The organism is Vibrio sp. 99-8-1, assembly GCF_013114595.1.
Classification (GTDB): Bacteria; Pseudomonadota; Gammaproteobacteria; order Enterobacterales; family Vibrionaceae; genus Vibrio.
Genome location: NZ_VTXE01000051.1, coordinates 1 through 47,301 on the forward strand (window position 1 = coordinate 1; position 47,301 = coordinate 47,301).

The window sequence follows — 47,301 nt, forward strand, 5'->3', positions numbered from 1 at the left end:
ACTAGATGGGAAATTAATCTGGGCTGAAAAGAATCTAGCCCAGATATAATCTGACAGGCACCAACAAAGTGGGTAACTGTCAGATCAGGTCTGAGCTAGTACAGCTCATTATAATAAACTGGCTTGATTACAGTTGTAAGTTCACTGCCATATCCAATGTCATAGCAATAATATGCCTACCTCTTATATACAAATCGCTACACTTTAAAAGCCGACAACTGGTTTTTCAGTGAATTTGAGTTGTTCATCATCTCTTCGGATAAGCTCTTCGCTTGATCCGCAATAGCATCTATCTCGCTAGACATATCTGATATTGCCGTAACATTACGAGTAATCTCACTATTCACTCGCGACTGCTCTTCTGCGGCCGCTGCTATTTGATGATTTTGTTCATTTACATTGTCTATTTTTTCATTAATTCCCGCAAAAGTACGCTCGGCATTTTTCACTGAATCCATCGATTTCTGAACATTCTGGCTATTTACTTTCATCAGAGAAACTACCGAACTGGTATCCCGAGTCAACAGCTCAATCATCTCATTAATTTCTTGGGTTGCATCTTGAGTTCTTTGCGCTAAAACCCTTACCTCATCAGCAACTACTGCGAAACCTCGGCCTTGCTCCCCTGCTCTTGCTGCCTCTATTGCAGCATTTAACGCCAAAAGATTAGTCTGCTCTGCAATACCACCGATTACGGTCAATATCGTTTCTATATTGGCACCAGATTCAGCTAAAGAAGTTGTTTTTTTCTCAGCATTAGCAAGATCTTTAAATACAACTTCAATATGTTCCACCGTGTTTGCTATCTCTTCTACGCCTCTTTCACATTCATTCTGTGCTGAACTTGTTGAATCAGATGCTCGTCGAGCTGAAGCTGCTACTTCGTCTGATGCTGTCGCCATCTCATGTACCGCCACAGTCAGAGCTGATATCTCGTTATTTTGTATATCTAGCTTAGATTTAATTCCACTCGCTTTATCAGAACTAATAGAGGCGCTTTCAGAAACTTGAGTTCCTACTTGCTTAATGTCACCGATCAATCCTTGTAATTTAAGAAATAACTCATTTATTCGACGAGCTATTTCACCTGTTTCATCTTGCCTAATCACCTCAACTCTTTGTGTTAAGTCCCCTTCCCCTTTAGATATATCTCTTAATTTGAAAATAATATCCTTAAGTGTCGATGTAGCACTTCTGGAGGTAACAATCATTACAAGAGCACCGCACACAAGCGCCGCTATGCCCCCTAGCAATCCAAACGACATTGAACTAGCAGACTCGGAACTTAACCATAGATCAAAGTTATTTTTTTCTTTATTTAATATTGATTTAGGAACAGAGACATTAACAATCCATGGGTTGGCTGTTGTTGTATTTACCGGTGAAGACAATGAAATCAATTCGCCATTAGAAACCAATTTTTTACTACTACTATTGACCTTAAAACTATCTACCGTTAAATCACTAACCTCAGAAACTTTCTTTCCAACATTGCCAGCATTTTCACTATCAGCAAGAATTACCCCTTTCCAAGACAAAATCGTTACGCTGCCAGCTCCTCCATATAAAGAGTCTTTTAAGTTCACAGCTATTGATTGAATTTTTTCTAAAGATAAGTCAAAACCGATACTGCCAATAAGCTTACCATTAAGCTCTAATGAATCACTCACTGTAGTTATCAACTCTTTTCCACGGCTAGGAACATCATAAAAATAAGGTTCCATGAGAAACAACTTATTATTTTCATACGGATATAGGTGCCAATCATCCGTTCTCTCACCATTTGAATTAAGAGCTGTATTTGAAAATGACTCCATTGCAACAAAATCATATCCCCCCTTTCCATCTGGGTAATAAAAAGGAGCTAGGTTATTGTTTTTGTTCAAGCCTTTCACTGCATAAGGTGTTCGTTCAAAATTCGGTTGCCAAGTTGAGTCTTCGAAAACCATATACCCAGAGAAAACAGATTTGTCCTGAGGCATCATCGTGGCCTCAAAAAGCGATAAAAGAAAATCAGGCTCTTTTCCCTTTTTAGCCGAAATTTCCATATTTGACTTAAGAATACTCAAGTTTTTAATCACTGGAATCAACAAGTTTTCTACTTCACCTGTCGCTTTCGCAACAGCAGAACTTATACTTAATTGAGCGTTATCATCAAATGCATTGCTGATTCGTTGATTAATTTTTTCATGAATAGAAATGTTATTATATACATTAATCCCTAGGCCAATAACCAATACTACGGCCATCGAAACGATAGACAATAATGCAATTCTAACCGTTAATGAAAACTTCATAATAAATCCCTACCTATTCAATTTTAAATTCAGCATGCACGGATAAACCACTTACTCAATTTACTTAATAAAAGTACATTGAAGTAAAAATCTAGCTATAACTTATTAATATTGCTCTGATACCTCATGTTTAACTTAGTGATGAAGTCGGAGGTAACATGCTATTTACAATAGTTATGCATACAATAAAGGCTTACTGATAGATTAAACTGTAACTAGATGCGAGCACAAATAGATAGACTAAGAACTGTGACATTATCTAATTCTATATGTTATTAATAATAAATATTAAGAATAATTAAAAACAATTAAAATATAAGTCAGACTATTAAGTCGCCAGAGGGTTAAATAAACAACACCAAAATAATAAATTATTGTTGGTGTTGTTTATCATCTTACTTTTTCAGTACATAAATTAAAATTGCGCTGATAATGACAAATAAAGTGAACGATACTTATCACGTTTAACCTTATACTGTTCTGCTCTCTCTGCATTTGGTGTATGTCGCTGCTTTAGCTCCGGTATTGGACAACAGTCACTTACCGTTAGTCCTTCCGTTACCGCAAGTCTCGCTAACCGAGCGGCACCTAGAGCGGGGCCCACTTCTCCACCCACTCGATAGACCAAATTCATATTCGTGATATCCGCCAGCATTTGTCGCCAAAACTCACTTTTAGCGCCACCACCAATTAGGTTCACTTCCTCAGGCACTAACGAAGTTGCATGTAATGCATCTAATCCATCTGCCAACGCAAAGCCCACACCCTCGAGTACCGCTAAGGCCAACTCTAATTTGGTGGTAGAGTGCGTCATGCCAAAGAACACACCTTTAGCATTGGGATCATTATGAGGAGTACGCTCTCCGGATAAGTAAGGTAAAAAGATGACATTCGATTCTCTATCTGCACTCTGTTCAACCTCTTTCAACATAGAACCAACATCTGGTTGACCCGTTAATGAGGCGACCCAATCCAAACAGGATGCGGCACTTAAGATAACCGACATGGCGTGCCATGTTCGAGGTAATGCGTGACAAAAACTGTGCAACGCAGACTCTGGATTACCCACAAAACCATCACTCACTGCAAAATACACCCCCGATGTTCCTAGTGACAACATGGCTTGTTTAGGTTGAGTGATCCCTACCCCGATTGCACCAGCGGCATTATCTCCAGCTCCAGCCACAATGGGCACAGATGACATCCCCCATTGTTCTGCAATCTCCTCAGACAAAATCCCCGTAATTTCATCACCTTCAAACAGATCTGGCATATGTTTCCGAGTCAGCCCTGTCGCTGATAGCAGAGCATCATCCCAATCACGTTTTGCTACATTTAGCCACATGGTGCCCGCTGAGTCAGACATGTCAGAAGCAAAGTCACCAGACATCTTGTATCTAAGATAATCTTTTGGAAGCAGTACTTTATTAACCTTGTCAAAAATATCAGGCTCATTGTTTTTCACCCATAACAACTTAGGCGCAGTAAAGCCCGGCATCATGATATTTCCGGTAAGTTCTCGACTGTTAACGACCTGATGTTCTAGTGCTTGGCACTCAGCAAAACTCCGTCCATCGTTCCATAAAATAGCCGGCCTCAATAGCTCACCATTTTTGTCTAATAGAGTCGCGCCGTGCATCTGTCCAGATAAACCTATCGCTTTAACTCTGCTTAGATCATGCTGCTGTTGTAACTTCTTCACCCCCTTGTCAGTCGCACTCCACCAGTGAGACGCATCTTGCTCAGACCATAAAGGTTGAGGTCGAGAGACGGTTAAAGGCTCAGAATGCGTCGCAACTATCTGATCTTCATTATCGAGCAGCAACACCTTTACTCCAGATGTGCCCAAATCAATTCCTATATACATACCTTTTCCTTTGCTTCAGAAACCTGCCGTGGGTTTTAATATCAACTATCGTCGTCCAGTTTCATTAGAGGAACAATTACGTTTTTTATTAGTGAAATTCTCGGATTTCACTAACGAGTATTAGATCACATAGAGAAAACCAACCGCCTGATAAGATTTATGCACATTGACATGGAAGACTCGGAAGCTATGGATAAACGTTTTAGAATCACCTTGCTATTTAACGCCAATAAAGTCTATGACCGACAGGTAATAGAAGGGATTGGTGAGTATCTACAAGCGTCACAATGTGAATGGGATATTTTCTTAGAAGAAGATTTCATCACCCACTTGGAGCACTTTGAAGACTGGAAAGGTGACGGCATTATTGCTGATTTTGATAACCCCGACATCGTCAAAATGCTTGAGAAGACCGATATTCCTGTTATTGGCGTGGGGGGCTCTTATGAAGATAATCATGATTACCCAGACGTCCCCTATGTCGCGACAGATAACCATGCTCTTGTTGAGCTGGCCTTTCAGCATCTTAAACAAAAAGGACTAGAAAACTTCGCATTTTATGGTATTCCAGCCGATTCTTGGAAACAGTGGGCGCATGAAAGAGAGAAAGCTTTCAACAAATTAGTGAAAGCGGACGGTTACACGGGATCGGTATACCGAGGTAGTAATACCTCATCACAAACATGGCAGTACGATATGAACCGCTTAGCGGACTGGCTGCAAAGCCTTCCCACTCCAACAGGCATTATTGCAGTCACAGACTCCAGAGCCCGTCACTTACTTCAAGTGTGTGAGCATCTTAATATTATGGTGCCAGACAAGGTCGCTATTATCGGTATTGATAACGAAGAGTTAGCTCGCTACTTAACGCGTGTATCGCTTAGCTCTGTCGGGCAAGGGTGCAAAGAGATGGGTTATAGGGCCGCCAAAATGCTACATAAGCGCTTGGTCCATACAGAAAAGGCACATTCTGACCAGAGTGAGACGGAAAAAACGTCCCATAATGGTCAACCAATTCAACACGTTTTGGTCGCCCCAACGAAAGTTTATGAAAGACAAAGTACCGATTATCAGGCTTTAAATGATCCTTATGTTATACAGGCCATGCATTACATTCGACACCACGCTTTTAAAGGGATCAAAGTCGATCAGGTATTAAGTCATGTGGGCATCTCTCGCTCTAATATGGAAAACCGCTTCAAAGAAGAGCGAGGACACTCCATTCACCAAGAAATTCATAACTCCAAGCTCAACAGAGCATGTAGCTTATTGAGAAATACTGACCTACCTATTCAAGAAATATCGGAGCTTTGTGGCTACCCATCTCTGCAATATATGTACACGGTGTTTAAAAAAGACATCAATCACACCCCAAAAGAGTATCGGGATAAAGAGCGCAGTTCTCGTTAATTTTCCCAGATGAAGTGACCCAATATTAAAAATCCGCCATAACCTATCAGCTATGGCGGATTTCTATTTTTCTCTCTAACTAACTTGACGTTAATAGATTTAAAGCAACATCAATACATTCAGTTCAAGAATGGAATCGAAGGATTAGACGTATTGATGTGCTCACTATGAACGAATCTTTTTGAGGTTACTCACAACATTAACGACGCTGTTTTGTTGCACTGTCCATCCATACTGCCAACAACAATATTCCGCCTTTAACAATGTATTGCCAGAAGGTGGGAACATCCATCATGCTCATACCGTTATCCAGAGAGGCCATAATAAAAGCACCAATAACTGCACCGATAACCGTACCCACACCACCCGCCATACTGGTTCCACCAATCACACAGGCTGCGATGGCATCTAACTCAGCAATATTCCCTGCAGAAGGCGAACCTGCCCCTAAACGAGAGCTCAGAATAAGCGCGGCGATGGCCACAAGAAAACCATTCATGGCATACACTGACAGCTTGGTCTTCTCTACATTTATCCCAGAGAGACGACTCGCTTCAATATTACCGCCAATGGCGTAAATTCGACGGCCAAAGCGAGTTTTAGTAGCAATAAAAGAGCCTGCAATAAGAAATATCGACAACAACAGAACAGGTGTAGGAACGCCACGGTAATCATTAAGCAGGGCGATAATAGTAAGCACTGCGATACCAATTAAAGCACTTTTTGCTAATGTTGACGAAGTAGAGCCCACCTCTAACTGATACTTTCTCTTGGTTACATTGCGTTTTTGCTGCCAAGCAAAATAGAGAGCTAAACCTGCCATCGCACAAACCAAACTGACCATATCAGGAAGATAACTTTGTCCAATAAGCGCCATAGACTCTGACGTAGGCGCGACCGTTGTACCATCCGTAATACCAATCAATATCCCACGAAATGCCAACATACCGGCTAGAGTTACTATGAATGAAGGCACCTTGCGATAGGCCACCCACCAACCATTCCAAACACCTAAAGCAAAACCCGCCACTAATGTTATCACTATCGTGACAGGCAAAGGCAGACCAAACCAAACATCTAAAATAGCGGCCACACCACCCAATAGTCCCATCATTGAGCCAACAGACAGGTCAATTTCGCCACTAATAATGACAAAAACCATACCAATCGCCAGAATACCGGTAATTGCAGTTTGTCTAAATAAATTGGATATGTTTCTTGGGGTTAGATAGCTCCAGTCTGTCATAATGCTGAAGAACAGCATGATAAATACAATCGCCGCTGCCATCACCAGCAACTGAACATTCATCGATTTAATCTTGCCCAATAGATCTATGCTGCTTGTTTTGTTTAACTGATCCGATTGTTCAATCATGCTGCTACTCCTTCTGATAACGCACAATCCATAATAATTTCCTGAGTAAGGTTCTCGTTCACTAAGTCGCCTTTGATGATCCCTTCGTGCATAACGAGTACACGGTCGCTAATGCCCAGAACTTCAGGTAGTTCAGAAGAGACCATGATGATACTGATGCCTGCTTTAACCAGTTTGAACATCAGCTTATAAATTTCATATTTAGCACCAACATCAATACCTCGAGTAGGCTCATCCAAAATCAAAACCGTCGGTTTCACCATTAAGAAACGCGCTAAAATGGCTTTCTGTTGGTTACCTCCAGAAAGGTTTCTAATGGGGAGAACGCTATTTGGTGTTTTCACGGTTAGGTCAGTCAGCGATTGTTGAATCGCTTTGGCTTCATTTATGTCATCCAGTACGCCGGCGTTGGAGAACTGATCTAATGCCGCTAAAGATATATTTTGTCCAACCCCCATAATGGGAACAATGCCGTTACGTTTTCTATCTTCCGGCACCATAGCAATGCCTGCCTGCAAAGCATCTCGGCTGCTGCTTATCTGCAGTTCCTGACCTTTTAAATAGTAACGACCTTGGTGTTTACCTTGGTAACATCCATAAAGGCACTCCATCAACTCGGTTCTACCTGCTCCCACTAGCCCAGAGATACCTAATATCTCGCCCTTTCTCAGCTCAAATCCGGCATTATTGACTTTTACAATGGAAGCATTAGATTTATCCCATGCACTCACGTCTCTGACAGACAAAACGAGCTCGCCAATATCATGCTCTTCTCGAGGAAATAGCTGTTTCATCTCGCGGCCAACCATCATGGTTATGATGTCATCGGTTGTCATTCCCGCAGCCTGTCTCGTGCCAATGTGAGCACCATCTCGAATAACACAAATATGGTCAGAAATGGCTTTAACTTCTGCCAGCTTATGAGAGATATAAATACAACTTACCCCCGAATCTCGCAGTTCAATAACCAGATTCAGCAGTATTTCGGTTTCAGACTCTGTTAATGGAGCGGTAGGTTCGTCAAGCACCAATAATTTAGCGTTTTTTGACATGGCTTTTGCTATTTCTACGAGCTGTTGCTGACCCACTCCCAAGTCACCAACTATCGTCTCAGGAGAGACGGACAGATTCACTTTCTGCAGTAACTTTTCCGCTTCAAAATGCATCAATTCATAGTTCATCACCCCAAAATCACACAGCTCAGCACCAAGAAAGAGGTTTTCTAAAATGGATAGCTCTTTGACCAAAGTCAGCTCTTGGTGAATGATAGCAATGCCTAGAGCTTCTGTGTCTGCGATGTTTTTTGGCGTTATTTTATTACCTTTAAAAATGATATCGCCTTGATAATCACCAGCTGGATAAATACCACACAACACTTTCATTAAGGTTGATTTACCTGACCCATTTTCCCCACATAGAGAAAGAATTTCACCTTGCTCTAAGCGAATACTGACTCCGTCTAGCGCTTTAACTGGGCCAAACTTTTTGACGATATCGCGCATTTCTAGTAATGGAGACATACAAACTTACTCCTTATTAAGACAGTGGTGCTAGATACAATCCAGCGCCAGCATGTCATTCATAGTTACTTACGATAAACGTCTTTTTCGCTGTGGAAGCCATCAGCAATAACTGTTTTCTTTAGGTTATTGATATCAACAGCAATAGGCTCTAACAACCAAGAAGGAACGTCTTTCAACCCATTGTTTAACTGAGCATTCCAACGTGGTTCATCGTCATTACCCAATACCACAGAGATCTCAGCTGCACGTTGTGCTAGCGCCACGATAGGCTTATAAATGGTCATCGTTTGTGTACCATCAACAATTCGACGTACCGCGGCCAAATCTGCATCCTGCCCCGAAATGGCAACTTTGCCTGCCAATCCTTGTGCGTCTAAAGCCTGAATCGCACCACCAGCAGTGGAGTCATTTGACGCTACAACCACATCAATATTGTTGCTGTTTGCCGTTAGCGCATTTTCCATAATTTTCAGCGCATTCTCAGCTAACCAGTAATCCGCCCATTGGTCACCAACAACCTGTACGTCACCACTATCAATTTTCGGCTGTAAAATGTTCATTTGGCCTTGTCTAAATAGCTTGGCGTTATGGTCAAAAGAAGACCCACCTAACAGAAAGTAACGACCCGACGGCTTAGCTTCTAACATAGCTGTAGCCTGCATCTCACCAACTTTTTCATTATCAAAAGAGAGGTAAAAATCAATATCTGCATTACTGATTAAGCGGTCGTAAGCAAGTACCTTAATGCCATCTTGTTTTGCTTCCTTAATCACATTTGATAACACCTCTCCGTTGGTTGGAATAATAACCAACACATCCACGCCACGAGATATCATGTTTTCTATCTGAGAGATCTGAGTTTGCTCGTTACCATTGGCAGATTGAACATAAATTTTGGCGCCCAGTTTTTCTGCTGTATTAACAAAGATATCTCTATCTTTTTGCCATCTCTCTAAACGCAAGTCATCAATTACCATGCCTATTTTTACTGTTTTTGCAAAAACAGGTGCACTAATACTAATTAGAACAGCGCATAGAAGGGTTATAATCTTTTTCATTCTACTATCCTTTGTATCACGTCATATTTAATTTTATGTATACCAATTCACTTGTACTGTGAATATTCAAAACTCTAACCTATTATTTGAAAAAATCTCTTCATGGATTTTATTTAACATTTATGATTTTTTGTTTTTTTAACTAACTGTGATCAAGATATAAATAAGCAACAGCTAAAGAAGAGCGTAAAGCCAGTTCACCCAACCGATTAAAGCAATTAAATTTCAACAAGTTAACTCAACAACCAAGGCGATAAAGCGATATTTACTACCATAAAAATATGATTTTCTTAGCTAAATATCACTATTTAACGATTTATGAGAGCCAAAGCACAATAAGTAAAAACATGAAATTTATTACTAAATTTCATAATTGAATGAATTTAAATTAAAGCTAAATATAAATTAACCAAGCACACTGATCGTTAATTGAAATTTAATCTCCAATATAGTTAACATCTAAATAATTCAATCTCAAAAACAATTAATACGGAATTTATGGCCATGACTGAGTTTTTTAAAAACATAAGTAATATTAAATATGAAGGGACAGAATCCAATAACCCTTTAGCCTTCAAACATTATGACCCTGAAGCCATCGTGCTTGGTAAATCCATGAAGGAACATCTTAGATTTGCTGCATGCTACTGGCACAATTTCTGTTGGCCAGGGTCGGATGTTTTTGGTGCCAGTACCTTCGATCGCGCTTGGCATAAAAATGGTAGCGCCATGGAGATGGCAAAAATGAAAGCGGATGCCGCATTTGAATTCTTTACCAAGTTAGGCGTGCCATATTACTGTTTTCATGACATCGACGTGTCACCTGAAGGAAACTCGTTAAAAGAGTATGTTAGGAATTTCGCTGAAATGACTGACGTACTAGAGAGAAAACAACAGGAAACAGGTATGAAATTACTTTGGGGAACAGCCAATGTCTTTTCTAACCCACGCTTTATGTCTGGAGCCAGCACCAATCCAGATCCTCAAGTATTCGCCTACGCATGCGCTCAAATATTTAATGCCATGAACGCTACCCAGCAATTAGGTGGGGAAAACTATGTACTCTGGGGAGGACGTGAAGGTTACGAAACCTTATTAAACACCGATCTGCGCCAAGAGAGAGAGCAATTAGGTCGATTAATGCAGATGGTAGTGGAACACAAACATAAAATCGGTTTTAAAGGCACTATATTAATTGAGCCAAAGCCACAAGAACCCACCAAGCATCAATATGATTATGACACCGCAACGGTATACGGATTTCTAAAACAGTTTGGTCTTGAGAAAGAGATCAAAGTGAATATTGAAGCTAACCACGCGACACTCGCAGGACATAGTTTCCAGCATGAAATTGCCACCGCTATCTCTTTGGGATTATTTGGTTCCATCGATGCCAACAGAGGCGACCCTCAACTAGGCTGGGATACCGACCAATTCCCGAATAGTGTAGAGGAAAACTCGTTAATAATGTATGAGATCCTTAAAGCGGGCGGCTTCACCACTGGAGGTTTCAACTTTGATTCCAAATTGAGACGACCTTCTATTGATGCAGAAGATCTCTTCTACGGCCACATTGGCGGCATGGACACCATGGCGAAATCACTACAGATAGCCGCCAGTATGATTGAAAATGACTTACTGTCGCAGAATATTGCCAATCGTTATGCGGGCTGGAACCGTGACTTAGGCCGACAAATTCTTAATGGTGACCTGAACCTAGAAGATATCGCTAAGTACGCAATGAGTAACAATATTCAGCCAAGCAGAGAATCTGGCAAGCAGGAGTTGTTAGAAAATATAGTCAACAGCTATTTATACAAGTAAACCTCTTACACCAGAAGTTTAAACAACTGGCTGTGACTCAAGAGTAGCTTCCCCCGAGCTACTCTTTTTTTATTCTCTTTGCACACTTCTCGGTCTCGTTTTCTACTATCCACTATTTAACACAGCAGCAACTGCTTGCTTTTCCAGCGCTTATTTCGCATATTATATTCAAGGATTTACCTTAGATAACTTTGGCTTGGAGTCGTTATGGATGACAAACAACAAACGCTTTGGCAGCAAAGAATCAATAACGAACACAAACTAAGACGTAAAGATCACCGAGATCCTTATCAACGTGACCGCGCAAGAATTTTGCACTCTGCTGCATTTCGACGCTTACAAGCCAAAACTCAAGTACATGGCACCGGGGTAAATGACTTTCACCGAACTCGACTCACACACTCATTAGAAGCGGCGCAAATAGGCTCTGGCATTTTGGCTCAATTGGAACAAAAACAGCCTAACAAGCAAGCATTACTGCCTTCCGCCAGCTTAATTGAGTCTCTCTGCCTTGCTCACGATATTGGTCACCCTCCTTTTGGTCACGGTGGGGAAGTGGCGCTCAATTATGCCATGCGTGACCATGGTGGGTTTGAAGGCAATGCTCAAACATTTCGCATCATGACTCAATTGGAGCCATACACAAAATCTCACGGAATGAATCTGTCGAGACGAACACTACTTGGCTTATTAAAGTATCCATCATTATTGAGTGAAGTACGAAGTGAGCACTTACCTAATCCGGTATCTCATCAACGTAAGCTAAAAGCAAAAGAGTGGACACCAGCCAAAGGCATCTACAATTGTGACAAACCGGATTTTGAATGGGTACTAGAGCCTTTATCTGACAATGATAAACAACAGTTCTGTTCTAGCCGTAAAGTGGATGATTCTCCTTTAAGCCACCGGAAAACCAATTTCAAATCCCTCGACTGCTCAATTATGGAACTGGCAGATGACATCGCTTATGGTGTTCATGATCTTGAGGACGCCATTGTGCTGGGAATGGTGAACCACCATCAATGGCAGGAAGCTGCCGCCAGTCAATTAGCCGAATGTGGCGATGCATGGTTTGAAAGCAATATCAGTACCATTGGAGAGATGCTGTTTTCCGGAGAACATTACCAGCGCAAAGATGCCATTGGCGGCATCGTCAATACCTTCTTAACCAGTGTCAACGTACAGCAGGTTCACCATGCTGAATTCGACAGCCAATTGCTAAGTAGCAACGCCTATTTGGAAGGCGACTTAGCAAAAGCGTTGGCGGTATTTAAACACTTTGTCAGTGACTATGTTATTCAGATTCCAGAGGTTCAAATTGTAGAGTACAAAGGACAACAAATAGTGATGGATCTTTTTGAGGCACTAAGTGCTGATCCAGAGCGTCTACTCCCCGATGCAACCAAGCAGAAATGGTTGCTGGCAAATGAACACGATGGCAATGGTATGCGAGTAATATGTGATTATATTGCGGCAATGACCGACGGCTATGCACAAAAACTTCACCAACAGCTGTTCTCATCTCATGGATAATAATCAACAATTTCAACTGCTGGTAGAAACACTAGAAGCATCAGCGAATCTGGATAATGCGGAGAAAATGAGAGCTTATGTAAAAGATAAGTTTCTATTTTTGGGTATCAAGACACCGCTACGTAGAACGATAACTCGTCCATGGTTAGCATTACAGCAAGCAAATATCTTTAACTTCTTCCGTTCTTCTCTTTAGCTAGTCGCTATTTTCTATCGGTTATATCGCTGCTTAACCAGTTCTGCTGGAACCTGCTGCAAATACGCCTCAACAAACTGCTCGAACGCGAACAGTAAGGGAGTAAAATCAGAATCTGGCTCGATAACCGATAAGGCGTGATAACCTGCTTCAACCGTAGACAAGCTATTGCTGTCAGGTGCTTTCCGTATTGTATACTGCCCTTGAACACTATTCGCTAATCGGTAGCTTGGCAAATGATGTAGGTTTGTTGACAGCTGATACATTTTAAACGCCTTTTTCCACGTACCATCTAGCAATATTAAACGCACACTGTTTTTATCAGCTTTAGTCTGCCTTGATGATTTATGCTTTGCTGAGGGTATATTCTGTAGCGACAACTCCATGGCATTCTCAGCAGGGTAAAGCAATAAATTATCGTATCCGGGCTGCTGCAGTAACTCATTAAATGGCGAATGTTGCGAAAAATCTTCGCCAATAAAACAGTGACAGTTTGACAAAGATAAGGTAAGAATTTTTGCCGTCCCTTTGGCTCGCTTCACTTCTGTCGGATGTTGTAAAATGATAAGCTGCGTTTTCGCCTGCACTGTCTGTATCATTGAACAGATACACGCTTTTTTTGCTCTACCGCATTGAGCACAATATCGAGACATATAGTGAATAGATACCTTCTGTTAACCATCATTACTGTTATCAGCGCCATTTTACAACTGCCTCAAATTCAGGCAACCGTTATATGGCATGCCACTCTTATTGAGCAAGGAGAATGGTGGCGAATCCTAACAGGAAACTTTACTCATACTAACGTGACTCACCTAATTATGAACATGGCAGCGTTATGGATCATAACCTATCTTTTTCGCCCTACAGCCAGCAGCTTATTATTCATCTTAATCAGCAGTGCCATTTTTGTTGGTGGAAGTTTGCTCTTTGATAATTTAACAATCTATGCCGGATTGTCAGGAGTACTGCACAGTATATTTGCCTATTACGCCCTCTGTGAAGCGTTATCCGGGCGACGCTCCAGTTGGTTACTTGTGATTGGGGTCATTGCAAAAATCGCTTATGAGCAGTGGTTTGGCCCATCATCGAGTACCGCAGCATTAATTGAAGCCAATGTCGCGATTGAGGCGCATCTCGCTGGCGGCGTGTTTGGTACTACGTGTGCGATACTGGTGAACTTGAGCCGAAAATGGTCTTTAATAAATAAACCACGCAAATGAACAGATAAAAAAGACAATTTGATTATCTATCTAAGCCACCTCAGCCCGGAGCAATACTAAGTAATTTAACCTCAGCTCAGGATAATTTAGGCGATTCCGAACCGAGGTTAAACACTACAACTCTATTCTAGAACGGTTCTTTTCGATAAATGCGGGGCCAATTCCTTTTACATTCATTAACTCATCCACCGTTTTAAAAAGACCAACTTTCTCTCGATAGTCAATAATCCGCTGCGCTTTAGCTTCTCCGATGCCGGTTAAAAGCGTGGAGAGCTCTTCTAAGCCTGCAGTATTAACATTGACGGTGATTGTTATGCCCTGATGCTCTTTATCCGTTAGCTGCCCTTCTGGCGTAGCGTAGCTGGGGAGAGTAAAAGTAAAACAGAGTAAAAATAGAGATAATCGTTGATACATTCGCATATTCGTTCCTCCATAGTATTGAAATGCAGCAGTATCATCAGCCACTCATCGTGCTTTTGTCGTTGTTACTGCGACAAAAATAGAACGGGCCGCTAAAGCGGCCCGTTTGATTTACTATGATTGAACATTAATTTACGGCTGAGCGCTCACAACGTAGTATTCAATGTCAGCATCTACACGAAGCGTTTTCACCACAGCATCTATATCTTGCTGAGAATTTGAACGTGCAAGCTGAGCAGTAATCTGTGTTGTAAAGTCAGCATTATCAGACGTCATTACTTTATCTAGCTCAACAACAATAATGTTACCTTGCAAGTCCGTTGTCTGAGTATATGTGGCTTGTTCTTCTGTTGGCTTAGCCATAGCAAAGACTGCTTGCGCCAATGGGTTGCCACGATCAATGGTTTCTAACTCACTAAATGATACGCCATTGTCGGCCATGACTTTGTCGTCGCCTTGTTTAAGTGCTTCAACAACCGTAGTTGCAATTTCCATTGCTTGCTGCTCACCTTTAACCGCTGACAACTGAGCAACCACTTGCGATTTTACCTCTTCAAACGGTAGTACTGTCGCATCACGCGTCTCTTCAACACGAACAACAATAACGTGCTCAGGGGCAACTTCTATCACTTCAGAGTTAAGTCCGTCTTCTCTTACTTCTGGGCTTAAAATTGCCTGCATTACGGTTGGGTTAAGCAGTAATGCTGGAGCATCAGCCTGAGAAACAAAGTCGGTAGTTACAATGTTTGCGTTGATCGTCTCGGCAGCATCATCTAACGAATCAGGATACTCAAACGCCACTGTTTCTAGCTTAGTTTGTAACGCATAAAACTGCTCAATAGCTTCTTGCTCTGCCATCTCAGTTTTAATTTCCGCTGCAACATCAGCAAATGCTTTTGCTTGAGAGGCTTTCAGAGCGTCCAGCTTGATAATATGATAACCAAAAGCGGACTTAACTAAACCTGTGGTTTCACCTTCTTTGCTTAGCGCAAATGCTGCCGCTTCAAATTCTGGGTCCATCACATCTTTTTCTACCCAGCCTAGAGAACCGCCCTCTTCTGAACTGCCGATATCTTCGGATTTCGCTTTTGCCAGTTCTGCAAAGTCGGCACCAGCGTTGAGTTCATCCAGAATCGCTTGTGCTTTCGCTTCATCGTCCCCTTCAACCAGAATATGGCTTAGCTGACGCTGTTCTGCTGACGAGTACTTATCAATATTTTCGTAGTAGTACTGTTCAGCTTTCTCATCACTAATTTCAATTTGATCTTTCAACGCTTGGGCAGAAAGTTCGATATAGGCAACTTTTGCTTGTTCAGGGCGAGTATAGCTTGATGAATTCGCGTCGTAGTATTCTTGTAATTCGCTGTCTGTTAACTCAACATTTTTAGCGTAATCTTCGATATTGAAAACGATGGTGCGAATGTCACGGGTTTGAGTCAATAATGCATTTTGAGCATCGACTTCAGCAGCCAAAGAGAATTCACTGTTTTGCAACGCAGACAATACTTGCTGACGTGTCATATCACGGCGAAGGTATTCTGCGAAACTGTCTACTGAGAAACCGGCTCTTCTTAATGTGGCGGCATAGATATCTTGATCAAACTTGCCATCATTCTGGAATTCTTGCATACGCAGAATTTGGCTTCTGATTTGCTCATCACTAATACGCATGCCAAGAGACTCGGCGTACTGCTCTAAAAGAACTTGGTTAATCATCCGATCTAGGATTGATTTTCGGAAAGATTGAACATATGCCGGATCAGCAAGAAGGTTAGCAAAGTAGTCCCCCATTTGCGATTGCATTCGGTTACGTTCACTTGTGTACTCTTGCTCAAAAGCACCGCGACCAATTTCTGTATTATTTACTTTTGCCGCGGCATTGTTGCCACCACCAGTAATATAGCTGCCAACACCGGCAAATACGAAAGAGAGGATAATTAACCCAAGGATAATCTTAACCGCGATGCTGTTCACGCCTTCGCGTAATCGATCCATCATAATCTTACTTGTCTCCACAGATTGAGCCAGAAGAAGGTTCTTCGCTCACTAAAAGTTGAATAGCCGAATAATATCAGAAAAAGAAATGCGCACCAATGTGATGCGCATATTTACAATCTTTAGTTAGACAAAAGTTGTCTAGACTTGCTTAGTTACAAGCTTCTTTAAGAGCTTTACCTGCTTTAAATGCTGGTACTTTAGCTTCTGCGATTTGGATTTCTTCGCCAGTTTTAGGGTTACGACCTGTGCGAGCAGCACGAGTACGAACGCTAAATGTACCAAAACCAACTAGAGCAACTTGCTCTTCAGCGGTTAAAGTTTCTGTCACTGCTTCAATGAAAGCATCAAGTGCACGACCAGCTGACGCTTTTGAAATATCGGCATTTTCTGCGATTTTTTCTACTAATTGTGTTTTATTCACGTTTATTCCCCTTGTCGTTACCTGTTATTTTTTGAATAGGTAACATTCGTTCCATATAAAATATAAATTCTGCGCTAAGCCTTTAGGAATATAGCTTAAAGCAACAGTTGCCTAACTTAGCGCCCAAAAAAAACGCTGACAAGTATTTTTCCACTCTGTCAGCGTAATTCTTTACTTATTTTTGCAGCAGGTCACTATTTTGCGGACTCTACAGTAAAGCCCGACGGGTCTTTCTCTAGTGCAACGCTCAATACTTCGTCAATCCACTGCACCGGTTTAATCACTAAATCAGCAATAACGTTGTCCGGAATCTCTTCTAAATCACGTTCGTTGTCTTTAGGAATCAATACCGTCTTAATTCCGCCACGATGTGCCGCAAGTAATTTCTCTTTCAGTCCACCAATCGGTAATACTTCACCTCGAAGAGTAATTTCTCCGGTCATAGCCACTTCTGCTCGAACGGGATTACCCGTTAAGCTAGAAACCAGCGCGGTACACATTGCAATACCCGCACTAGGGCCATCTTTTGGTGTTGCACCTTCAGGAACGTGAACGTGTATGTCACGCTTCTCATAGAAGTCTTCATTGATGCCTAACTTACCAGCACGACTACGCACAACCGTCATCGCAGCCTGAATCGACTCCTGCATAACATCGCCCAGTGAACCTGTTTGCGTCAGCTTGCCTTTACCCGGCATCGCTTCAGTCTCGATAGTCAGCAAATCACCGCCTACTTCGGTCCACGCTAGGCCAGTGACTTGACCAACGCGGTTGCTTTCATCTGCTTTACCGTAATCAAAACGTTGAACACCTAAATACTCTTTTAGGTTATCCATATTCACCGTTAGCTGCTTAAGGTTTTTATCCAGCAGGATGTTTTTCACCGCTTTACGGCAGATCTTAGAGATTTCACGCTCTAGACCACGTACACCCGCTTCACGCGTGTAGTAACGGATAATGCCAATAATCGCTGAATCTTCGATGTCAACTTCACCAACTTTCAATCCATTGCGTTTCATCTGTTTTTCAACAAGATGTCGCTTAGCGATATTCAACTTCTCATCTTCGGTGTAACCAGAAAGACGAATAACTTCCATACGGTCTAAAAGTGGCCCTGGAATGTTCATCGAGTTCGATGTAGCAACAAACATAACGTCAGAAAGATCATAATCCACTTCTAAGTAGTGATCGTTAAAAGCGTTATTCTGTTCTGGATCAAGAACTTCCAATAGCGCTGATGACGGGTCACCACGCATATCAGATGACATTTTGTCTATCTCATCTAGCAAGAATAGTGGGTTTTTAACCCCAACTTTAGACATTTTCTGGATAAGCTTGCCCGGTAACGAACCGATATATGTGCGTCTATGACCACGTATTTCAGCTTCATCACGAACACCACCTAATGCCATACGAACATATTTACGACCTGTCGCAGAAGCAATAGATTGACCAAGTGATGTTTTACCAACACCTGGAGGACCAACCAAACAGAGTATTGGACCTTTTAGCTTATTAATACGGTTTTGAACCGCCAAGTATTCTAAGATTCGTTCTTTCACTCGCTCCAGACCATAATGGTCGTGGTTAAGCACTTGTTCTGCTTTTGCTAAGTCTTTTTTCACTTTAGAACGTTTTGCCCAAGGTACGCCAACCATCCAATCGATGTAACTTCTAACCACGGTCGCTTCTGCCGACATTGGTGACATCATTTTCAGTTTTTGCAGTTCTTGCTCGGTTTTTTCACGAGCTTCCTGAGGCATTTTTGATTCTTCAATTTTTTTCTTCAGCGTTTCAAACTCGTCAGGCGCATCATCCATGTCACCGAGTTCTTTTTGAATCGCTTTCATCTGCTCGTTCAGATAGTACTCGCGTTGAGATTTTTCCATCTGTTTTTTCACGCGACCACGAATGCGTTTTTCAACTTGCAGTATGTCGATTTCCGATTCCATTTGTCCCATCAGGAACTCGAGACGTTCGTTAACATCTACAATTTCAAGCACTTGTTGCTTTTCTGCCAATTTCAATGGCATGTGCGCGGCGATGGTATCTGCCAAACGCGCAGCATCATCTATACCTGATAGAGACGTTAGCACTTCTGGTGGGATTTTTTTGTTGAGTTTTATAAAGCCTTCGAACTGATTGATAGCACTGCGAACAATCACTTCTTGCTCTTTCTCATCAAGATCCGGGGTGATCTGATATTCGGCATCCGCTAAGAAAAAGTCATTTTCTTTAAATTGGTGAATTTTGGCTCTTTGCTGACCTTCAACCAACACCTTTACCGTTCCATCAGGAAGCTTCAACAACTGCAAAATAGTTGCAATCGTTCCTATACCAAATAGATCGTCGATGGTTGGCTCATCGGTGTCTGCTTCTTTTTGAGCGACAAGAAGGACTTGTTTGTTGTTATCCATTGCTGATTCCAAGCAACTGATCGATTTTTCACGACCAACAAACAAAGGAATGACCATATGCGGATAAACCACAACATCACGCAGTGGTAGCACTGGAATCTCGATACGTTCGGAACGTTCCAAGTTCATATTTTTCTCTCTATCCGTTTGTTCTTATGAGAAGTATACTCAAGTAACCTCAAGATATTTGTTCAGCGAGAATTTATTGGCTTCTGATCAAGGCACTGATTTGAAGGCATAGTCATTCTACGGCAAGAATCTGTAACACAGAGCAGGGGCCAATAAAACTCGCCCTTTGGGAGCACATTAACATGCCCACTTCTGCGTCAGATAACCTTGAAAGGGGACACCATTCCTTCGGTTATCTTTCTTGAACTGAACCTGTTGATGCTGCTCTGAATACTACATCTTGAGGCCACTTGAGTATATATGGGGTCTTTTTAAAGGTATTCAATAAGGGAACAAAAAAAAGGAGGTAATTACTTACCTCCTTGGTTAATCGCTATTTGTAGACTACTCAGCGCCAGCAGCTTGGCTCTCTTTGCCGTTATAGATAAGCAAAGGCTCTGATTCACCGTTAATCACGGATTCATCAATCACCACTTTGCTTACATCTTCTGATGATGGTAGTTCATACATAGTTTCAAGAAGCACACCTTCAAGAATTGAACGAAGGCCACGAGCACCGGTTTTACGTTCCATCGCTTTTTTAGCAATCGCTTTTAACGCATCTTCACGGAACTCTAACTCAGCATCTTCCAACTCAAACAGTGCAGAGTACTGTTTTGTTAGTGCATTCTTTGGCTCACACAAAATTTGGATTAGTGCATCTTCATCAAGTTCAGTTAACGTCGTTGTCACTGGAAGACGGCCAATAAATTCTGGAATCAAACCATATTTAACTAGGTCTTCAGGTTGCACCTGCTTAAATAGCTCACCCACGGTTTTGCTTTCGTCTTTTGAACGAACTTCTGCGCCAAAACCAATACCGGTTCCTGTCGCAACACGCTGTTCAATAACTTTGTCCAAACCTGCGAATGCGCCACCACAAATGAAGAGAATCTTTGAAGTATCGACTTGCAAAAACTCTTGTTGTGGATGTTTGCGTCCGCCTTGGGGAGGTACGGATGCAACGGTACCTTCAACCAGTTTTAGTAACGCTTGCTGAACACCTTCACCGGATACATCACGAGTAATTGAAGGGTTCTCAGCTTTGCGTGAAATCTTGTCTATTTCATCGATATAAACAATACCACGCTCAGCTTTCGCTACGTCATAATCGCATTTTTGTAGCAGTTTCTGGATGATATTTTCAACATCTTCACCCACATAACCTGCTTCAGTTAGCGTTGTTGCGTCTGCCATAGTAAACGGAACATCGAGGAAACGTGCTAGCGTTTCTGCAAGCAATGTTTTACCGCTACCCGTTGGACCAATCAAAAGAATATTACTTTTGCCTAACTCAACGCCTTCTGCTGTAGTATCACCATTGCGTAAACGCTTGTAGTGGTTATATACCGCAACCGCTAACACTTTTTTCGCGTATTCCTGACCGATTACATAGTCATCTAGATGCTCGCTAATATTGCGAGGAGTCGGAAGGTCTTCTGACTCTTTCTTAGGAAGAACATCTTTGATTTCTTCACGAATAATGTCGTTACAAAGATCGACACATTCATCACAAATGTAAACAGAAGGACCTGCAATTAGCTTGCGAACTTCGTGCTGGCTTTTACCGCAGAAAGAGCAATATAGCAATTTTCCACTGCTGCCCTCTTTGCTTTTATCTGTCATTCGCTAACCTCTTAGCCTTTACTTGATTGATTTGAGTGTATATCAATTTTGACCGCTTTTCTCGAAAAAGGTGGTTTTACCTGTTATTCGCCGCGGTGATTCAATACTGCATCCACCAAACCATACTCTACCGCCTGATCCGCAGACATAAAGTTGTCTCGATCAGTATCTTGTTCAACCACTTCAAGAGGTTGTCCAGTATGTTCAGCAAGCAATTTATTTAATTTTTGCTTGATGGTTAAAATTTCTTGCGCATGTATCTGAATATCCGACGCTTGTCCTTGGAAACCACCTAATGGCTGGTGAATCATGACGCGAGAATTAGGTAAGCAATAACGTTTACCTTCAGCGCCACCGGCCAATAAAAATGCACCCATTGAACATGCTTGTCCCATACATACCGTGCTCACATTTGGCTTGATAAACTGCATAGTATCGTAGATCGACATACCAGCCGTAACACTGCCACCTGGAGAGTTAATATACAGGAAGATATCTTTATCTGGGTTTTCTGACTCAAGGAAAAGCAGCTGAGCCACAACAAGATTCGCCATATGGTCTTCTACTTGACCAGTCAGGAAAATCACTCGCTCTTTTAATAGACGAGAATAAATATCGTAGGAACGCTCACCACGAGAAGTTTGCTCAACAACCATTGGAACTAAAGCATCAATAATTGGAGACATTGCGTTTTTATCTTGGTAGCTCATTTTCTTATTTTCCCTAAATAATACCAATCTATATAAGTATCTATCTATTTTGTCTGATTTAACAAGGTTTAGATGAAAAAAGTTAAGCAACTGCTTAACTTATAGTCAAGTAATAACAAGTTGTTTGTTTACTAGCTCACCTCAGCCCGGGATAACTTAAGTCTCTCTTATCCTGAGATTAGGTACTTATATAGAGTGGTAAAAATATGGTCCGGATGAATGTTCATACGGACCATAATTATTACTTTAACAAGATTTTACCTTACAACCTGCTTATTATGCTGGTTGTTGGTTCATTAGCTCGCTGAAGTTTGTTTCTTTATCAGAAACTTTAGCTTTCTCGATGATTACGTCTACCGCTTGCTCTTCTAGAGCTACGTTACGCATGTTGTTCATCATCTCTTCATTCTGCTCGTAGTAGGCAACTACTTCAGATGGATCTTCGTAAGCTGTTGCCATCTCTTCGATTAGCGCTTTCACTTTGTCGTCGTCTGCTTTTAGCTCTTCAGTCTTGATTACTTCACCAAGTAGTAGGCCAACAGTTACGCGACGGCGTGCTTGCTCTTCAAACAGTTCACGAGGAAGTTGCTCTGCAGCTTCTGGGTTACCACCAAAACGTTGAGCAGCTTGCTGACGTAGAACACCAATTTCTTGATCAACAACCGCTGTCGGTACGTCGATTGCGTTCTCTTTTACAAGACCGTCAATTGCTTGCTCTTTGATTTTGTTCTTAACAGCTTGAGCCAGTTCACGCTCCATGTTCTTACGAACTTCAGCTTTAAGAGCATCGATACCGCCTTCAGCAACACCAAACTTAGCAACAAACTCGTCGTTCACTTCTGGAAGCTCACGAGACTCAACTTTGTTTACTTTAATTTGGAATTTCGCATCTTTACCTTTTAGGTTTTCAGCGTGGTAATCTTCTGGGAAAGCAACGTCAATTTCAAACTCAGTACCTGCGCGTTTGCCCATGATTCCGTCTTCAAAACCAGGGATCATACGACCTTGGCCCATTTCTAGAGGGAAGTTGTCAGCTTTACCGCCTTCAAATTCTTCGCCATCAATAGAACCGATGAAATCGATAGTTGCACGAGAACCGTCTTCTGCTGCTGCATCAACTTCAGTCCAAGTTGCTTGTTGCTTACGAAGTGTTTCGATCATTTCATCAACATCAGCGTCTTCAACAGATACAACTGGTTTCTCAACAACGATGTTTTCTAGACCTTTTAGCTCAACTTCTGGGTAAACTTCAAAAGTTGCAGCGAAAACAAGATCTTTACCTGCTTCGTTCTCTACAGGAGCAAACGTTGGTGCACCTGCTGGATTAATTTTTTCTTTAACAATCGCTTCGATGAAGTGGCGTTGCATTACTTCACCCATCACGTCTTGACGTACTGCTTTGCCGTACATTTGCGCAACCATCTTCATAGGAACTTTGCCCTTACGGAAACCATCAAAACGACGGTTTTTCGCGATGTTGCGAAGTTCTGCTGTTACTGCATCTTCGATGTTAGCAGCAGGAACAGTGATGTTTAGACGGCGTTCTAGGCCTTCTAGAGTTTCAACAGTAGCTTGCATTATTTATAAACCTCAAAAAAAACTCAGAACTCTGAGTATTTAGCCATATCACATACAGTTATGACTATATCCGTGTGTTGAGTCTCAAAACGAGACACAAATTCAAATTGAGCTTAGATGACTGAATAACTTCAGACATCTGACTAATAAGCGATATCTTGGCAAAAATGGTCAAGGTATCTCCGATTAGTCTCAGAATCAAAAATTTAGACGCGACATTCTAGCGGCATGACCCATGTCTGTCGAGTGATGTCCTAAAAACTCAATAGAAGATGATACAAAGTCGACAAAAAACGGCATTTTTCTATCGTTTCAGCTCAAAAAAACTTAACTTTGCATCAAAAACATAACTTCGACTCAGAAATGGGGGCAAATTAAGGGTTTTCAATGGAAAACAGATTTTTTTTTGTATAAAGAAGCAAAAAGAGATCTCAGTCTTGTTTTACCATTGAGTCATTAGACCGAATTATGGATATACGGATAACCTTGGAAGGAGATGCCATCTCTTCGGCGATCTTGATTTCAAAAAATATACTCAAGTGACCTCAAGGTGCTTGTTCAGCGAGAATTTATTGGCTGCTGATCAAGGCACTGATTTGAAGGCATAGTCATTCTACGGCAAGAATCAGTAAGGTTGAGCGCAATATTGCTCAGCTACAACGCGCCACAAGCCAACTTAATAGCCAGCTCGAAAAGTACGCTTACATTCCTCAGTTGCTCGCCAAAGATCGGGAACTGATCGATGCATTGAAAAACGCCCAAAATAGTGCCCAAATTGAGCTTACTAACCGTTATCTAAAAAGTGTAAACCAGATAATTGAAGCCGCCGATACCTATTTATTAGATATTAACGGAACGACTATTGCGGCAAGTAATTGGGACAGTGATAAAACCTTTATCGGTAGAAACTTTGCTTTTCGCCCCTACTTTCAACATGCATTAAATAAAGGTTCAGGACAATACTTCGCGCTCGGTTCCACTTCTGGCAAACGGGGTTTCTATTACTCTTTTCCTGTTACTTATGCCGCAGAAAAAATTGGCGTGGTGGTGGTCAAGACCAATATCACCGATATAGAAAAGGGCTGGTCTAGCGATAAAAGTTATTTTGTCGCCAATGACCGCAACGGGGTGATCTTTATGTCTAGCAACCCCAAATGGTTGTACAAGAACTTATTTACCCTCTCACCATCACAAGCAGAACAGATCAGAGAGAGCCGACAATATCTTGATAAACAGATCGACAATCTTGATTTTATTCAAGACCACGATGGCTTAAATGGTGAATTAAACAAATCACACTCTGTCTTTTTTAGAGATACTTATATCAGCGCAAAGAAACGTACTGCGGTGCAACCTTTAGAGATTCGTATCCTGACTCCTAAAGTATGGATATTTTGGCAACTATTCGGCTATCTGATTATTTTGAGCCTGATTTTCGCCTTAATATTGATGGTATGGCTATTGATTCGACACCGGCAGATAAAACAGCGGCAGATAGCTCAAATTGAGCATGAAGCATTGCAGAAGCTTGAGTTTCAGGTAATGGAGCGCACTGCAGAGCTACAAATGGAGATAGATGAGAGAGAGAAAACGGAACTGATGCTACGTCAAACTCAAGAAGAGTTGATACAGGCAGCAAAACTGGCGGTATTGGGGCAGATGTCTGCCAGCATTAGTCATGAACTCAATAACCCATTGGCGGCAATACGAAGCTTTGCAGAAAATGGCAAACGCTTTCTCGATAAAGGACAACCAGAAAGAACCATCGACAATCTAAGTCGAATCTCTGCCCTTACCGATCGAATGGCCAAGATCAGTCAACAATTGAAGTCTTTAGCGAGGAAAACCGCCAGTGATGAGTTGGTGGACGCACTTATCCAACCTGTCATCATAACGTCGATAGAACTACTTAAACCACAATTAAGAGCCAGTCAGATCAAGTTAGATATGCAGATAGACAACGAGTCATTGCAAGGTAGGATTAATTTAATTCAATTGGAACAAGTACTCATCAACCTTATTACTAACGCCATTGATGAACTGGAGAAGCGAGAAAAAAGACAGATTTCAATCACACTTACCGAACAAGGTAATGCCATCCAAATTCATATCGACGATACTGGACATGGTTTATCAACCACAAAACAGAGCCAACTGTTTGCTCCATTTTATACCACCAAGCAACATGGGTTAGGATTAGGTCTGTCCATCTCGCTACAGATTATGCAGGCGATGGGTGGCGATTTAACCGCGGAGCCATCCCCTCTTGGTGGAGCTAGATTTACCATAACCATGCCCAAAACAGTAACAGAGGATAACAAAGCCTAGCATGTGTGATGTATTTTTTATTGATGATGAAAGTGATATGCGCCTAGCACATGAACAGAGTTTTGAGCTGGAGGATATTACTGCACAGTTTTTTCCTGACGCAGAAACGGCACTACTCGAAATTAAAAACAGTGGCTACCCTTCTGTCATCGTCAGTGATATTTGTCTACCTGGCATATCTGGCCACGACTTGCTCAATACGGTAATGAGTAATGATCGAGATATTCCTGTCATATTAATTACTGGCCACGGTGATATATCGATGGCGGTTCAAGCCATGCACAGTGGAGCCTATGACTTTATTGAAAAACCTTTCTCCAACGATCGCCTCATTGATACGGTTAAACGAGCAATAGAAAAACGTCAATTAACAGAAGAGAATAAACAGTTAAAACAGGCGCTGAAAGTAAAACAACCTTTGGGTCCGCGGATTATTGGTGAAACCAACTGTGTTCAGCAATTAAGAGAGACCATTTCCCATATTGCTGATACCGGCGCAGATGTGCTGCTGTTTGGTGAAACAGGCACAGGTAAAGAGCTTATTGCTCGCTCGCTGCATGAACAAAGTAGCCGAAGAGAGAACAACTTTGTCGCGGTAAACTGTGGAGCAGTGCCAGAAAACCTAATTGAGAGTGAGTTGTACGGCCATGAAAAAGGGGCATTTACTGGTGCTGAAAGTAAGCGTATTGGTAAATTTGAATATGCGCAGGGAGGGACGCTTTTTTTAGACGAAATTGAATCCATGCCAATGCAAGCACAAATTCGCCTGCTTAGAGTATTGCAAGAGCGCGTAATCGAACGCGTTGGGTCTAACCAAGCCCTTCCTCTAGACATTCGAGTAATAGCCGCCACAAAGGTAGACTTAAAATTGGCGGCCGTTGAAGGGACATTTAGGCAAGATCTCTATTATCGTTTAAACGTAGTGACTCTTGATTTACCCCCACTAAGAGAGCGTAAAGAGGATATTCCTGCCCTTTTCCATCACTTTTTACTGGTTGCCGCCGCTCGCTATAAAAAAGCGGCCACTTCTTTAGCGCCAACCGATTTACAAACATTATTAGCGCACAACTGGCCGGGAAATGTGCGAGAACTTCGCAATGCCGCAGAGCGATACGTGTTATTAGGAAAACTCTCGCAATTAAGTGATAACGTTGAAAGAGAAACGCTATTAGCAAGTTTAGCTGAGCAAGTCGCAGAATTTGAAAAGTCGGCCATTGAACAAGCGCTTATTGAGTGTGGCGGAAGCATAAAAAATACCATGGAGCGACTCAACCTCGCCCGTAAAACTCTCTACGATAAGATGCAACGGTATGAGCTAGATAAAGAGAACTACAAGAGCCTATAAATACGGTCCCGCTATATAGGCTCTTGAGATGATTAATGGGCAACAGATAACGCGTAGCTCAATGTTTTATCCACTTTATCGGTCGTTCTTAAATACCCTCGGAAATTATCCGCTTCAACATAACGTTTTTTCTGATGATAAACATATTTAAGAGTAAACTCATTCGTCGCCGCAGACAGCAACTTGCCTAATGAACTTCTACTGGCAAGCACTTCAAAACTAAAATCAAATTCATCGGATTTAAGCTCTGTTTTTTCATCTTGAATCGTAAATGAATCATCCAAAGTCACCTTTATATTTTGCGAAATCTCTATTTTCGCTCCCAAATTATAAGGTGATTTGCGTCGTTTCATTTGAGGGAAATTGATAAAAGAACTGATCATATCGCCATATATTAATGCCTCACGTCTGTTTTCCTCAATATTTTCCCATATTTGGTCAATAACATAAGTTTCATGAAAGGTGATGACATTGGCGTTACGATCGTCATCGACAAAAATATCTTCATCCAAATAAATATCTGGGTATTGCTTAGTATAATACTCTTCATAATCTCTAGATATTGTAGCCAATGAATTAGAGACAATATAACGACGCATACGATCAGCTTGCTTACCCGAATATTTGGTACTTACTATCATCAAAGAGGGTTTATCGCTATTAATAGTAAATGTTGTTGAACTATCGATTTTATTGACCGAACTTGATTCAATATTGGTTAATTGATCATTGCCCTTTTCTATAATCAACGCATAACCCAGCGATGGTGTAGTTACATTTGCTAACTTTGTTGCCTGAAGTTCATTCGTGGCATCTATCCAGTACGGCTTTCCTAAATACTCAAAATAGACGATGACATGGTTAAAAACAGACGCCCCTGGATTTTTAGTATCTAGCGTATGGGTCAAATAAGTATCTACCAATGCCGGATAGGCATCAATTCCAATGGCGGAAAGTAATGACACCAGCAGTAACGCTTTATCCTTACAGTCGCCATAACCTTGCTCTAAAATAAGCTCAGGTTGGCGTGGCGCATGAGAACCAATACTATTTTCAATACCCAGATACCGAACTTCTTCTTGAGCAATCTGGATCGCTTTAATAATCTGTTTCTCTTTATCTTGCACCGATTCAACTCGATCTAATGCACGGCTAAACAGCTTGCCTGCTGTATCTTTTTGGTAAAGCGGTAACGCCCAATTAACCACCGACTCCCACTTGTTGAATGTATTAATGTTGATATAAGGATACGGTGTGTACCAACTTGGCTGGTCACTTTCATGATAATTATATACCCGTCTTTTATCTGAATAGTAAACCCGAGAAAACTCTTCATCTTGTTCAAAAATAAGCGATGTTTCTGTTTTACCATCAAGCTGGACTGAATAATCGCTGTCGTTCGGGTGCTGTATTTCTACATAAGTAGAGAGCACGGGGACGCTCCAGCCAACAAAAATATGGTCGTCGGTCTTGCCGTCGAAAACGGGATTGACGCCAGTTCGAGAAAAGCTGTAGTCAAGAATATCGCCGATTTTTACATCTTTAAGTATTAAGTAATAAGTCTCTTCGCCATTATAAAGAAGCCTATCTAGATCAGCTTCTCTTTTTAATTGTTTAAACTCGACATCATTTGATTTATCGATGACGACACCATCTCTAATAATATTAAGACGATGAAATGCTATTTTTTCGTAGCTAGGATCAAAATCAAAACTCAATTGAGAAATGCTTTCTACCCCTTCTAAACTAATCACTTTAGTTGCGTAATGAAAATACTTCGGCGCCCCCTGTTGACGATAATTATATTGTTTATCGACCAGCAGGTATATTTGCCCATCGACATGATTAGATAGAGAATCAGAATCTATCGCATCAACAGGTGTTACCCAACCAGGAGTAGGTGTTAAAGAAAATGACTCCACTGCTAGAGCCTGAAACGAACTAAGCAAACCGAATAGAAATATAACAACCAACTTCATTATAATAAGTGTCCAACTGACTTTTTATTGTGCCGCTATCATAAATGATTCGCCGCTACAGGGCGAATTTCATTAGAACTCGCGCTCTACTATTAATTCTTGCCAATGAGTAGCAGAGCCTTCAAATTAAGGTTTTGCATACGTAAAGAACGAAAAAGCGACATAAGATTTATCACCTTATGTCGCTTTAATTTTATTAAGAACTGATATTACTTGGTAATTATCTCTGGTCCCATCAAGGATGTTGGTAACCAAGTAGATACCCATGGAACATACGTAACGATAATTAAGAATAGGAACATAACCGCTACCCACGGTAGTGCCGCTTTAACAACATTAATCATCGACATTTTGGCCACGCCGGCGGTAACAAATAGGTTTAGCCCTACCGGTGGCGTAATCATCCCTATCTCCATATTCACCACCATAATGATACCAAGGTGAATAGGATCAATACCTAAAGCAATAGCAATTGGGAATACTAGCGGTGCCACAATAATCAAAAGACCTGATGGCTCCATAAACTGACCACCAATTAACAACAGCACGTTAACCACAATTAAGAAAGTAATAGGTCCTAAGCCCGCTGACAGCATCGACTCAGTAATCATTTGTGGAATACGTTCTTCTGTTAATACATGTTTGAGTATTAATGCGTTGGCAATAATAAACAGCAACATAATAGTGAGCTTACCAGCCTCAAACAGTGTTGCTTTGGTGTCTTTGTGAACAAAGGTTTGAACCGCTTTTGCAAACCAAGGCAGTGTGTTCTCTTTGTCCGCAAATGGTCCCATATCTTTATAGATAAAGTTTGCGATGAAGAATGAGTAAACAGCAGCGACTGCGGCAGCCTCGGTTGGGGTGAATATACCGCCATAAATCCCCCCTAAGATAATGACCACCAGCAACAAACCCCAACTGGCGTCTTTTGCTGCAAGAATCGCTTCTTTCCAACCGACAAATGGTTGTTTAGGCAGGTTTTTTACCCGTGCGGTAATGTAAATAGCGATCATTAGCATTAGTCCCGCTAACAACCCTGGAATCACCCCACCCAAGAACATACGCCCAACAGAAACATCTGTCGCAGCAGCGTATACCACCATGACGATTGAAGGAGGAATCAAAATACCAAGAGTACCTGCATTACAGATAACCCCTGCGGCGAACTCTTTGCTATAGCCGTTTTTCACCATACCGGCAATAACAATACTACCGATGGCGACTACAGTTGCGGGAGACGAACCTGACAAAGCCGCAAACATCATACATGCAACAACTGACGCCATTGCCAACCCGCCACGGAACCAACCGACCATAGCGATAGCAAATCGAATGATTCTACGCGCTACACCACCTGTAGACATAAAGCTTGAAGCGAGAATAAAAAATGGAATCGCTAATAAAGTGTAATGTCCCGCAAAGGCATTAAATAGGGTTTGCGCCACTGACGCTAGCGAAGCATCGGAATGAAGCAGCAAGAAGAACATACTTGCCAAACCAAGAGAGATCGCAATGGGTACGCCGATAAGCATAAAGGCAATAACCATGATAAAGAGAAATAGAATTGCCATAATTTAGTCTTCCTTCATTTCTGCTTTTAATGCATCTAAATCTTCTTCCGCTTCATGACTCGCAATCATGCGGTCCAGCTTGCCAGTAAAGATTTGCAATGCAATTTGTAAAAACCTAAACGTCAGCATCGCCATACCAATAGGCAGAGCCGCATAGGGGATAAAACGAGGCAATTTCTCGTAACGTTCACCTTCATTCAGAACATCGGCCAAAAACTGAAACATTTCGGGCATAGGGATATCATCGGTTTCATACCATGCACGCTCTGTGACAAAAGGAAACCAGTAGTTCCACGATCCGATAAGAAGTAAGATAGAAAAAGTGAGACAGAGTAAGACCGCAACAATAGCGTACACTTTTCGTAGCCCTTGGGGGGCCATATTAATAACAACGTCTACGCCAATATGAAAATGTTTTTTTACACCATACGATGCACCGACTAAAACCATCCATGCAAACATAAATACCGTAAGTTCTAAGGCCCATAAAATATTGTCATTCAGCACATAACGAAAGACAACATTGGCAAAAGTAAGTAGAGTCATCGCTCCGAGAAAGAAGGCGATCAACGTCTCTTCGAATGCATCGGTGATTTTTCCTACTTTAGTAATAAATGATTGTTCCATTTGAATACTCCCGCTTATTTTTATTGATGCTTCTAGGGTCTGTTGACCCTAAAGTCTGCTGACCTTTGGCGATTAGTTTGTGCTTAAAAGATCAACAGCTGTTAAATATGGGTAGAAATCTACCCATATTTAATTTTCTAGCGGTTATTGTTTATTTGACGCAACTGCAGCTTCGATAAGTTCTGCACCAATGTCTTTTTCAAACTTCTTCCATACTGGTTTAAGAGCCGTCACCCAAGCAGCGCGTTGCTCTGGTGTTAGTGTACGAACCACACCACCTGCATCGATGATATTTTGCTTATTACTTTGGTTAACTTTGGCTGATTCAGAGTTACGAGTTTGAGCCACTTCATTAACAATGGTGTTTAACTGATCACGAACATCAGCAGGTAGCTTGTCCCAAAAGTTGTTAGACGTTACAACTAGGTAATCCAAAATACCGTGGTTGGTTTCTGTTACACCATCTTGAACTTCAAAGAACTTTTTACCGTAGATGTTTGACCAAGAGTTCTCTTGTCCATCGATAACTTTAGTTTGTAGGCCGCCATACACTTCTTTGAATGACATTTTTTGAGGGTTAGCACCCAACTGTTCAAATTGCGCAACCAAAACATCAGATGCTTGTACTCGGAATTTCAGTCCATTAGCATCTTCTGGCAGAATCAATGGTTTGTTTGCTGACATCTGCTTCATACCGTTGTGCCAGAAGGTAAGTCCTTTCAAACCACGACGATTCATCGCATTTTTAAGCTTCTCACCCGATTCTGAGTTTTGGAAACGGTCAACGGCATTAATATCTTCAAATAGGAAAGGAAGGTCAAAAATACGATACTTCTTCGTTATTTTTTCAAATTTAGACAGAGAAGGTGCAGCCATTTGAACATCGCCATTAAGCAGTGCTTCGAGGACTTTATCATCATCATAAAGTGTTGAGTTTGGGAAAACCTGCATACAAGCTTTACCATTCATCTCTTCGTTAACACGACTTTCCAATAATGACGCTGCAATACCTTTAGGGTGTTTATCGGCATTGGTTACGTGGCTGAACTTGATAACAATTTCACCAGGGTCACATTGTGCAGCAGCATTGAAACTGGTTAGAGCGATAGCAGATACTGATAGTAGGGTCAGTGGCTTAAACATTTGTTATTCTCCTTAATGATTAAACAGCCCCATCTGTGGGTGCTGTGTAATTAACATAAGGCAAACATCGAGCCAACTTTTAACAATTAAGTTACAACCCTTCCTGCATATAGGTTTAGCGCGGGTTATCTAATAAATCACAGGTTAGGCAATGTATAGAATGGGTGGAAAATGACACATTAAAATTACCTTAATGTGTCATTTTTTACATATTATTAACTAAATTAATTCACCAGTAATTAAGCGTGTTCTATCCATGGCTGTTAACTGTTGAACAAACCACTGCAACGCCTTACCTTGATTGCTCTTCACCCAAGCAATATTCACTGAGTTCACTCTATTTTGATTAGAGGTAACTTCTATGGCCACCAGCTCACCACTCTGCAACTCGTCCTTTATTCGGTGTATCGGAAGATATCCAACACCCAGACCTTTGCATTGCGTTGCTATTTTTTTCTCTATGCTGGGTACTGTAATACGGTGCTGCCCTTCCAATATTCGAATGGATCGCGGAGGCAATACTCTAGAACTGTCAGCCACGACGATCGAAGGGTATCGTTTAATCTGTTCAGAAGAGATAGGTGGAACAAGCTGAGTAAGAGGATGCCCTTTCGCAACGGCAAAAACGAACTCTATCTCGCCAATTGACATACTCTGATACTTATTGCTGATGGGATCTTCCGGAACGCCAATCACCAGATCACAACGGTCGGACTCTATCGCATCCCAGTTTCCGGCCATCGTCTCTTCAATCAACTTAATTTCAACATGAGGGTGCTGCTGCTGAAACTGCTCAATTAATTGATATATCGGTGCAAAATGAAGGATATTATCGATACAAATTCTAAACTCCAATTCCCACCCTTTATCAATTTGCACCACATGGTGAGTAAGATCATCTGCAGCTTGCAGTATCAACCGCCCTTGAGTCAGCAACAGTGCACCTGTTTGAGTGAACTCTGCTTTACGATTGCTACGGTCGAAAATCACCACACCAAGATCCTCTTCCAGCTTTTTTACTGTATATGAAATAGCAGAAGGAACTCTAAATAGCTCATCGGCCGCCGCTGCAAAGCTCTTTTTTCTATCGATTGCATCTAAAATACGCAGTGCATCTAAGGTAATTGGATTAGCCATTTATCATTTACTCTCCCAGCCAAAAAACGAATTATCAAACGTATAAAGTTACTTCAATTTTTTTGAATTAATTCGTCAAATTCCATCGTTATTTATTACACACACTAGTCTCTATAATCAATTTAGTCATCAAAAAATATCTACCAGGAGCATGTTATGAGTCAACCACATCGAATAAAGAGAGCCAGCGACTTACACTATTTGCCACATAGTCATATGCATCCATCTAATACCTATTTTCATTTCTCATTTGCCAATTACTACGATCCAGATAATGTGAATTTTGGTTTACTACGTGTACTAAATGATGACACCGTTATGGCAAGAAAGGGGTTTGACAAACACTCTCACAAAGATATGCAGATTGTTAGCTACATTATTGATGGTCACCTGACGCACTGGGATAATGTTACGAATCGTGAAGAGACCATTGGCAGAGGGCACGTGCAAGCCATCTCTGCCGGTTCCGGTGTTTGGCATTCAGAGAAAAACACTCAAGATCACCTATGTCGATTGTTACAGATATGGCTACTTCCTCCGTACTCAGGAGGTGAAGTACGTTACACCAACCAAAAATTTTCCGCGAGTGAGCGTGAGAATCGACTACTGCATATAATAGGTAACCCAAGTAACAAACATCAGGTTCCGCTTTATGTACACTCTGACGTCAATATTTATGTAAGTGAAATCACTGACAAAGATGCGTTAGTAACGTATGAGCTGCCATCAGGAAGAGAAGCTTATATAAACTGTATTGAAGGTGAACTACTGGTAGAAGGTTACGGCACTCTAGAACAGAGAGATTCTCTGCTAATTAGCCAACCGGATACTCTCTGTTTTTCTCAGGTAAGTAAGAAAGAGACGAACAGTCAAAGTCACTTTATTATCATTGAAATGGCTAAGCAGTAGCGCATAGCCATTTAACTTAACTGGTTAAATCACTCTGTTCTTTGCCTATCTCGTATTTCTTAAGTTTACGCCAGAGTGTCGTGCGGCCAATTTTTAATGCCGCAGCAATATCATTGATTCGGCCATCAAACACTTCCCAAGCTTCTTTGATTGCACGGCGCTCAATCGCTTCTAAGCTCTGGATCGACGAGTCCCATGATTCTGAGTCGTTATCCACTTTATTACTCAATAGCTGTTCTGGTAGATCGTCAATATCAATTAGATTCCGTCGTCTATTAAGCACTATTTTTTCGACTTTATTGTGAAGCTCTGCAATATTTCCAGGCCATGAATAGGCGCACAAAACTTCCATCGCTTGATCGGTAATTGCAATATCATCTCCAAAGCGTTTTTTCATCCGACGCATCTGTCGATCAATATATCCGCTAATATCATCTTTGCGCTGTCTAACGGGTGGAATCATCAGTTCAATCGCACCGATTGCGTAATAAAGCTGCCGACGAAAATTTTGCTTACTCACATATTGCTCTAAGTCAGCACTAGTACTGGTAATAAGTTGAAAATTAACGGGTATCATCCGGCTGCTATTATCTCTGACCAAAATATTGGTTTTCAATGTTTGTAGCAATGCAGACTGAGCTTCCCCAGATAAATATTCCACCCTCTCCAGATACAAAGTTCCACCATTGACCAGTTCAATCTTAGATGCAACCCCTTCTCCTTCATCGGTTCCAAAAAGCGTTCGCAACATGTTTTCAGGAGCAATACTTTTACAGTTAACGGTTAAGAATGGGCCTTTATTAAACAAACTATGATTATGCAAGGCCATTGCAATTTGTCCTTTGCCTACACCACTTTCACCACGAAGTAATACCGGATCTTTTACTTTTGCGGCTCGCTTAGCCAGCGTGATCACCTGCTTCATTTTTTTTGAATTCGCTACTAACGAGTCGAAACTCAAGTCTGCATTAGCTCCTAATTGACGTTGCGCCAATCTTCTTATCGCTTCAAGCGGGTGAATAAATAGTTGGCAGCCTCCATCGCTCAATGGTCGTAAAGTAACCAGTAGTTCTACAAAATCACTTTGGCATTCAATAATTACATCGAGATGAGATAGTTTTTTGCGAGTCTCTAAACCATTTTTTAACGCTGGCGGCAAAGTAATTACTTCTCTTAACGGTCGATACAGTACTTCGTCTTTTTTCAGTTGAAGTTTCTCAGAGGCCACTAGGTTAACAAATGTAATTCGTTCATCTTTGTCCCAAGAAATTACCCCATCATCCATACACTCCAACACAGCATTGCGTTGACACAATATCTGATTAGATTCTGTTAAAGTCTTATCGATTAGTAATTGACTGGCGACTTCTTTTGCACAAGAGTTAACGAGTGCCGCATCTGAATCACGATGATCTTCTACCCGGGTAAACATCATTAAAGAAGCTCTGGCCCGGCCTTCTTCATCAAATACAGGTGAGCCATGACAGCTATAATCGTGTAATTTTATATTGAAATGCTGTGCCGCAAAAAGCGATGTTGTTTCATGTGTGTGTAAGCATAAATTAACAGCATTGGTACCTAAACGGCCTTCGCTCCAAAAAGCCCCTTGACGGATCCCCAATGTGCGTAGTTCATCAATTAATTGCTGACTACCTATAATCGACAAGGTACACCCCGTCTCATCCGTCACCAATAAACAACAGTTACGTGATTCCAAATACTCATATGCATCTTCTAATATCGCTTCAGCTATACAAGTGATGGTTGAATTTCTTTTCAAAAATGATTGCAGTGTCGTTCCAGAAGCAACGTGCGGTTTTAACCACTCATATGGATTACTTTGGCGAAGGCAACGCTCCCAAGACTCTAAGATAGGTGATGTGGCAAACTGTGGAGCGACCCAATGATGCTTCTGAAAAAAATCCCAACGGGTTAGATTATCAGCTACCATCTCTTCAATCATGTTTTGATTCAACATGGCTATCCCCTTTAAACCCATTTTGACTCGTCACTTCATATTAAACGATATTTATATAGCACTCTGTCCTATATAACATCTCCACATAAGACTAAGTAACGAGTGACAAACAGCAAAATACTGAGTTTGTCAAAACCCTTCTTTGATACACAACAAACGTCGAATTAAATGTGCTACAAATGTTTCAAAATGAGACATCACAGACAAAATAACGTTAATCTTCACCTGCTCATTTAATTCAAAAATGATTCATAATAAAACTAGTTATTTCTGTATAGAGCGGTGACTATTCCTGCTAAATTCTGTGCAGATAAACGAACATTCTCTTCTGCGTTTTCTAGAGCTTCGGTTAAAGTACAAGGTTTACTCAACACGGAGAAGCAACCGGCAATACCAGCGCTACGTAAACTACGACACCCCTCGCCAAGTGCTCCGGCTAAAGCAACGGTCGGAATACCTTTAGATTGTGCTAATCGAGAAACTCCCACTGGAGTTTTACCATGTATAGTCTGACCATCTATTCGTCCTTCACCTGTAATAACAATATCGGCATTTTCCAGATGTTTTTCTAATTCAACCGCTTGTAAAACAATATCAATACCCGGTTTTAATTCAGCATTTAAGAATGCAAGTAATGCCGCGCCGAGCCCTCCGGCAGCACCTGACCCTGGAACAAATTCAACATCTTTGCCCAACTGATGATGAATACGCTGAGCGTAATTTTTCAAACCTAAATCAAGCTGTTCTACCATTTCTGAACTTGCCCCTTTTTGCGGACCAAATACAGCACTCGCGCCTTTTTCACCGGTAAGTGGGTTATCAACATCACACGCGCAAATGAACTCAACATCATTAAGTCTTGCATCCAATTGATCGCTTTCAATAGACACAATATTGTGTAAACCATTTCCACCGTAAGCAACTTGATGACCATCGCTATCGTTAAATCGAGCACCTAGCGCCGTCATCATCCCAATGCCACCATCGTTAGTCGCACTGCCTCCAATAGCAACGATAATCTTTTTAACACCCATTTCCAGTGCAGCTAATATAAGTTGTCCTGTACCGTAACTAGTAGTCACCATAGGATTTCGTTGGCTTGCTTCCAACAGCTCTATACCCGAAGCACTAGCCATTTCTATTACGGCTGTTTCCCCATCCCCCAAAACACCAAACTGCACACTGATTTTTCTCTGTAAAGGATCCATAACCTCAACATCAAAATAGCGACCTCCAGTTGCATCAATTAAAGCAACCATTGTACCTTCGCCACCATCGGCAACAGGAATACAGCAGCATTCCACATTTGGCATAACATCCTGCAAACCTTCGGCAATAGCGTTTGCTACCTGTTTTGCACTCAAGCTATCTTTAAATGAGTCTGGGGCGATGACAATTTTCATGAAAACTAATCCTTAAGTGGACGTAATGAGGATAAAAAAGGGCTGAGACCGGAGAATCATCAGCCCAAACGAGGGTTAATCTCTAATAGAATGATTGCTCATATGTTCAATAGCTTTGATCATTGCAGAGTGATCCCAGTTTGAACCATCAAGTGCAGCGCATGTATTGAATAGTTGCTGTGCATTAGCCGTATTCGGTAGATTCACATTAAGTGCTCGGGCACCTTCCAATGCTAGATTTAAATCTTTCTGGTGCAGAGAAATTCTAAAGCCTGGGTCAAATGTCCCTTTCACCATTCTCTCACCATGAACTTCTAAGATTTTAGAAGAAGCGAATCCCCCCATTAATGCTTCACGAATTTTTGCTGGGTCTGCACCTGCTTTCGACGCAAACACTAATGCTTCAGATACTGCTTCAATGTTTAAAGCAACAATGATTTGGTTAGCCACTTTGCACGTTTGACCATCGCCATTACTGCCAACTAAAGTGACATTTTTACCCATAACATCAAATAGAGGTTTCACTTGGTCAAAACTTGCTTGGTGACCGCCTACCATGATGGATAATGTACCAGCAACGGCTCCAACTTCACCGCCAGATACTGGAGCATCTAAATACCATGCACCTTTTTCTTCAACGCGCTTAGCAAATTCTTTTGTTGCGATTGGAGAAATAGAACTCATATCTACAACAATTTTATCCTTTGCTAATCCCTTTTCAATCCCGATTTCATTAAACAACACATCTTCAACTTGTGGTGTATCAGGAACCATAATCACAATAATGTCTGATGCTTCAGCTACTGCAGCGGGTGTCGGACAAGCGATACCTTTCTCACCTATCAACTCCGCTGGTGCCGCTTCAAAATGTTCACTGAAATACAACGTGTAGCCAGCATCCTGAAGGTTTTTCGCCATCGGCTTACCCATGATACCTGTGCCAATAAATCCAATATTCATCATTTAAACTCCAAAATCTTATACTAAATTATACTTTTTCAACCAACCTAAGCCTGCTTCCGTACCATTAGCAGGAACATACTCACATCCAATCCAACCTTGGTAGCCAATGCTGTCGATATGCTTAAACAAAAACTCATAATTGAGTTCTCCTGTTCCTGGTTCATGCCGTCCCGGATTATCAGCCAATTGCACATGACCAATTGATGTAAGGTGATCCGTCATGGTTCTGGCGATATTTCCTTCCATAATTTGCATATGATAGATATCGTACTGGCTGCGTAAGTTATCGCTGCCTACGCGTTCAATAATGTCCAAAGTTTGCATTGTGGTGCTAACGCAAAAACCAGGCATATCTTGTGTATTAATCGCTTCTAATACTAAACAGATGTCTTGTTGAGCTAACTTGTCGGCCGCGTATTTTAAGTTGGCGACTAACGTCTCTTCTGCAACATCCTGTGGCAGATCTTGTGGAACAATACCGGATAGGCAATTGACTTGTTTACAACCTAAAGCGTGAGCATATTCAATCGCACTGTCTACACCATGACGAAACTCTTCTACTCGGTCGGGTAGGCAAGCAATTCCTCGCTCACCTTTGGCCCAATCTCCCGCAGGAAGATTAAAAAGCACTTGAGTTAATTGATATTGTTCCAACTTTTCTTTGATCTTCTCAGCAGAGAAGTCATAAGGAAATAGATACTCCACACCTTTAAAACCAGCATTGCTCGCAGCTTCAAAACGAGCCATGAAATCCAGTTCAGTAAATAGCATTGATAAGTTTGCTGCTAACTTTGGCATAATTAAATTACTCCTATAAATCTGTACGACATGATCCACTATTTAAGATCTAAAACTTCTTCCCACTCATTCACTTTATCCAGATCAGGTCCCATCGATACATTGGTTTTTCTATCAACAATCACTTCAACAACAACGGGTACTTGATATTTATCACGTAGTACTTTTGCTTCTTCAAGTGCCGGAGCTATTTGCTCTGGGTCAAAGACACGTATCGCTTTACAGCCGAGTCCTTGAGCGACAGCAACGTGATCCACACCATAGCCATCATTGTCTGTGCCATTAACATTTTCAAAAGCCAAATCTAGGCAGTAGTCAATCTTAAATGCCATTTGAGACATGCGAATAAGACCTAAATAGGCATTGTTTACCAGTACATGGATATAAGGGATTTTGTGCTGAGCGGCTACCGCTAGCTCTTCTAACATGAACTGAAAATCATAATCACCAGAGATAGCAACAACAGGCTTACTTGGATCTGCTTTTGCCACCCCAATAGCGGCAGGCATTGTCCAGCCAAGAGGACCAGCCTGACATGAGTTAATCCAATGTAGCGGCTGTTGCACATGCAAAAACTGATTGGCCTGAATTTGTGTATTACCAATCGTAGCTACGTAGCGAGTATTACCATCAAACACTTTATTCATTTCATGGAATACACGCTGCTGCTTAATTGGTGTTTGAGTAAAGTCGCCACGGCGGTGCATAGTTCGTTTACGTTCCAAACACTCAGCAACCCATTGGCTTCGATCTTTTAATTCACCAGAATCACGCATCTCTTTGGCTACTTGGATAAATAGCTCAAGAGCTGCATATGCGTCAGATACAATGCCTAAATCTGGAGAGAAAATGCGCCCAATTTGCGTCGTTTCAATATCTACATGAATAAACTTTCTACCTTTGCAATACGTGTCTAGTTGACCAGTATGGCGATTGGCAAAACGGTTACCGATACCAAATACAAAATCACTTTCAAGGTAGTTTGCATTACCATAACGTTGGTTCGCTTGAATCCCTACGCGGCCAATCATTAAATCGTGATCATCAGGAATCGCTCCCCAGCCTCGTAGCGTTGGTATCACAGGCACGCCAGTTAGCTCAGCAAACTCTTGCAGCAAACCAGACGCATCAGCGCTGAGAACACCACCACCAGAAACAATAACTGGCTTCTCTGCTTCGTTCATCATTTCAATCGCGCGTTTTGCCTGAGCTAATGTTGCTTTTGGCTTAGATGGTTCTAATGGCTCATACAAGTCGATATCAAACTCAATCTCTGTCATTTGAACATCAACAGGCAAATCTAGAAGAACAGGACCCGGACGACCTGAACGCATTTCGTAAAATGCTTTTTGAAAAAAGCCTGGCATTTGAGCACCATCACGAATGGTCTTCGATAGCTTAGTAACAGGCTTAGCGATAGACTCAATATCTACCGCTTGAAAATCTTCTTTATCCAGTTTGGCAACAGGTGCTTGTCCTGTTAAACATAAAAATGGAATCGAATCTGCCATAGCAGAATAAAGACCAGTAATCATATCAGTGCCAGCCGGCCCCGATGTACCGACACACAGACCAATATTACCGACTTCAGCACGAGTGAAACCTTCTGCCATATGGCTTGCGCCTTCAACATGTCGACAAATTACATGTTCAATACCACCTAGTTTTTCCATCGCGGCATAAAATGGATTAATCGCAGCTCCCGGAACACCAAATGCTGTATCAATACCTTCTTTTTTTAATATTAGAACTGCTGCCTCTATCGCGCGCATTCTAGCCATAATTTCAATCTCCAAAGTCTATTTTTGTTGTAGAAGTTCAATTACATTTAGCATTGCTACAATGTATTTAGGACAAATTTTTTCAGCACAAAATGTTTTCAGAACAAAGCATTTCAGCCCTCAATGTTTTCAAGGCTTTTTGTTTTCGAAATCAATTCATTCAGTGTGATTTTTGTCGCTTCCTTAACGGTCTCGTAATCAATATTAAGTCGATACAATTTCTTGGCAATAAACGTCATTTTGGTTTCAATTCGAACCGCATTCACCCATGCGTGGTTTCACAATGAAACACGCGGCGCGTGGTTGATTTGTTTATTTGATGAGGTCCGTTATTACTCGACTAAATATATTTAGATTCTCAATAAGCATTTAAATAACAACAGTCAATAATAACAGTAAATAATAAACATCAATTTCAATCCGTATATTTAAAAGAAGAGAATAGGGTAGACTACTTTTCTTATATATAAGAGAAACTATCACTAGTTAAACTACAATTATTTTTCGAGTCAGCATTCTTACTTATTAGTTCATTAGTCATTGACACATTTTTAGATGTTTCTTCAACGGACACGTTAATTTTATTAAATGAATCTTTTATCATACTTGAAATCTCTTTTGATCGAATCACCAAATGAGAATTGGCTAACATACTGGTATTAGCATCCGTCGACTGTTTTAGTAAATTTTCAATTAAGTTCTGTATATTCGCCGTTGAATTTTGAATCTTGAATTTTCGTTGCTAGGTTTCTCACTTCATCATCTGCACTAGATAGTTCACTCACAGCGTTTGATACCAAGGTGACTTAGTCTACTTCTAGTTGAGTGTTGTCTTTTGTTGCCATAACAGTTCATTTTATTAGCGGCTGTCTTTGTAGGGAAAAGACAGGGCTAATAAGTCTATACACTGATTATGTTTTTAGCCTAACTTCAACTTGAGAGTTATCGGTTACTCTCGCTAAACTCGTTACGTCACCGAGTAACTTACCGACCACATTTACCGCCGAAGCGGCTTGTGGTTTGCCATCGTTACTACACGGTGTTGGTCCAAAGAACAGACAAAGAGCTTGGTCTGGTGGCCAAAACGCAACATCTCCAACCTCTACAATTTCTTGAGCATCAGCCGATACATCCATATCTATTTGAGTAGGAAAATAGATCTCATCGCCCCAGCGTCTTACTCTGGATCGTATTGGTAACTCTGATAATAACTCTGAGGCGGTATCACTCTCATTTAATTGGATATCCAATGTAATGGTTCCTACTTTTACCTCAATGACCTCCATATTTTCTCCTATTTATAACGCTACTGCATCGTATTATACGGTTAAATCGACAATATCCTTAGGGGATACGACACGAGAATAAACACTTTTTCAAAAATTATCTCATTGATGTATTTAGAGTCCGACTGAGAAAATACAAGTATAATTATTAAATATCAACAATGTCATATATACCATCATTAACAAATAATTATAAAGTCATTTAAATAGCACACATTAAAAATGGTTCAATTAATTTTATAATTATTGAACTCACTATATTCTGAAAATAAAATTATTTACGGCTCATGATTTTCATGAGCCGCTATATGTTTATACTAACTAGCTTCGATACTTTCTTTAAGTTTAGATGGAGCCTCATCTCTATCTGTTAAATTGATTCCTCTTTCGAGAGCTAACTTTTCTGCTTCGCTGTCTGTGATCGTCAATATTTTAAAGCCTGTAATGGCATAACTTGATGCAAATATCATTGAAAAGAAGAATAAAACACAGTACGGGAGATAATCCATAGTTGGTACACCTAACGTCGTCGCCATATATAAACCAGCCGCAGACCAAGGGATAATAGGACCTGTCATCGTACCAAAGTCTTCAGTAGTACGAGCCAACACTAATGGGTGCATCCTAAGTTGTAAGAATTTTTTCTGCATTAATTCAGTTGTGATGATCTTGTTAAGACCGTCAGAACCTGTAAGCATATTAATAATAACCGTCATTAAACCACTAGAGATAATCGCTGATTTTCTACTTTTAACCTTCGCTGTAATTGCCCCCATAGAGACATCTACCATACCAGTACCAGTTAAAATACCAGCAAAACCCATAGCACAAATAATAAACGCTAAAAAACCACCATTATTGTTTAGTCCACCACGGTTTAAAAGCTCCGATACTGCCGGTAATAAATCCGCCGTATCGACTCCTATCATAGAAACATTAAAGCCGCCCATCGTACTTGAAATACCATTGTATAAATCAAAACCTTGATACTGCCAACCAACTAGAATAGCAACAACGGAACTTAATAGCATAGAAGGTACCGTAGGTTGACGCAAAAAGGTGCATAACAAAATAATGAGCATGGGTGTCAAAGGTAAAATCCCAAAGCTATATAGCTCTTTTAGTTGCTCAAGCAATAACAAGCTTTCACCGGCAATTTCACCTTTAGTTTCTTGGTTCAAACCTAACACTAAGAAGAATGCTAAAGCGACTAGAGTTGAAGGAACAGTGGTCCAAAGCATGTATTTAATATGATCATACAATTTGGTTTTTGTTACCGCAGCCGCAAGGTTTGTTGTATCGGATAGTGGTGATAATTTATCACCAAAGTATGCACCAGTTACAACAGCAGCAGCCAACATTGCTAGGTTTACCTCTAGTCCAATACCAACCCCCATTAGCGCCACACCTATGGAAGCAACCGCTCCCCAAGAAGCTCCTGAAACATAAGATAAAATTGCATTTAGAACAAAGGCTATTACTAACAAGTACTCTGGTTTGATGATTTCCATTCCATAATAAACCATCATTGGTAGCGTACCCGCATAGCTCCACGTTGCCACCATGAAGCCCACAAATATCACAATCAATACTGGAGGCATAACCGCCGCTATTTTATCTACAATAAACTTTTCTATGTCTTCCCATGTATAACCTAATCGAACAACAGCCAAGATACCTGCACAGGCAGCAGATAATAATAAGCACACTCCTGTTGGCCACCCTAAAACACCCATTCCTATCGACAACACTAAAACCATAAATACAATGGGAAACATAGCTTCACCAAAACTTGGCAATCTACGTTCATTTTCCTTACTTATACTATCCATGATATTTCCTTTTTATAGTTGTAGACTTATTTTTTTCAATAAGTCCTAACATGCAAAAATTAAAATAAATACTTATTAAATTAAATTAGAATACCTTGACGCCTTGTTTTTCTAATGCGCTTTGAACAATATGAATATCAACGTTTCTACACGTTGTTTTTTGTTTGATAGATATAGCAGCAGCCACACCTGCACCCTGGCCAGTAACAGCGCAACAAGCCATATTTCGTGTCGTCGCGTGCGCAAATGGATCAGAGTCAATTGCACGACCACATACAAGTAGGTTCTCAACACCTGTTGGTAATAAAGCCCCATAGGGAATTTGAAAATATCTCGGCTCTAGCGGCAATTTAAGCATGCCATTGCCATCTATAAACTCAGGGAAGATACCAATGGTATCTGGGTGACGTCCTTGATTGACGATATCATTCTCATTTAAGCGAGTTGAGCCAACAATGTGACGCGATTCTCGGGTACCGACTGTCATACCAAAGTTTTTTAGCCGAGCATTTTCAAACCCAGGCTGCATTTTTCGCAACGCTTCTATGGCACATAATGCTTGCTTTCGACCTTCTATTTCAGCAGTTGTAAGGTCAAATACATTAGTACAATCTATATTTGCTAGGCTCTGCACATTCATGTAATTCGCATCGCCATAATCAGTTATCGTACTCCAGCTTCCACCTAGAGTGACGCCGTCAGGTACTAAGCCTTCTTTTTTTGCTTTTGCAAATACTTTACCTAGGTACGGGCTAAACATTTTTTGACAAGATTTATCTATCTCGTAAGACCAGTTCTTATTGTCTTCATCCTTGCCCCAATCGTTGTAAGTCGGGTTTGAAGCTCGTATATCATCCATAAAACGTTGCTTATCAATGTTTGAACAGTTAAACACTGTCGTCACACTCATAACTTCACTTTTATCTGGTTGAGTAAAAGGCGCTCCTGAAAACATCGCTATGTCAGCGTCTCCAGAGCAATCTATGACTCTGTCGGCAAGAATGGCTTTTCGGCCAGATTTACTCTCTGTAACGACACCTTTAACCGTGCCATCTTCTTTAATAACATCTACAGCGAAAATATGGAGCAACCGATTTACTCCAGCGTCATCCACCATTTTATCGGCGACAACTTTGAACAATTCTGCATTTATGGCCTGACTTACTGATTGAGGTTCTGGTGATGTCGCACCCATTTTTTGCGCTTCATTTTCGAACTCTCTTGCCAGTCCTCCCGCATCCACGGTTTTTTCATGACGCCACCAAGCGATAGACTCTACCCCTGCTGTCGTCATCATTCCACCAAAACAACCGAACCTCTCAATTAATAAAACCTTTACCCCTTCTCTCGCCGCCGCAATGGCTGCTGATAATCCTGCAGGTCCACCACCAACTACAAGCACCTCTGTTGTCGCTAATATGTCTATCTCTTTATGCGGTTCTATATATTTGTCCATAATTCCCATCTTCCAAAACTAATAAAATTAATATTTTTAAAACTCTATATACAATTAATACTTCAAAGAATTAATGTTTGTACTTTTATATACCTTTAATTGCATTCTATAGGTTAGGTATACTATCTACAGCGCTCCCTATTGAACGCTAGGCATCGTGAATTAACTCTATATTTATTCCGTATATCATCGCTACCTAATGTGAGAATCATGCCTAACCAGATTAAATTAAAATACTCTGGCTTTTTATCATCAGTTCTCAAGGCTATGTTTCCAAAGCGTGACATTCCTATATAAAGATAAGAGCCAAGTGCACAATGATGGTAAACAGGGAATAATACTGCTTTATCGATTGTACCTTTTTTATGTTCAATAGTTTTCGACATAACCTATTCCTGATAATATTTTTCGTAATTAATTTAACAAATAGATACACATTGGTAGGAGTAAATAAGGTGTTTGATTGACGGTTCTTTGAGCACATACACACAGCGTCACAATTTATATATTCATTGCCAGAAAAAAGTGATTAAGATCGATGTTTTTGTCATTATCCAGCAAGAAATTTCAATTAGAAACATGGCAAATTATAAATGTTCCACATTGAAACATTGATTGAAATAGAAGAATATAGGCCCATTAAAAATAAAAACAAAAACCTTAAATAACAATAAGTTAAAAACATAGCCATATAATGAACAAACCATCACATTCTGCCATCTAAGGCGAAAGTAACCCGATTGACATGCTCAAAACTAATTCTCAATCTAAGAAGGGTTTTGAATTACTCACAAAAAATATAAGTCGATAAGATCGTGACCTGCTATATATGCAACAACATTTATTTTTCGTTATTTTAGATAGTAACATTCATATCTAAAGGCAATATATAAAATCACCATAGAAGCCATAATTTCATTTAACTTATTAATTATAGTGGATTATTTTTATCATCATCAAAGAAAAACATAATATAGATATGAAAAACAAACATTACCTAACCAGTAGATATTTGTATAAAAAAGTATCCACCGGCATAGCCGGTGGTTTTTCATATGCGCCTATAAGGCTCTCCTACTGGCTGCGCCCTAGCAGGCGCATAGTGATCTGACATTTGCATA

At 40.9% G+C, this 47,301-nt stretch carries 34 protein-coding genes; 8 read left to right on the top strand and 26 right to left on the bottom strand.

Annotation, left to right across the window (positions count from 1 at the left end):
* Positions 1 to 197: 197 nt before the first annotated feature.
* Together F0227_RS20335 and xylB are read right to left on the bottom strand one after the other, a co-directional pair.
* Positions 198 to 2,297, bottom strand: coding sequence for a methyl-accepting chemotaxis protein (locus tag F0227_RS20335; protein ID WP_171755084.1), 2,100 nt, complete (start codon positions 2,295 to 2,297; stop codon positions 198 to 200).
* A 415-nt stretch (positions 2,298 to 2,712) separates the two neighbouring features.
* Positions 2,713 to 4,164, bottom strand: a complete 1,452-nt coding sequence (gene xylB, locus F0227_RS20340) for a xylulokinase (protein ID WP_171755085.1) — start codon at positions 4,162 to 4,164, stop codon at positions 2,713 to 2,715.
* Between the two features lie 171 nt (positions 4,165 to 4,335).
* Between xylB and F0227_RS20345 the strand changes: the two genes are divergently transcribed.
* Positions 4,336 to 5,574, top strand: coding sequence for a DNA-binding transcriptional regulator (locus tag F0227_RS20345; RefSeq protein WP_301338383.1), 1,239 nt, complete (start codon positions 4,336 to 4,338; stop codon positions 5,572 to 5,574).
* 199 nt (positions 5,575 to 5,773) lie between these two features.
* Here F0227_RS20345 and F0227_RS20350 read toward each other — a convergent pair whose 3' ends face one another.
* From F0227_RS20350 to xylF, 3 genes are all read right to left on the bottom strand, one after another.
* A complete protein-coding gene (locus tag F0227_RS20350) occupies positions 5,774 to 6,949 on the bottom strand; it encodes a sugar ABC transporter permease (protein ID WP_171755086.1) in 1,176 nt (391 codons plus the stop codon).
* Positions 6,946 to 8,469: a xylose ABC transporter ATP-binding protein gene (locus F0227_RS20355; protein ID WP_171755087.1), complete on the bottom strand. Its 1,524-nt coding sequence runs from the start codon at positions 8,467 to 8,469 to the stop codon at positions 6,946 to 6,948. The genes F0227_RS20350 and F0227_RS20355 overlap by 4 nt, the downstream gene beginning before the upstream one ends.
* 65 nt (positions 8,470 to 8,534) lie before the next feature.
* On the bottom strand, positions 8,535 to 9,530 hold the full coding sequence (gene xylF, locus F0227_RS20360) for a D-xylose ABC transporter substrate-binding protein (RefSeq protein WP_171755088.1): 996 nt from the start codon (positions 9,528 to 9,530) through the stop codon (positions 8,535 to 8,537).
* Between the two features lie 504 nt (positions 9,531 to 10,034).
* Between xylF and xylA the strand changes: the two genes are divergently transcribed.
* From xylA to F0227_RS20375, 3 genes are all read left to right on the top strand, one after another.
* Positions 10,035 to 11,354 carry a xylose isomerase gene (gene xylA, locus F0227_RS20365; protein ID WP_171755089.1) on the top strand — a complete coding sequence of 440 codons (1,320 nt, stop codon included), beginning with the start codon at positions 10,035 to 10,037 and terminating at the stop codon, positions 11,352 to 11,354.
* 207 nt (positions 11,355 to 11,561) lie between these two features.
* Entirely contained in the window at positions 11,562 to 12,887 is a 1,326-nt protein-coding gene (locus F0227_RS20370; RefSeq protein WP_171755090.1) for an anti-phage deoxyguanosine triphosphatase, read from the top strand.
* Positions 12,880 to 13,083 (top strand): DNA alkylation repair protein, encoded by a 204-nt coding sequence (locus F0227_RS20375; protein WP_171755091.1) that lies wholly within the window; start codon positions 12,880 to 12,882, stop codon positions 13,081 to 13,083. Before F0227_RS20370 ends, F0227_RS20375 begins: the two co-directional genes overlap by 8 nt.
* Before the next feature lie 14 nt (positions 13,084 to 13,097).
* On the opposite strand, the gene F0227_RS20380 is transcribed toward F0227_RS20375, so the two are convergent.
* Positions 13,098 to 13,736 (bottom strand): tRNA-uridine aminocarboxypropyltransferase, encoded by a 639-nt coding sequence (locus tag F0227_RS20380; RefSeq protein WP_171755092.1) that lies wholly within the window; start codon positions 13,734 to 13,736, stop codon positions 13,098 to 13,100.
* 3 nt (positions 13,737 to 13,739) lie between these two features.
* Here F0227_RS20380 and rrtA point away from each other — a divergent pair, with 3 nt between their 5' ends.
* Positions 13,740 to 14,306, top strand: a complete 567-nt coding sequence (gene rrtA / locus F0227_RS20385) for a rhombosortase (protein WP_171755093.1) — start codon at positions 13,740 to 13,742, stop codon at positions 14,304 to 14,306.
* Between the two features lie 114 nt (positions 14,307 to 14,420).
* Here the strand turns inward: rrtA and F0227_RS20390 are convergent, their stop codons facing one another.
* The 7 genes from F0227_RS20390 to tig form a co-directional block, all read right to left on the bottom strand.
* Positions 14,421 to 14,771 (bottom strand): ComEA family DNA-binding protein, encoded by a 351-nt coding sequence (locus F0227_RS20390; protein WP_345775817.1) that lies wholly within the window; start codon positions 14,769 to 14,771, stop codon positions 14,421 to 14,423.
* A gap of 87 nt (positions 14,772 to 14,858) precedes the next feature.
* Positions 14,859 to 16,724, bottom strand: a complete 1,866-nt coding sequence (ppiD, locus tag F0227_RS20395) for a peptidylprolyl isomerase (protein WP_171755094.1) — start codon at positions 16,722 to 16,724, stop codon at positions 14,859 to 14,861.
* 148 nt (positions 16,725 to 16,872) lie between these two features.
* Positions 16,873 to 17,145 (bottom strand): HU family DNA-binding protein, encoded by a 273-nt coding sequence (locus F0227_RS20400; protein ID WP_171755095.1) that lies wholly within the window; start codon positions 17,143 to 17,145, stop codon positions 16,873 to 16,875.
* 194 nt (positions 17,146 to 17,339) lie between these two features.
* Positions 17,340 to 19,691, bottom strand: a complete 2,352-nt coding sequence (gene lon, locus F0227_RS20405; RefSeq protein ID WP_171755096.1) for an endopeptidase La — start codon at positions 19,689 to 19,691, stop codon at positions 17,340 to 17,342.
* Positions 19,692 to 20,075: 384 nt separating this feature from the next.
* Positions 20,076 to 21,356, bottom strand: coding sequence for an ATP-dependent protease ATP-binding subunit ClpX (gene clpX, locus F0227_RS20410; protein WP_171755097.1), 1,281 nt, complete (start codon positions 21,354 to 21,356; stop codon positions 20,076 to 20,078).
* 83 nt (positions 21,357 to 21,439) lie between these two features.
* Positions 21,440 to 22,066, bottom strand: coding sequence for an ATP-dependent Clp endopeptidase proteolytic subunit ClpP (clpP, locus tag F0227_RS20415; protein ID WP_171755098.1), 627 nt, complete (start codon positions 22,064 to 22,066; stop codon positions 21,440 to 21,442).
* 276 nt (positions 22,067 to 22,342) lie between these two features.
* A complete protein-coding gene (tig, locus tag F0227_RS20420) occupies positions 22,343 to 23,644 on the bottom strand; it encodes a trigger factor (protein WP_171755099.1) in 1,302 nt (433 codons plus the stop codon).
* Positions 23,645 to 24,289: 645 nt separating this feature from the next.
* Between tig and F0227_RS20425 the strand changes: the two genes are divergently transcribed.
* Together F0227_RS20425 and F0227_RS20430 are read left to right on the top strand one after the other, a co-directional pair.
* On the top strand, positions 24,290 to 25,972 hold the full coding sequence (locus tag F0227_RS20425; RefSeq protein ID WP_345775818.1) for an ATP-binding protein: 1,683 nt from the start codon (positions 24,290 to 24,292) through the stop codon (positions 25,970 to 25,972).
* 1 nt (position 25,973) lies between these two features.
* Entirely contained in the window at positions 25,974 to 27,317 is a 1,344-nt protein-coding gene (locus F0227_RS20430) for a sigma-54 dependent transcriptional regulator (RefSeq protein WP_171755101.1), read from the top strand.
* A gap of 32 nt (positions 27,318 to 27,349) precedes the next feature.
* Here the strand turns inward: F0227_RS20430 and F0227_RS20435 are convergent, their stop codons facing one another.
* From F0227_RS20435 to F0227_RS20455, 5 genes are all read right to left on the bottom strand, one after another.
* Complete coding sequence (locus tag F0227_RS20435) at positions 27,350 to 29,296, bottom strand: DUF3857 domain-containing protein (RefSeq protein ID WP_171755102.1); 1,947 nt, start codon at positions 29,294 to 29,296, stop codon at positions 27,350 to 27,352.
* 209 nt (positions 29,297 to 29,505) lie between these two features.
* Positions 29,506 to 30,867, bottom strand: coding sequence for a TRAP transporter large permease (locus F0227_RS20440; protein ID WP_171755103.1), 1,362 nt, complete (start codon positions 30,865 to 30,867; stop codon positions 29,506 to 29,508).
* Between the two features lie 3 nt (positions 30,868 to 30,870).
* Positions 30,871 to 31,494, bottom strand: coding sequence for a TRAP transporter small permease (locus F0227_RS20445; protein WP_171755104.1), 624 nt, complete (start codon positions 31,492 to 31,494; stop codon positions 30,871 to 30,873).
* 144 nt (positions 31,495 to 31,638) lie between these two features.
* Positions 31,639 to 32,637, bottom strand: a complete 999-nt coding sequence (locus F0227_RS20450; RefSeq protein ID WP_171755105.1) for a TRAP transporter substrate-binding protein — start codon at positions 32,635 to 32,637, stop codon at positions 31,639 to 31,641.
* Positions 32,638 to 32,856: 219 nt separating this feature from the next.
* Positions 32,857 to 33,774, bottom strand: a complete 918-nt coding sequence (locus tag F0227_RS20455) for a LysR family transcriptional regulator (RefSeq protein ID WP_171755106.1) — start codon at positions 33,772 to 33,774, stop codon at positions 32,857 to 32,859.
* A gap of 156 nt (positions 33,775 to 33,930) precedes the next feature.
* On the opposite strand from F0227_RS20455, the gene F0227_RS20460 reads away from it, so the two are divergent.
* Positions 33,931 to 34,683, top strand: a complete 753-nt coding sequence (locus tag F0227_RS20460) for a pirin family protein (protein ID WP_171755107.1) — start codon at positions 33,931 to 33,933, stop codon at positions 34,681 to 34,683.
* A 16-nt stretch (positions 34,684 to 34,699) separates the two neighbouring features.
* Here the strand turns inward: F0227_RS20460 and dhaR are convergent, their stop codons facing one another.
* The 8 genes from dhaR to F0227_RS20500 all read right to left on the bottom strand — a co-directional run bounded on the left by dhaR (position 34,700) and on the right by F0227_RS20500 (position 46,180).
* Positions 34,700 to 36,661 (bottom strand): dihydroxyacetone kinase operon transcriptional regulator DhaR, encoded by a 1,962-nt coding sequence (dhaR, locus tag F0227_RS20465; protein WP_216613502.1) that lies wholly within the window; start codon positions 36,659 to 36,661, stop codon positions 34,700 to 34,702.
* A gap of 260 nt (positions 36,662 to 36,921) precedes the next feature.
* Positions 36,922 to 38,064: a glycerate kinase gene (locus F0227_RS20470; RefSeq protein WP_171755108.1), complete on the bottom strand. Its 1,143-nt coding sequence runs from the start codon at positions 38,062 to 38,064 to the stop codon at positions 36,922 to 36,924.
* 75 nt (positions 38,065 to 38,139) lie between these two features.
* Entirely contained in the window at positions 38,140 to 39,027 is an 888-nt protein-coding gene (gene glxR / locus F0227_RS20475) for a 2-hydroxy-3-oxopropionate reductase (RefSeq protein ID WP_171755109.1), read from the bottom strand.
* A 15-nt stretch (positions 39,028 to 39,042) separates the two neighbouring features.
* On the bottom strand, positions 39,043 to 39,825 hold the full coding sequence (gene hyi, locus F0227_RS20480; protein WP_171755110.1) for a hydroxypyruvate isomerase: 783 nt from the start codon (positions 39,823 to 39,825) through the stop codon (positions 39,043 to 39,045).
* Positions 39,826 to 39,863: 38 nt separating this feature from the next.
* Positions 39,864 to 41,606, bottom strand: coding sequence for a glyoxylate carboligase (gcl, locus tag F0227_RS20485; RefSeq protein ID WP_171755111.1), 1,743 nt, complete (start codon positions 41,604 to 41,606; stop codon positions 39,864 to 39,866).
* Between the two features lie 911 nt (positions 41,607 to 42,517).
* Positions 42,518 to 42,892 carry a cyclophilin-like fold protein gene (locus F0227_RS20490; protein WP_171755112.1) on the bottom strand — a complete coding sequence of 125 codons (375 nt, stop codon included), beginning with the start codon at positions 42,890 to 42,892 and terminating at the stop codon, positions 42,518 to 42,520.
* 317 nt (positions 42,893 to 43,209) lie between these two features.
* Positions 43,210 to 44,724 (bottom strand): Na+/H+ antiporter NhaC, encoded by a 1,515-nt coding sequence (gene nhaC / locus F0227_RS20495; RefSeq protein WP_171755113.1) that lies wholly within the window; start codon positions 44,722 to 44,724, stop codon positions 43,210 to 43,212.
* An 85-nt stretch (positions 44,725 to 44,809) separates the two neighbouring features.
* A complete protein-coding gene (locus tag F0227_RS20500) occupies positions 44,810 to 46,180 on the bottom strand; it encodes an FAD-dependent oxidoreductase (RefSeq protein ID WP_171755114.1) in 1,371 nt (456 codons plus the stop codon).
* Between the last annotated feature and the right edge of the window lie 1,121 nt (positions 46,181 to 47,301).

Excerpts from the sequence above, each read along its gene's own strand:
- F0227_RS20335 (WP_171755084.1), bottom strand. The coding sequence starts at position 2,297 with ATGAAGTTTTCATTAACGGTTAGAATTGCATTATTGTCTATCGTTTCG.
- xylB (WP_171755085.1), bottom strand. The coding sequence starts at position 4,164 with ATGTATATAGGAATTGATTTGGGCACATCTGGAGTAAAGGTGTTGCTG.
- F0227_RS20345 (WP_301338383.1), top strand. The coding sequence starts at position 4,336 with ATGGAAGACTCGGAAGCTATGGATAAACGTTTTAGAATCACCTTGCTA.
- F0227_RS20350 (WP_171755086.1), bottom strand. The coding sequence starts at position 6,949 with ATGATTGAACAATCGGATCAGTTAAACAAAACAAGCAGCATAGATCTA.
- F0227_RS20355 (WP_171755087.1), bottom strand. The coding sequence starts at position 8,469 with ATGTCTCCATTACTAGAAATGCGCGATATCGTCAAAAAGTTTGGCCCA.
- xylF (WP_171755088.1), bottom strand. The coding sequence starts at position 9,530 with ATGAAAAAGATTATAACCCTTCTATGCGCTGTTCTAATTAGTATTAGT.
- xylA (WP_171755089.1), top strand. The coding sequence starts at position 10,035 with ATGACTGAGTTTTTTAAAAACATAAGTAATATTAAATATGAAGGGACA.
- F0227_RS20370 (WP_171755090.1), top strand. The coding sequence starts at position 11,562 with ATGGATGACAAACAACAAACGCTTTGGCAGCAAAGAATCAATAACGAA.
- F0227_RS20375 (WP_171755091.1), top strand. The coding sequence starts at position 12,880 with ATGGATAATAATCAACAATTTCAACTGCTGGTAGAAACACTAGAAGCA.
- F0227_RS20380 (WP_171755092.1), bottom strand. The coding sequence starts at position 13,736 with ATGTCTCGATATTGTGCTCAATGCGGTAGAGCAAAAAAAGCGTGTATC.
- ppiD (WP_171755094.1), bottom strand. The coding sequence starts at position 16,724 with ATGATGGATCGATTACGCGAAGGCGTGAACAGCATCGCGGTTAAGATT.
- lon (WP_171755096.1), bottom strand. The coding sequence starts at position 19,691 with ATGAACTTGGAACGTTCCGAACGTATCGAGATTCCAGTGCTACCACTG.
- clpX (WP_171755097.1), bottom strand. The coding sequence starts at position 21,356 with ATGACAGATAAAAGCAAAGAGGGCAGCAGTGGAAAATTGCTATATTGC.
- clpP (WP_171755098.1), bottom strand. The coding sequence starts at position 22,066 with ATGAGCTACCAAGATAAAAACGCAATGTCTCCAATTATTGATGCTTTA.
- tig (WP_171755099.1), bottom strand. The coding sequence starts at position 23,644 with ATGCAAGCTACTGTTGAAACTCTAGAAGGCCTAGAACGCCGTCTAAAC.
- F0227_RS20430 (WP_171755101.1), top strand. The coding sequence starts at position 25,974 with ATGTGTGATGTATTTTTTATTGATGATGAAAGTGATATGCGCCTAGCA.
- F0227_RS20435 (WP_171755102.1), bottom strand. The coding sequence starts at position 29,296 with ATGAAGTTGGTTGTTATATTTCTATTCGGTTTGCTTAGTTCGTTTCAG.
- F0227_RS20440 (WP_171755103.1), bottom strand. The coding sequence starts at position 30,867 with ATGGCAATTCTATTTCTCTTTATCATGGTTATTGCCTTTATGCTTATC.
- F0227_RS20445 (WP_171755104.1), bottom strand. The coding sequence starts at position 31,494 with ATGGAACAATCATTTATTACTAAAGTAGGAAAAATCACCGATGCATTC.
- F0227_RS20450 (WP_171755105.1), bottom strand. The coding sequence starts at position 32,637 with ATGTTTAAGCCACTGACCCTACTATCAGTATCTGCTATCGCTCTAACC.
- F0227_RS20455 (WP_171755106.1), bottom strand. The coding sequence starts at position 33,774 with ATGGCTAATCCAATTACCTTAGATGCACTGCGTATTTTAGATGCAATC.
- F0227_RS20460 (WP_171755107.1), top strand. The coding sequence starts at position 33,931 with ATGAGTCAACCACATCGAATAAAGAGAGCCAGCGACTTACACTATTTG.
- dhaR (WP_216613502.1), bottom strand. The coding sequence starts at position 36,661 with ATGTTGAATCAAAACATGATTGAAGAGATGGTAGCTGATAATCTAACC.
- F0227_RS20470 (WP_171755108.1), bottom strand. The coding sequence starts at position 38,064 with ATGAAAATTGTCATCGCCCCAGACTCATTTAAAGATAGCTTGAGTGCA.
- glxR (WP_171755109.1), bottom strand. The coding sequence starts at position 39,027 with ATGATGAATATTGGATTTATTGGCACAGGTATCATGGGTAAGCCGATG.
- hyi (WP_171755110.1), bottom strand. The coding sequence starts at position 39,825 with ATGCCAAAGTTAGCAGCAAACTTATCAATGCTATTTACTGAACTGGAT.
- gcl (WP_171755111.1), bottom strand. The coding sequence starts at position 41,606 with ATGGCTAGAATGCGCGCGATAGAGGCAGCAGTTCTAATATTAAAAAAA.
- F0227_RS20490 (WP_171755112.1), bottom strand. The coding sequence starts at position 42,892 with ATGGAGGTCATTGAGGTAAAAGTAGGAACCATTACATTGGATATCCAA.
- nhaC (WP_171755113.1), bottom strand. The coding sequence starts at position 44,724 with ATGGATAGTATAAGTAAGGAAAATGAACGTAGATTGCCAAGTTTTGGT.
- F0227_RS20500 (WP_171755114.1), bottom strand. The coding sequence starts at position 46,180 with ATGGACAAATATATAGAACCGCATAAAGAGATAGACATATTAGCGACA.